We start from the raw sequence: 55,455 nt of genomic DNA on the forward strand, positions 1-55,455 counted from the left end.
CTCATCGGCGTCTTCGTCGTGCTGCAGATTCATGCCGGCGGTGGATTCACGCGCGGCGGGTCCCCAAGGAAGACGGGAGCCGTCACGCGGCTCCCGTCCGGTACAGCTTACTTCGGCTGGTCGTCCTTGACTTCGGTGAATTCCGCATCGACGACATCATCGTTGCGTGACCCACCACCCGGATTCGCACCGGCGGGCGCCTGCTCCGCCCCACCCTGCTGCGCGGCCGAGGCCACGGCGAGCAGCGACTGCGCGGCCTCCTCCAGCGCACGGCTCTTGGCCTCGATCTGCGCCTTGTCGTCGCCCTTCATCGCGGTCTCGAGCTCGGCGATCGCGCCCTCGGCGCGACCGATCGCATCGCCCGGCACCTTCTCGCCGTGCTCCTTGATCGCGCCGCGGGTCATGTGGATGAGCCCGTCGGCGTGGTTGCGCGCCTGCACCAGCTCGTGGAACTTCCTGTCCTCCTCGCGGTTGGCCTCGGCGTCCTCGACCATCCGCTTGATCTCGTCCTCGGACAGGCCCGAGCCGGCCTTGATCTCGACCTTCTGCTCCTTGCCGGTCTTCTTGTCCTTGGCGGTGACGTGCACGATGCCGTTGGCGTCGATGTCGAAGGACACCTCGATCTGCGGCATGCCGCGCGGCGCCGGCTCGATGCCGGTCAGGTCGAAGCGCGCCAGCGACTTGTTGTAGCGGGCCTGCTCGCGCTCGCCCTGCAGCACGTGCACGGTGACGGCCGACTGGTTGTCGTCGGCGGTCGAGAACGTCTGCGAGGCCTTGGTCGGGATCGTGGTGTTCTTCTCGATGATCTTGGTGAACACGCCGCCCAGGGTCTCGATGCCCAGGCTCAGCGGGGTCACGTCGAGCAGCAGCACGTCCTTGACGTCACCCTTGAGCACGCCGCCCTGCACCGCGGCACCGATGGCCACCGCCTCGTCCGGGTTCACGTCCTTGCGCGGCTCCTTGCCGAAGAACTCGGCCACCGCCTGCTGCACCTTCGGCATGCGCGTCTGGCCACCGACGAGGATCACCTCGGTGATGTCCGAGGCGCGCAGGCCGGCGTCGTTGAGGGCCACGCGGCAGGGCTCGATGGTCTTCTTGACGAGGTCGTCGACCAGCGCCTCGAGCTTGGCGCGCGTCAGCTTGATGTTGAGGTGCTTCGGGCCGGAGGCATCCGCCGTCACGTACGGCAGGTTCACTTCGGTCTGCTGCGCGCTCGAGAGCTCGATCTTCGCGCGCTCGGCGGCGTCCTTCAGGCGCTGCAGGGCGAGCGGATCCTTGCGCAGGTCGATGCCCTGGTCCTTCTGGAACTCCTCGACCAGGTAGTCGATGACGCGCTTGTCGAAGTCCTCGCCGCCCAGGAACGTGTCACCGTTCGTGGCCAGCACCTCGAACTGCTTCTCGCCGTCGACTTCCGCGATCTCGATGATGGACACGTCGAACGTGCCGCCGCCGAGGTCGTACACGGCGATCTTGCGGTCGCCGCCGGCCTTGTCGAGGCCGTATGCCAGCGCGGCCGCCGTGGGCTCGTTGATGATGCGCTTGACGTCCAGGCCCGCGATGCGGCCGGCGTCCTTGGTCGCCTGGCGCTGGCTGTCGTTGAAGTAGGCCGGCACCGTGATCACGGCCTCGGTGACGGTCTCGCCCAGGTAGGCCTCGGCCGTCTTCTTCATCTTGGCCAGCACCTCGGCCGAGATCTGCTGCGGCGCCATCTTCTTGCCGTCGGCCGTGGCCACCCAGGCGTCGCCGTTGTCGTGCTGGGTGATCGCGTACGGCACCAGGCCGATGTCCTTCTGGACCTCGGCGTCGGTGAACTTGCGGCCGATCAGGCGCTTGACCGCATAGAACGTGTTCTTGGGGTTGGTGACCGCCTGGCGCTTGGCCGGCGCGCCCACCAGCACTTCGCCGTCCTTCGTGTAGGCCACGATGGACGGCGTGGTGCGGTCGCCCTCCGCGTTCTCGATGACGCGGACCTTGCTGCCTTCCATGACCGCGACGCACGAGTTGGTCGTGCCGAGGTCGATGCCGATGATCTTGCCCATGGGTGTGCTCCTGCTATGCCTTGGATGCGTGGGGCGCCGTGCGCCGATATGCCGTATCTATGGACCGCTCGCGCCGGTTCAAGCGCGCCGGCTTCAACCGCCCTGCGCGACGACCACCAGCGCGGGGCGCAGCAGCCGCTCGTTCAGCAGCCAGCCCTTCTGGTAGACCTGCACGACGTGGTTCTCCGCCTGGCCCTCGCCCGGCGGCACCATGCTCATGGCCTGGTGGTGCTCGGGGTTGAAGGGCTGGCCGGCGGGATCGATGGGGCACAGGCCGTTGTCGGCCGCCACCTTCAGCAGCTGGCGCAGGGTGAGCTCCATGCCCTCGCGCAGCGGAGCCGCGTCCCCGCCGGCCTGCGCCAGGCCCGCCTCCAGGCTGTCGATCACGGGCAGCAGGTCGCCCAGCAGGCGCTCGTTGGCGAACTTGCGCGCATTCTCGATGTCGCGTGCGACACGGCGGCGCTGGTTCTCGAGGTCGGCGCGCTCGCGCAGCATGTCCTCGCGAAGCCGGGCCAGCTCGGCATTGGCGGCATCGAGCTGCTCCTGCAGCGGCGTGCAGCAGTCGTTCCGGATCTCCCCGCCCGCCTGCGCCGCCTCGGCGGCAGGGGCTGCGGTCTGTTCATTGGTCATCGCAGGCCTTCTCCTTCGCGCCGTCCGGCGCGCCGGGGCCAGCTATGGGGCCACGTGCGGGGGATTCAAGCCTAAGCCGCCGCGGTCGGCCTGCAGGGCGTCGCCCAGGATGTCGGCCGCGGCCTGCACCACGGGAATCACGCGGTCGTAATCCATGCGCGTAGGCCCGATGACCCCCAGCACGCCGAGCACCTGCCCACCCGCCGCATACGGCGCCGTCACCAGCGAGATGCCGTCCAGCGGGGCCAGCCCCGTCTCCTCGCCAATGAAAATGCGCACGCCGGGTGCGCGGGCCGTGCGCTCGAGCAGCTGGAGGATCTCCCGCTTGCGCGAGAACGCGTCGAACAGGTCGCGCAGGCGCTCGATGTCCGCCAGTTCCTGCACGGTCATCAGGCGCGTCTGCCCCGCCACCAGCATGTCGTCGTCGGCGGGCGCCAGCGCCTGCTCGGCGAGTTCGATGGAGCGGCCCATCAGCCGGTTCAGTTCGTCCTGGGCGCTGCGCATCTCGTGCAGGAGCACGCCGCGGATCTCGGCCAGCGTGCGGCCGGCGAAGTGCTGGTTGAGGTAGTTCGCCGCGCGCTCCAGCTCGTTGGCATCGAAGGGCCGGCGCACCTGCAGGATGCGGTTCTGCACGTCGCCGTCGGCGAACACCAGGATGGCCAGCACGCGCTGTTCGTCGATCGGCACGAAGTCGATGCGCCGGAACGCGAACTGCTCGCGGCGGGGCACGCTGACCACGCCCACGAAATGCGTCATCGCGCTCAGAAGTTCGGATGCGCTGCCCAGCAGCGCCTGCGTGCCCGAGCCGGAAGGGAGTTCGCCCCGCAGCCGGGCCCGCTCGCCCTCGGGCAGCGGCCGGACCTGCAGCAGCGAGTCCACGAACAGCCGGTAGCCCTGCGCCGTGGGCACGCGCCCCGCCGAGGTATGCGGCGCGCTTAGCAGCCCGGCGTCCTCGAGATCGGCCAGGATGTTGCGGATCGTCGCCGGGCTCACGTCCAGCCCGGCATGCCGCGCGAGCGTCTGCGAACCCATGGGTTCCCCGCTGCGGATGTAACGCGCGATCAGCGTGCGCAGCAGGTGGCGCGCGCGGGGGTCCTGGCTGGGGTCGGCGGGGCGACGGCTCATGCAGGGCATATAAGCTGCCCGCCGGGCCCGTGCAAGCCGCCTCGTCGCTATGAGTGCGACGCCCGGGCGGGCACAATTCACGCCATGCTGACCCATCTCTCGCTGAAGCAGTTCGCGGTCGTCACCGCTGCCGACCTCGAATTCGGCCGCGGCCTGACCGTGATCTCGGGCGAAACCGGCGCCGGCAAGTCGCTGCTCGTGGATGCGTTAGGCCTGCTCTCGGGCCTGCGCGCCGACAGCGGCGTGGTCCGCCACGGCGCCGAGCGCGCCGAGCTGGCCGCCGACTTCGACCTGGCCGACGCGCCCGCCGCGCGCGACTGGCTGCGCGAGGCGGAACTGGACGACGAGGACGAGGCCGGCACCTGCCGCATCCGCCGCGTGATCCGTGCCGATGGCGGCTCGAAGGCATGGATCAACGGGCGCCCGGCGACCATCGCGCAACTGGTGGAGCTTGCCGGCCGACTGGTCGAGATCCACGGCCAGCACGAGCACCAGGCGCTGCTTTCGCGCGGCAGCCAGCTCGCCCTGCTGGACGCCTTCGGTCGCACGGAAGCCGAACGCCTCGCCGTGGGCCAGGCCGCCGAGGCCTGGGCCGCACTGCTGGGCGAGCGCGACCGCCTCTCCGCGCAGGGCGACGTCTCCGACCGCGTCGACTGGCTCCAGCACCAGCTCGACGAACTCGAACGCGAGGATCTCGAGCCGGAGAGCCTGGAGAAGCTGCAGGCCGATCACCGGCGCTTCGGCCATGCCACGGCGCTCATCACCGCCTGCGACAGCGCGTTCGCCCGTCTGGGCGGCGAGGACGGCCCGTCGATTTCCCGCGTGCTGGGCCAGGTGCGCGGCGAGCTGTCGCGCGCCAGCGAACACGAGCCGCGGCTGGTGGAGGTGGAAGGCATGCTGGATCTCGCCACCATCCAGGTGGACGAGGCCCTGGCGGCGCTGGACCGCATCCGCAGCGATCTCGACATCGACCCGGACACGTTCGACCGCCTCGAGCGCCGCCTCGGGCGCGTGCACGAACTCGCGCGCAAGCACCGCCTGCCACCCGAGCAGCTGGCGGCGCGTCGCGACGCCATCCGTGGCGAGCTCGACGAGCTTCGCGGCGCGGGCGAGCGCCTGGCCCGCCTCGACGGCGAGATCGCGAGCGCGCGCGAAGCCTGGCGCATCGCCGCCGACCGCCTGGGCGACGCGCGGCGCCGCGCCGCGGAGTCGCTGTCCCTGCAGACCACGGCGCTGATGGGCGAGCTGGGCATGGGGGGCGGCCTGTTCGACATCGCCATCGAGGCCACCCCGGGCGACCGCCCCGACCCGCTGGGCGGCGAGCGGGTCGAGTTCATGGTCAGCGCCAACCCGGGCCAGCCGGCCCGCCCGCTGCGCAAGGTCGCGTCCGGCGGCGAGCTGGCGCGCATCTCGCTCGCGATCGAAGTCGCCTCCCTCGGCCTGGACGCCGTGCCGACGATGATCTTCGACGAGGTCGACACCGGCATCGGCGGCGCGGTGGCCCACATCGTCGGCCAGAAGCTGCGCGCACTGGGCATGCACCGCCAGGTGCTCTGCGTCACCCACCTGCCGCAGGTGGCGGCGCAGGGACATGCGCACTACCGCGTGATGAAGTCCAAGAGCGACGGCGTGACCCAGAGCGAGGTCCGCGCGCTGTCACGGGCCGAGCGCGAGGAGGAACTGGCCCGCATGCTCGGGGGCGTGGAACTCACCCGCGAAGCACGCGCGGCGGCCAAGCGGTTGTTGCAGGACGTGGTGTAAGAGCTGGCTTTAGCCACGGATCGACACGGATGGACACGGATAGGGCGCCCATCGACGACGGCGCGGCGCGACCGCGCCTCCAATCCGTGTCCATCCGTGTTCATCCGTGGCTGAACGAGCGCTCTCGCCCCGCCTGACGGGAGCCTCAGCGCCGCTTCCTGCGCACGTACAGGACGAGCGAGTGCGCCTCGATCTCGTAACCGTGCTCGGCCGCGATCCTCTGCTGCAGGGCCTCGATCTCCGCGCTTTCGAACTCGATCACCTTGCCGGTGTCGACATCGACCATGTGGTCGTGGTGCTCGCCGCGGTCGAGCTCGTAGACGGCCTGCCCCGACTCGAAATGGTGCTTGAGCACCAGCCCGGCGGCTTCGAACTGCGTGAGGACGCGGTAGACGGTGGCCAGGCCGATGTCCTCGCCCTGCTCCAGCAGCTGGCGGTAGATGTCCTCGGCCGTCATGTGGCGCGACTGCGCGCTCTCCAGCACGGCCAGGATGCGCAGCCGCGGGTGGGTCACCTTGAGGCCGGCATTGCGCAGGTCTTGCGATTCCATCGGGTCTCCGGGGGCAGGCCACCGCATGCCTCAACCGCGCCTGACGCAGGGCCGCGCGGCGGCATCGCGACGCGGGCCGCAGTGTATCATCCGGCCGTCCACGGCCTTCGCCGTGCGGAGCGTCCAGAGCCCATGCGCAAGCTGCTTCCCGTCCTCGCCGCCGCCCTGCTGACTTCGGCCTGCGGCGTCGTCTATCGCCAGCCGATCTACCAGGGCAACCTGCTCGAGAAGTCGGCGGTCGACCAGCTCCAGGCGGGCATGGACAGGCAGCAGGTTGTTCTGCTGCTGGGCACGCCGTCCATCGCCGATCCCTACCACCAGGATCGCTGGGACTACACCGCGACGCAGCGCACCGGCCGCACGGGGCGCACCGAGATCAAGAACCTCACGCTGCACTTCCAGGGCAACCAGCTCGTGCGCTGGGAGGGCGAGTACTTCCCGGAGCAGGACGAAGCCCTGGCGCGCGATGCGGTCCGCCAGTTCGGCCCGAACCTGGCCAAGCCCAAGGACAAGCGCCGCCGCGGCGGCTAACGCCCGCGCGCTGCCGCGCGGCGACGCCGCGCGTCCTTCGGGTCTGCCAGCAGTGGCCTGAGCAGCTCCACCCTGTCGCCGGCGCGAAGCGGTGTATCGCGCCCCGCGCGCTGGCCGAACACGGCGTAGGCCACGGTCCCGGCATCACCCGACCATCCCGCCGCGTCGACCGCATCGCCCACGGTGGCGCCTTCGGGCAGCTGCAACCGCACCGCCTCGAAGCGCCGTGGCCACGCGCGGATCACCTCCACCTCCATCGCCTCAGCCCCGGTCCGCGGCGCGCACGAAATCGTCGACCATGCGGTCGGCCAGCGCCTGGAAACCCAGCGCAAAGGCCGGTGCCAGCAGGCGCGAGGCGGGTTCGAAATCCAGCGTGAGCGAGACGCGGCAGGCCGATTCGTCCAGCGCGTGGAATTCCCACCGCCCCTTGAGCCGCTTGAACGGCCCCTCCACCAGGTGAAGGTCGATGTGGTGCGGGGGCGCCATGCGGTTCTCGGTCACGAACCAGGTGGTGAGGCCGGCGGCGCGCAGGTCCAGGCGCGCGACCACGCGGTCCTGCGACTCCTCGAGCACGCGGGCCCCGTCGCACCAGTCGAAGCGGCTCGGATAGGCACGTACGTCGTTCACCAGACCGAACATGCGGGCGGCGGAGTGTTCGACCAGGGCACTTCTTCGGATCGTGGGCATGCGGGCCGGCGTTCTCGCCGCGATGTCCCCCGATCGGGGACAATGGCGCGATGAGCAAGCATTCCAAGGGAAAGTCCGGCAAGGATAAGTCAAAGGCCGCGGGCGGCACGATCGCCCTGAACAAGCGCGCGCGCCACGAATACCACCTGGAGCAGCGTACCGAGGCGGGGCTGGCGCTGCAGGGCTGGGAGCTGAAAGCCATCCGTGCGGGACGCGCCAACATCGGCGAGGCCTATGCGGTGGTGCGCAACGGCGAGATGTACCTGTTCAACGCGCAGATCACGCCGCTGATCTCGGCTTCGACCCACGTCGTGCCCGAGGAGCGCCGCACGCGCAAGCTCCTGATGCACCGCCACGAGATCGACAGCCTCATCGGGCGCATGCAGCGCGATGGCTACACGGTGGTTCCCACCGCGCTCTACTGGAAGGGCAACAAGGTGAAGGCCGAGGTCGCGCTGGCCAAGGGCAAGAAGGAGCACGACAAGCGCGACACGGCCAAGGATCGTGACTGGCAGCGCGAGAAGCAGCGCGCCATGCGCGCGCACAACCGCGACGCCTGATCAGCCCTCCGCGGGGCCCGGGAGCGTGAAGTAGAAGGTCGCGCCCTCTTCCACCCGACCCTCAGCCCTGATCGTGCCGCCGTGCCGTTCCACGATGCGGTGCACGGTGGCCAGGCCGATGCCATGGCCCGTGAAATGCTCCTCGTTGTGCAGGCGCTGGAACGGGCGGAACAGCTTGTCGACGTACTCCTGCGCGAAGCCGGCGCCGTTGTCGCGCACGTAGAACTCGCCCGCGGCGTTGCGCCCGAACTGGATGCGCGCCGGGTCGCGCTCGCGGGTGAACTTCCAGGCGTTGCCGAGCAGGTTGCCCAGCAGGCCGCGCAGCAGCGTGGCGTCGCCGTCCACCACCAGCCCCTGCTCGATCTCGACTTCCACGCGGCGCGCCGGATCGCCCGCCTGCAGTTCCTCGACGAGCTCGTGCGCCATGCGCGTGAGGTCGACGCGCTCGACCTTCAGCGGGCTGCGCGTCAGGCGCGAGAGCTGGAGCATCGAGTCGATCAGCTCGCCCATGCGGGCGGCGGCGCGGCGCACGCGCGCGAGATAGCCGCGCCCCGCCTCGTCGAGCCGTTCACCGTAGCGTTCGGCCAGGATCCGGCTGAAGCCGTCGATGGCGCGAAGCGGTGCGCGCAGGTCGTGCGAGACGCTGTAGGCGAAGGTTTCCAGTTCCTGGTTCGCGCGCATGAGCTCGCGGGTGCGCAGGGCCACGCGCGCCTCGAGCGTGCGATTGAGCGCATGCACGCGCGCCTCGGCCAGCATGCGCTCGGTCACGTCTTCCATCTGCGCCAGGCCGGTGATGTCCTGGCCGATGTTGCCCGGCACCGGCGAATAGGTGACGTGGACATGGCGCACCGAGCCGTCGTCGCGCTGCAGGCGGCGCATGCGGCGCCAGACGCCGCCGGCCTCGATCTCCCCGCGCTCGGCCGATTCGATGTCGTCGAACAGCGACTCGAAGGCCACGCCGACCAGGTGCGCGGCCGGGCGCCCGACGGTCCTGGCGAATGCCGGGTTCGCTTCGACGATGCGGCCGTTGCTGTCCAGGAGCACCTTGCCGATCGCCGAATATTCCATCGCGCTGCGGAAGCGCTGTTCGCTGCGACGATAGTCCTCGGTCAGCTCGGCGGCGATGCGCCTGGCGCGCGTGCCGGTCCGCGCCAGCGAGAACGCGACGCCGTACAGCAGCAGCGCGGCGACCAGGCCGAGCGCGAGCAGCCCGCGCAGCGCCGCCAGGTCCGGCGCGGCCTGCGCGAGCGGCGGAGACGCGAAGTGCAGGCGCCAGGTGCGGCCGTACGCTTCCAGGTTGCGTTCCTCGACGAAGGCGGCGTCCTGGGCATCGATCCCCCCCTCGTAAAGCGGCCTGGCCGAGGCGGTCACGTCGTCGATCCGCAGTCGCAGGTGCCGCAGGTGCGTCCTCGCGGCGTCTTCCACGTGCACGCCCACGCGGAACGGAACGTAGATCCATCCCTGCGCGGACGCGCGACGGGCGGCTTCGTTCGATGGGGCGTCGCCGGCCCGGTAGATGGGCAGATACAGCAGGGCGCCGATGCGCCGTGCCTCCCCGTCCTGCACCAGCTGCACCGGGCCGCTCAGGCGTGGCTCTCCGCTCACGAGCGCGGCTTCCATGGCCTCGCGCCGCGTCGGCTCGGAGTACATGTCGAATCCCACCGCGGCGACGTTCTCCGGCCGGCGGGGCTCCAGATAGAGGATGGGCCCGTAGTAGGCCCGCCTGCCGTGCGGCCTGACGTTCAGCAGCCCGTAGCCGGACTCGCGCCACTCGAGCTGCAGGCGCGGCAGATCGCTGGCCGCGACGTACCCGGCGAAACCCAGGCCGAGTACAGCCGGGAAGCGCTGCTCGAGCTGCATGCCGTCCACGTAGGCCTGCCACTGGCGCGGAGTGGGCCGTGCCACCGAAGCGAACAGCGACACGCCGCCGCGCGTGACCAGCTCGTACTGCGCCAGCCGCTGCCGGAGCAGTTCCGTGACCTCGTTGGCCTGCGCGGCGAATTCGCCCCGCGCGGCCTCGATCTCGCGCTCGCGCGCGTTGCTCCACATGGTGAGCACGAGCACCACGGAGGCGACGAGGATGATGAAGGCGAATACTTGGCTGCCGCGTGGCAGGAGCCGCGCGGACCAGCCGCGCACGGAGGCGGCAGTCGGCATGTCGGGGAGAATACCTGTGCGGCGGGCAGGCGCCGTATACAACGCACCAATGAAAAGGGGCCCAGCCTGCGCTGGGCCCCGCGATTGGTGGAGGTGGGCGGAGTCGAACCGCCGTCCGAAGGCACTCCATCCCCGGCACTACATGCTTAGCCCGCCGTTGGATCTCGCCCCGGAGCAGCACGGCGTGCAAAGCGCGCCCCGGAACCAGCCTGCGAACTCTTAGCCGTCGACGGGCAGGCGGCCCCCGGCGGCGATTCCGTGATCATGACCCTACGCTGCGAGCACGGACACAAGCAGTTTCGGGGCTTAGGCCTTAAGCGGCCAGAGCGTAGTTGTCGTCGTTGGCAACTATGAGTTTGCCGCTGGATTTACGAGGAAAGCTGCCCCCTCGGCATGCGCCAGGCGATTTCGCAACCCCCGTCGAAGCCAGTGCACCCCCGGGGACAGCATGTCGCTGACGGGAAGCAGTATAGGCCCCTTCCCCGCCACCTCAAGCCCGGCGTGGCCGCGGCCGCGGCGCCTGTTCAGCCCGCGGGCGGCGGATCCAGGCGGCCGTGCCGGCAGCGCAGACCACAATCCCGTCGCGCGTGCCGGCATCGACGTGGCAGCCGCCGGTGAACTCGGAAAATGCGGGCAGGACCGTGGCCCGCGGCTGCAACCAGAACACCGGGAAGCGGCGCGGCCCGAGTTCGCGGATGGCCACGCAGGGATGCAGGTGGCCGCCCAGCACGTGCAGGCCCGGTACCTCGCAGGGCTCGTGCCGCAGCGCGAAAGGACCGACGTCCAGCGCTTCGCCGAGAAGCTCCACGCCCAAGCCCGCGCCCGCGAGCGCGCGGTCATGGTTGCCGGTGAGCGCGGCGAAGTGGACGCCCCCCCTCGCCTCCCGCCAGGCATGCCAGGTGCCGCGCCATGCGCTCTCATGCACGGCGCCATGGACGACGTCGCCGAGGATCCAGACGGATGTCGCCCCCGTGAGGTCGATGGCGCGGCCCAGCCGATCCAGGTCCCCGGCGGTGCCACCGCTGGGCAGGCCGATGCCGGCGCGGCGGAAGACGTCGCCCTTGCCCAGGTGGAGGTCGGAGAGGAACAGCCGCCGCTCCCGCGGCCAGTAGAGCGCCCGGTCGGCCAGCAGCCAGACCTGCTCGCCGGCAATGTCGGCGACGACGTAGCGGCCGTCGGCATCATCGCGCATGGCGCTTCTCCAGCTGCGCGGCAGCGCGTTGCACACGCGTCTTCCAGTCCTCCGTGCTGAGCTGGCCGCGCAGCCCCTCGGCCCACAGCGGAAAGGACAGCGGCGTGAGGCCGCGCGGCCGCAGCAGCAGCACGCGCCGCCGGGCGCATTCCTCGAGCACACGCTGCAGGCGCTGCACTTCGAGCTGGCCGGCGAAGACTTCCCGCTCGGCCAGCTCGAGCAGCATGTGCTGCGGGTCATGGCGCTGGAGAACGTCGAAGATCAGCCCGCTGGAGACCTGCAGCTGCCGCATGCTCTTCTGGGGCCGCCCCGGCACCGTGGGCGGCAACAGGCCTGCGATGCGCGCGATCTCGCGGAACTGCCGGCGCGCCAGCTCGCCCAGGTTGAGGCTTTCGCGCAGGTCCTCGAACAGGCGATCGGGCGTGAGCAGGGACTCGAGCAGGCCCTCGTCGACGGCGACGTCCCTGGCCGGGCGCAGCACGAAGCCGTAGTCGTTCGCGGCATAGCCGAAGGTATTGGGCTCGACGCGGCCCCAGCGCAGAGACACGAGCGCGGCCAGTCCTTCGTTGGCGAGGCGGCCGGCGAACGGGAACACGAACAGCTGCGGGCCCTCGCGCGTACGAGCGAACTCGACGAGCAGCCGGCCCGTGCGCGGGAGCGACGACAGGCGCGACTGCAGCGCGAGCAGCCCGGCGACCGCACGCATCTCGGGCGCGTCCACCGGCTGCGTGAGCAGGCGTTCCACGCGCGCGGCCAGTTCCATCGACAGCGGCTGGCGGATGCCGGTCCACTGGGGGACGATGCCTTCGCCCGGCGGGGCGCGCTTGACCAGTGCCGTCATCGCGTCGATGCGCACGAGCTCCAGCATGCGACCGGAGAACAGGAAACGGTCGCCGGGCCTGAGGCGGGCGATGAAGCCCTCCTCGACCGCGCCCAGCGTGCCGCCACGCACGAGCTTGACCGCGACGCTGCCCTCGCTGGCGATCGTGCCGATCGACAACCGGTGGCGCGTGGCCACGCGGCGGTCCTCGACCACGTAGCGGCCCGCGGCGTCGCGCACCACGCGGTGGAAGTCGGGGTAGTGTTCCAGCGCGCGGCCACCTTGGATGATGAAGTCGAGCACGGACTGCCAGGCCTCGTCCGCCAGCCCAGCGAAAGCATGCGTGCCGCGCACTTCCGCGAGCAGGGCATCGGCGTCGAAGCCTCCGCCCAGCGCGAGGGTGACGCAGTGCTGGGCCAGCACGTCCAGCGACATGCGCGGGGGCCGCCGCGCTTCGACCTCGCCTGCGCCGATGGCCTCACGCACCGCGGAGAACTCGACCAGCTCGAGCATGTGCGTCGGGATGCAGACCACATGTCCCGACTCGCCCGGCCGGTGCCTGGCGCGGCCGGCGCGCTGCAGCAGGCGCGCCGTGCCCTTGGGGCTTCCGAGCTGGAAGACCTGGTCGACGGCCGGGAAGTCCACGCCCAGGTCGAGGCTGGAGGTGGCCACCACGCAACGCAGGCGCCCGTCGCGCAGGCCCGCTTCGACGTCGGCACGGATGTGCGGATCCAGCGACCCGTGGTGCAGCGCGAGCGTGGACGGATCCTCCGGCCATACCGCCTGCAGGGCCTGGTGCCAGAGCTCGGCGTAGGCACGCGTATTGGTGAACAGCAGGCTCGTGCGGGCGCGGAAGATGCGCTCGGCCACGCGCGCCAGCTGCGCCAGCCCCAGGTGCCCGGCCCACGGGAAGCGTTCGCCTTCGGCGGGGACGAGCGTCTCGAGCGTCATCGGGCGCGGCGTTGCACCCGAGACGACCTCCGATGCGGGCGCGTGCGGCAGCAGCACGTCGCGCGCCTCGTCGAGGTTGCCGAGCGTGGCCGACAGGCCCCAGATGCGCAGCCGCGCGGACAGCGAACGCAGCCGCGCCAGGCCAAGCTGCAGCAGCACGCCGCGCTTGGTGCCCAGCAGCTCGTGCCACTCGTCGACCACCACGCAGCGCAGCGCACGCAGGCGCTCGGCGGTGTCGGGATACGACAGCAGGAGCGCGAGCGATTCGGGCGTGGTGACGAGTGCGTCGAGCTGTCCCTCGCGCGCGAGCCGCTTGTCGCGCGAGGAGGCGTCGCCGGTACGCAGGCCGATCTGCCAGTCCAGCCCGAGCCCCGCGGCCGGCTCGCGCAGGGCGCGGACGGTGTCGGCGGCCAGCGCCCGAAGCGGCGTGATCCACAGGACCTTCAGTTCCCGCCCCGCATCGCGGGACGTCGCCCCTGCCCGCGCAGCATCCGGCAGCATGCAGGCCTCGATCAGCGGCCCGCCGAACGCGGCGAGGGTTTTCCCGCTGCCCGTGGGCGTGTGCAGCAGCCCGGACTCGCCGCGCAGGTAGCGCGTCCATACGTCCTGCTGGAACGGCGCGGGTGTCCAACCGCGCGCTGCGAACCATGCACGCAGGCGGCGCGCGGGGTCGCCAACCTCGGTGCCAGCGGTGTCCGGCCGAGCCCCGTCGCCGGCTGGTACGACGCCCTCCAGGCGCTCCAGCGCATCGGGTTCGGGTTCCCCCTCTCCCACGGGGGCGATGGCGCCCTGCTGCGTGCGGCTGGCGGCGTCATCCCCGGCCTTGCGCCGCCGCCGTTCCCGCGCTTCGTGGCGCGCGCGTTCGCGCCGGATCGACTCCACCGTCTGCCGCGGCGCATCCGGGCGGGGCCGCTCGGGGTACTCCGCGTACGGATCCTCGCCTTCCGGCGGCAGCGCACCCCGCAACAGGAAACCGCTCATCGCGCCAGCGCCCGCAGCGTGTCGAGCCTGTCGGCATCGCGCGGGGTCTTGTCGTGGCGCCAGCGCAGGATGCGCGGGAAGCGCACGGCGATGCCGGACTTGTGCCGGGTCGACCGGTTGACCGCCTCGAAGCCGATCTCGAACACGTGCTGCGGCTCCACGGAGCGCACCGGCCCGAAGCGCTCGACGGTGTGCGCGCGGATCCAGCGGTCGAGCTGGAGGATCTCGCGGTCGTCCAGGCCGGAATAGGCCTTGGCGACGGGTACCAGCGCGTCGCCATCCCACAGCGCGAAGGTGTAGTCCGTGAACAGCGTGCTGCGACGCCCGCTGCCCGACTGCGCGTAGATCAGCACCGCGTCCACGTTGAGGGGTTCGATCTTCCACTTCCACCAGTCGCCGCGACGACGGCCCACCTGGTAGGTCGACGCCCGCCGCTTGAGCATCAGCCCTTCGACGCCCCGCTCCCGCGCGGCCTGCCGCAACGTCGCGGCCTCGGCCCAGTCGGCGGGCTCCACGAGGGGTGACGGCACGATGCGCGGATCGTTGTTCTCGCCGAGCAGTTCGTCCAGCAGCGCGCGGCGCCCGGAGAGCGGCAGCTCGCGCAGGTCGCGGCCTTCCAGCTCCAGCAGGTCATAGGCCAGCACGCAGACCGGCGTGTCCGCGAGCGTCTTCGGCCCGGGCCTGCGGCGCTGGATTCGCGTCTGCAGCGCCGTGAACGGCATGGGCTGCTCGTCGCCCGGACGCCAGGCGATGAGTTCGCCGTCGATCACGCAGTCACGCGGCAACGCAGCGGCGGCGGCCTCGATCTCGGGAAAGCGCCCGTCCAGCCGCTCCTCGCCGCGCGACCACAGCGCGACCTCGGCGCCGCGGCGGATCAGCTGAAGTCGTATGCCGTCCCATTTCCATTCCAGCAGCCAGTCCTCGATGGGGCCGAGCGTGTCGACCTCCGCCTCCAGCGGCGAAGCCAGGAAGAAGGGATACGGCTGCTCGCGGTCGCCGGGGAGCTCTTCGGGGTTCAGGAGGTCGCGCAGGAACCGCGCCGTCGGCACCCAGTGGCCCAGCATGCGCTGGGCGATCCGGGCGATGTCGATGCCGCTCATGTCGGCCAGGGCCTGCTGCACGAGGCGCTGCGAGACGCCCACCCGCAGGGCGCCGGTCAGCAGCTTGTTGAAGACCAGGCGCTCGTCGGCGCAGAGCGTGCGCCAGCCCTCGACCACCGCCGCGCGGCGCGCCTCGGGATCGCGGCCGGCGACGGGAATCAGCCGCCGCTCGATCCATTCGTGCAGGGGCACGTCCGCGAGGCGGCGCGAGGGATCGTCGATCAGCAGGGTGAGCGTCTCGGCCAGGTCGCCCACATGCGCATGGCAGTCGTCCACCAGCCAGTCCGGCGTGCCCGTCTCCTGCGACAGCCACTCGCGCAGCTCGCGCGTGTTCGCGATCTTCGCCAGCTTGCCGCCCGAGAGCAGCCACAGCGCCCAGGCCGCGTCCTCCGGCGGCGCCTCGCGGAAATAGGCGACCAGTGCAGCGCGCTTGTCCAGCGTGGCCGTGCTGCGGTCCAGCTCCCGGTAGAGGGCGGCGAAGCGCCTCATTCGGCTTCCCCGGCGTAGTCGGTGGCGAAGGCCTCGGCCGCTATGCCGTCCTCGTTCAGGGCGCGGATGATCGCGTCGGTATTGCCGTGCGTGGCAAGTACCCGCCGCGCGCCGGTCTCGCGGATGGTGCGCATGAGGTCCGGCCAGTCCGCATGGTCGGAGACCACGAAGCCGCGGTCGTAGTTGCGGCGGCGCCGGTTGCCGCGAACGCGCATCCAGCCGGAGGCGAAGCCGATCTGCGCGCGCCGGAAGCGCCGCATCCACGGGCTGCCGGCCGCCGATGGCGGCGCGATGATCAGCTCGCCCGCGAAATCCGCGCCCTTGGCGGTGTCCGACACCGGCTGCGTGGCCAGCATCGGCACGCCTGCTTCACGGTAGACGTCCACGCCCGCCTGCACCGCCCCGTGCAGGAAGGCGGGGCGGTCGGTCCAGGCGGCGAGCTCGGCTAGGATGCGCTGCGCCTTGCCGAGCGCGTAGCACAGCAGCACGGCGGCCTCGCCGCACCTCTCGCAGTGGTCGCGCCACTCGACGATCTCGCGTGCCGCGTCGGCGGTATCGGGCCAGCGGTAGATCGGCAGCCCGAAGGTGGCCTCGGTGATGAACGTGTCGCATTCGACGACCTCGAAGGGGTCGCAGCTGGGGTCGTGCTGGCGCTTGTAGTCGCCCGATGCCACCCAGACCTGCCCGTCCGCCTCGATTCGCACCTGCGCCGAGCCCAGCACGTGGCCCGCGGAATGGAACGAGACGCGGGCATTGCCGATCTCGAAGGGCTGGCCGTAGTCGAAGGCGTGGTAGCGCTGCTCGCCGAGCCGCCACTGGAGTATGGGCAGGCTGCGCGCGGCTGCGAAGTAGTCGACCGATCCGATGCGTGCATGATCGCCGTGCCCGTGCGTGATGACCGCACGCTCCACCGGCCGCCAGGGGTCGATGTAGAAGTCGCCCTGCGGGCAGTACAGGCCTTCGCGGCGGAGCACGATGAGGTCGGAATTCATGGGGGGACCGTAGGCAGGCGGCCGTCATCGCGCTGAAAAGGCCGGCAGGCCGCGGGCGATGGCGTAACGCTAGGTTGACGGCGTCTCAACCACTGTGACGGCCATGGAATGGCTCAGTGAACTGGAGGCCGTGGGTGCCGCGGCCTATGCGATGCTGCTCGGCGGCGTGATCGGCTACGAGCGTGAGCTCAAGAACCGCCCGGCGGGCTTTCGGACCCACATGCTCGTGGCCGGCGCGGCCGCCCTTCTGATGGCCATGAGCCATCTCGCGCTGCAGGATCCGCCGGCGGTGGATTCCAGCGTCAAGCTTTCGGCCGACCCGCTGCGCCTGGTCGAGGCCGTGATCAGCGGCGTGGCCTTCATCGGCGCGGGCACCATCTTCGCGCGCAAGCAGGGCCAGCACATCGCCGGCATCACCACGGCGGCCTCCCTGCTGATGGTGGCCGTGATCGGCCTGATCACCGGCGTGGGCCACTACCTGCTCGCCAGCGCGGCCACGGTGCTCACCCTCCTCGTGCTGACGGCGCTCAACCTGCTCGAGCGCCGCACGGGCATGCGCGAGGCCGGCGATCCGGGCGAGGACGACGACGGCGAGCCCGGTGGTGCGGAGCCCGCGCGCAAGCGCCGCAACCCGGACCTGCACTGATTCGGACTTCGGGCGGGTCCTGTCCGGCGGGCATCGCACCATGCCCCGGGTTCAGCAGCAGTCGCCGGGCTGCGCCCTGCCCTGGCCCGTGGCGCGCGCGCAGCCATGCGGGTCCAACAAAGGAAACGGGGCGCCTGAGCGCCCCGTCGCCATCGCCTGAAGGCTGGATATCAGGAACCGGCCCGCAGCGGCACCAGGGTGATCTCGACGCGGCGGTTGCGCGCGCGGCCGTCCTCGGTGTCGTTGCGGGCGATCGGGCGGGTCTCGCCGGCGGCCACGATCTCCATGCGCTGCTGGCTCACGCCCTTGCCCGACAGGTAGCTGGCAACGGTGTTCGCGCGGCGGCGCGAGAGGTCGTAGTTGTACTGGTCGGAACCCACGCTGTCGGTATGGCCCGCGACCTCGATGATGGTCTGGTTGTACTCGTTGAGCGTGGTGGCCAGTCGATCCAGCACCGGGCGGAACTGCGGCTGCAGGTCGGCGCGGTTGAACCCGAAGGTGATGTTGTCGGGCATGTTCAGCGTGATGTTGTCGCCCTGGCGCACGACGTCCACGCCGGAGCCGGCCAGGCGGTCACGCAGCGCGCGTTCCTGGCGGTCCTGGTAGTTGCCGATGGCGCCACCGGCCAGGCCACCGACGCCGGCGCCGACCAGTGCGCGCTGGCGGCGCTCGACGGCATCGTCGCCGCTGAGCAGACCTGCGACGGCGCCCACGGCAGCACCGATGATCGCGCCGCGCGTCGTGCGGTCGTTGGTATCGGGGTTGGTGGCGTAGCGGTTCGGGTCGGTCACGCAGCCTGCGAGCAGCGTCGCGGCAACAGCGGACGCCAGCGCAATCTTCATCTGAGTCTTCATGGAGGAACCCTCGCTTCAAAGGCGGGGCCACGCTAGCCACGGCGTCGTAGGCGAGGAGTGAGGAGCCCGACCCTCTGTTCAGCTGCCGTAGAAGCGTCTGCTGGGCGCCCGTTCAGTCGCCCGCGTGGGACGTCGACGGCCGCTGCGCAGCGGCCGTCCGCATGGCGCGATACGCATCGAGCGCGGCGTCGCGGCCGGCCTGCAGATCGACCATCGGGCGATGGGGATAGTCGGGGGCGACGCGGCCCAGCGCCTGCGGATCGCGCCAGGGCGCATGCCGCAGCGCGACTGGCAGTGGCGCGAGTTCCGGCAGCCAGCGCGCGATGTACTCGCCCTGCGGGTCGAAGCGCTCGGCCTGTGACACGGGGTTGAAGATGCGGAAATAGGGCGCGGCGTCGGCGCCGGTGCCCGCGACCCACTGCCAGCCCATCGTGTTGTTGGCCAGGTCGGCATCCAGCAGCGTCTGGCGGAACCATGCGGCGCCCTCGCGCCAGTGCATGCGCATGTGCTTGCACAGCCAGCTCGCCACTACCATGCGCACGCGGTTGTGCATCCAGCCGGTGGCCCAGAGCTCGCGCATGCCCGCATCCACGATGGGCACGCCGGTCCGTCCATGCCGCCAGCGCTCGATCCTGGCGCGGTCCGGCCGCGCCCAGGGAAACGCGTCGAAGCGGGCGTCGAGGTTGTGCTCGACGGTATGAGGGAAGTGATGCAGCAGGTGGGCGGCGAACTCGCGCCAGACGAGCTGGCGCAGGTAGGCCTCCACGTGCCCCTCGGGTACCCGCCCGCGTGCCGCCTCCACAGCCGCGGCGACCCGCCAGGGCGCGATCTCGCCGAAATGCAGGTGCGGCGACAGACGCGAGGTGCCGCTGCGGTCGGGACGCTCCCGGCCGGCGGGATAGTCGTGCAGCGCGCCGTCGACGAAGGCCTCCAGCGCGGCATGCGCGCCGGCCTCTCCGGGCTCCCAGCCGGACCAGAAGCCGCTGTCCCAGGGCTGCAGCGGCGCCAGCCGCAGCTGGTCGGGCAATACGCCCTCGGGTGCTTCGGCGGCGTCGTGGATGCGCACCGGCGCTGGGCAGGCCGCGGCGGGATTCCAGCGCGCCCGCGCCGCACGCCAGAACGGCGTGAATACGCGGTAGGGCCCGCCCTTGCCCGTCGCCAGCTCCCAGGGCTCGAACAGCAGGGAGCCGTTGCGGCTCTCCACCTGCAGCCCCTGCGCGCGCAGCTCGCGCTTGACCTGCGCGTCGCGCCGCTCGACATCGGGCTCGTAGCGCCGGTTCCAGAACACCGCCTCGGCATCCGTCGCCGCCGCCAGCGCCGAGAGCACCGGCAGCGCATGGCCGACGAACAGCCGCAGGCGGCTGCCGCGCGCGCGTAGGTCGGCGTCCAGCGCGGCAAGCGACCGCGCCCGCCAGGCATCGGAGGCCGCGCCGGCCCGGGCGTGGCCGTCACCGTCAGGGTCGTGGACGTACACCGGCAGCACCGGCAGGCCGGTGCCCAGGGCCGCCTGCAGCGCGGGGTTGTCGGCGAGGCGCAGGTCGTTGCGGAACCAGACGATCGCGACGCCCATGCCCGTCCTCAGCGCTCGATGAAGCGCACGCGACGTGTGATCGAGCAGGTCAGCTCGTAGCCGATGGTGCGTGCGGCCGACGCGATGGTCTCGACCGGCAGCTCCGCCCCCCACAGCAGCACCGGGTCGCCCACGCGCGCTCCGGGCACGCCGCGCAGGTCGATGGTCATCAGGTCCATGGAGACGCGCCCGATCACCTGCGTGCGCCGGCCGCCGACCAGCACGGGCGTCCCGGCCGGCGCAGCACGCGGATAGCCGTCGCCGTAGCCGATGGCCGCCACGCCCACCTCCATGTCCTCCGGGCATTCCCATGTGCCCGCATAGCCGATGCGCGCGCCGCGTCGTACGCGGTTCACCGCGATCAGGCGCGTGGACAGCGTCATCGCCGGGCGCAGGCCGAAGTCGGCACCCACGCGTCCGTCCACCACCGACATGCCGTACAGCGCGCCGCCCGGGCGCACCCAGTCATCGTGGGCCTCCGGCCAGCCCAGCACGGCCGCCGAGTTGGCGAGCGATCGCGCACCCGGCAGCCCGGCCGTCACCTCGCGGAAGACGGCCAGCTGCTCACGGGTCTGCGCGCCGCGCGAGGGACTGTCGGCGAACTCGTCCGAACTGGCGAAGTGGTTCATCAGCACGATGTCGCCCACCCGGCTCCCGCGCATCGCCCAAAGGCGCGCGTGCGCGTCGCCGAACGCCTCGGGCGCGAAGCCCAGCCGGTGCATGCCGCTGTCGAGCTTGAGCCAGCAGTCGAGCGGTTCGCCGGGCGCGGCCTGCTCGAGCATCTCCAGCTGCGAGGCATGGTGGATCGTCGTCCAGACGTTGAGTTCGCGCAGGCGCGGGATGTCACCCGGCTCGTCGAAGCCCGACAGCAGCAGGATCGGCTGGGAGATGCCGGCTGCACGCAGCCGCTCGGCATCCGACAGCGCGGCCACGCCGAAGGCGTCGGCACCTGCCAGCGCGCGCGCGACGCGCTCCAGGCCGTGGCCGTAGCCGTCCGCCTTGACCACGGCCATCACCCGGCTGCGCGGCGCGCGGGCGCGGACCTGCCCGAGGTTGTGACGCAGCGCGTCGACGTGGATGGTCGCGGAAGTCGGTCGTGCCATCGCCACAGTCTAGGGTCTGTTAACGCCATCGGCATGGGTCGCGTGAGGCCTGAGGCCGTGTCAGGCAGTTCTGCGCGGCGATGCGCCTTGCTGATTGCAAGGTCGAGCCGCGCGGGGCTGCATGGCGCGGCCTCAGGCCTCACCCGCAGCGCCCGCCCTGCCGGCGTTGCAGGCAAGGAAGAGCGAGGAAGCGTGCGTCCGCACGCGACCGAGCGATGACGCCGCCTGCAACGCCGGCAGGGCGGGCGCGACCCATGCCGATAGCGTTGACAGGCCCTGGCGGCCGCCCGCCGCGCACGGCAGCGCGCCGCGTCGCGGTCAGTGCACCAGTTCGTAGCGGTAGCGATCCCGCAGGCGCTCGCTGAAGTACGCGCCCTGCGACGGCGCCTCCAGCAGCCGCCTCACTTCGTGCTCGGGCACGTCGAAGTACTGGTAGACCCGGCCGCTCGTGAATTCCACTTCGAGCACGTGCCGCGCCGGGTCGTAGCCGACGCTGGCGAGGGCCTCCGACTCGAGCGGGATGCGGTCCACCAGCGTGAAGTAGCGCGGACCCGGTCCGGGCCGGGTGAAGGCCGCGCCGCGCGCGCAGGCGCCGGATGAAACGCCCCGGGTTGCGCCCTGACCCGTCTCCGCCGCGTCGCCTTACTCGAACGAGCCGATCGAGTCGTGCGAGAGGTTGTCGAAGCGCGTGTACTCGCCGAAGAACTTGAGCTTGAACGAGCCCGTCGGGCCGCTTCGCTGCTTGCCGATGATGACCTCGGCCAGTCCCTTGTCCGGCGAGTTTTCCTTGTTGTAGTAGTCGTCGCGGTAGATGAAGACGATCATGTCCGCGTCCTGCTCGATCGCGCCGGACTCGCGCAGGTCGGCCATGACCGGGCGCTTGTCGGTACGCGTTTCCAGCGAGCGGTTGAGCTGGCTGAGCGCGATCACCGGCACGCCCAGCTCCTTCGCCAGGCCCTTGAGCGAGCGCGAGATCTCCGAGATCTCCGTCGCGCGGTTCTCGTTGTTGCCGGGCACGCTCATCAGCTGCAGGTAGTCGATGACGATCAGGCCCAGGCCGTGCTCGCGCTTGAGGCGGCGGGCCTTGGACGAGAGCTTGGCGGGCGACAGGCCCGGCTCGTCGTCGATGAAGATCTTGGCCTCGCGCAGCTGGCGGATCGCGCCGGTGACGCGGCTCCAGTCCTCGTCCTCCAGCTGGCCGGTGCGAAGGCGCTGGGCGTTGACGCGGCCGACCGACGAGATCAGGCGCATCGCCAGCTGCGCCGCGCTCATTTCCATCGAGAACACCGCAACCGGCAGGCGGCTCTTGAACGCGGCGAACTCGGCGATGTTGAGCGCGAGCGTGGTCTTGCCCATGGCCGGGCGCGCGGCAAGGATGATGAGGTCGGTCTTCTGCAGCCCGGCCGTCATCTCGTCGAACTCGCTGTAGCCCGTCGGCAGGCCGGTGACGCCGCTGCCGTTGGCGTAGCGCGTCTGCAGGTCGTCGAAGGCCTCCGACAGCGCCTTGGTCACCGGAGTGAAATCGCTGCGGCCGGAACGGTTGGCCTGCGAGATGGCGAGTACCTCGCGCTCGGCTTCCTCCAGGATCTCCGCGCTCTCGCGCCCGTCGGGCTGGAAGGCGTTGTTGACGACCTCCGTGCCGACCTCGATCAGCTGCCGCAGCACGGCCTTGTCGCGCACGATCTCCGCATAGGCGGCGATGTTCGCGGCCGAAGGCGTGGTGCTCGCGAGCTCGATCAGGTACGCGCCGCCGGCCACCATCTCCGACTGCCCCATCGACTCGAACCACTCGCCCAGCGTGACGGCGTCGAAGGGCTTGTTCTTCTCGGCAAGCTCGCGGATCGCGCGGAAGATCAGCTGGTGGTCGCGGCGGTAGAAGTCGCTGTCGCTGAGCAGATCGGCGACGCGGTCGTAGGCGTCGGGCGCGAGCATGAGCCCGCCCAGCACGGCCTGCTCCGCCTCCACCGACTGCGGTGGAACGCGCAGCTGGTCCACGCGCTGCTCGGCGCGGGTTTCGAAGCGTTTGTCGTTGCGGAAGCCGGCGCGTGCACTCATCGGGATACTGCCTCGGTGGCCCTCTCGGGCCGTGGATCACCACGGCATCCTAGCCAGCGACCGCCTGCCTCCGTTGCAGATAAGTCTGTGGACAAGTCGGGATAAGTCCACCGCCTTGTCGCATGCGGGCGTCTCTCCCGCTGCGATTTGCCCGTCCAGGGCAGCAGAGCCCGCCCACGGGGGACCAGGACGGACGTGCAGCGAGCGAGGCGCCGCACGGCGCGGGTCACGCGCGGCCTGTCCCCAATCGTCATCGCAGCCATCGACGGGATCGCGCGCGGTCCATGTTCACCGGCGCGGGCCGACACGTCAGACCGGACGACGCGCAACGAAAAGGGCGCCTCGCGGCGCCCTCTTCCTTCCACCATCGATGTCGCGATCAGGCCTGTTCGCCGACCACGATCACCTTCACGGTCTGCTCGATGTCGGCATGCAGGCGCACGACGACTTCGTACTCGCCGGTGCGGCGGAACGGGCCTTCGCCCATCACGACTTCCGACTTGTCGACCTTGTGGCCGAGCTTGGTGAGCTGCTCGGCGATGTCGCGCGGCGTGACCGAGCCGAACAGCTTGCCTTCGGCCGACGCATTCGCGCTGATGGTGACCTCGACGCCCTCGAGCTCGGCGCGGCGCTTCTCGGCGCCTTCCAGCTGGGCCTTGGCCTTGGCCTCGAACTCGGCGCGGCGCGCCTCGAAGTCGGCCAGGTTCGCCGGGGTGGCCGGAACGGCCTTGCCCTGCGGCACGAGGAAGTTGCGGCCGTAGCCCGGCTTGACGGTGACCTTGTCGCCGAGCTTGCCGAGGTTGGTGACGTTCTGCAGGAGGATGAGCTGCATGGTGATGCTCCGTATTCGTTAGTGCCGCGCGGCCGGTGCCGGGCGACACAGCGGATCGCTGTCCGAATGGATGGGATCGCGAGTGCTTCCTGTCGAAGGGTCCGCACACGGAGGTGCGGGCCTTTCCGAAGGATCCGGATCAACGGCCCGCACGTGGACGTGCGGGCTGTTCCGGAGGACCCGGACTCAGGCGTTGTGGTTGTCGGTGTACGGGATCAGCGCCAGGTAACGGGCGCGCTTGACCGCCGTGGCCAGCTGGCGCTGGTACTTCGACTTGGTGCCGGTGACGCGGCTGGGGACGATCTTGCCGGTCTCGGTGAGGTACTGGCGCAGGGTGTTGAGATCCTTGTAGTCGATCTCCTTCACACCCTCGGCCGTGAACTTGCAGAACTTGCGGCGACGGAAAAACTTGGACATGGACGTGTTCCTCAGGCGGCTTCGGCGTTGTCGGAGGCTTCGGCGGCGGGAGCGGCCTCGCCCTCGTCGTCACGGCGGCGGCGCTCGCCGCGCTCGCCCTTGTCGCCCTTCTCGTCCTTGAACTTCATGATCAGGGACTGCTCGGTCTCCGGGCCGTCGCGCTTGATCACGAGGTGGCGCAGGACCGCGTCGTTGAAGCGGAAGCTGTCGACCAGCTCGTTCATCGTGGCCTGGGTGGCCTCGATGTTGAGCATGACGTAGTGGGCCTTGACCAGGTTCTGGATCGGATAGGCCAGCTGGCGGCGGCCCCAGTCTTCCAGGCGGTGCACCTTGCCCTCGGCGCCTTCGATCAGCGCCTTGTAGCGCTCGATCATGGCCGGCACCTGCTCGCTCTGGTCCGGATGGACCAGGAACACGACTTCGTAATGACGCATTTTCGTTTCCTTGTGGATGGCGGCGCGCAGGCGCCGGTCAGCCCCCCGCGATACGACGGCGGTGGAGCAAGGTCGCCACGACCCGGAGGCCGCGGAGCCAGAAATTATGGCAGCTCAAGGGCTTACGTGCAAAGGGCGTGAAACGGCTGTGCCCGGCCACCTGGAGGTGCGGGCGATCGCCGGTAGGCCCGATCGGCACCGCGCCCCGTCGGGCGGCCATGCCGCCCCCGGCGACCGTCGGGCGACGGTAGCGGGCCTCGGCCGGTCGGGACCGCTATTCCGCCGGCGCTCCGCCCGCCGTGGCCGGTGCGGCGGCCGGCACCGCCTTCCGGGCGGCGATCCACCGGTCGATATGCGCCTCGAGCACCGACAGCGGGACCGACCCCGTGGCGAGGACGGCATCGTTGAAGTCGCGGAGGTCGAAGCGGTCGCCCAGGGCCACGCGCGATCGCTCGCGCAGTTCCGAGATCTTCAGCTGGCCGATCTTGTAGCCCAGCGCCTGCCCCGGCCAGGAGATGTAGCGGTCGATCTCGTTGACGATGTCCTGCCGCGTCTTGGGCGCGTTGTCCATGAAGTACGCGATGGCGCGGTCGCGGCTCCAGCCCTTGGTGTGCATGCCCGTGTCGACCACCAGCCGCACGGCGCGCCACATGTCGTAGGCCAGCTGGCCCATGCGGTCGTAGGGGTCGTCGTAAAGCCCCATGTCGTAGCCGAGGCGCTCGGCATACAGCCCCCAGCCCTCGCCGTTGGCGGTGAAGTAGCTGGTGCGGCGGAAGTTGGGCACGTCCTCCAGCTCCATGCTGCGCGCGAACTGGAAGTGATGGCCGGGCACGGCCTCGTGCAGCGACAGCGCCATCATCTCCCACGTCGGGCGCACCTCCGGCTTGTAGAGGTTGACGTAGTAGAAGCCTGCGCGGCTGCCGTCGAGCGCACCGGGCTGGTAGTAGGCGGTCGTCGTATCGGGCGCGATGGCGTCGGGAATCGGCCGCACGCCGTAGGGCAGCCGCGGGATGGTGCGGAACACCTTCACGAGTTCCGGGTCGATGCGCTTGCTGATCGCCTGGTAGGCCTCGAGCAGTTCCGCGGGCGTCTTCTTGAAGAACTTCGGTTCGGTACGCAGGTGGTCGAAGAACTGCGCCAGCGTGCCCTTGAAGCCGACTTCCTCGCGGACCTTCTCCATCTCCGCGCGGATGCGCGCGACCTCCTTCAGGCCGATGTCGTGGATCTGGTCGGCGGTGAGGTCGGTGGTGGTGAAGAAGCCGGCGAGGAAGTCGTAGTAGGCCCGCCCGTCCGGCAGGTCGACCGCCGCCGTGGTGCTGCGCGTACCCGGGAGGTACTCCTTCTCGAAGAAGGTCGCTAGCTCGCGGTAGGCCGGGACCACGCGCTCACGGATCACCTGCGCCGCGCGCGCCTGCAGGCGGGACCGGTCGGCCGCCCCGAGCGAGCCGGGCATCTTCGCGAAAGGCGCGTAGAAGCGGCTCCTGGTCGGGTCGTCGACCAGCTGGGCCGCGATCTGCGCCGGCACGCGCTCCATCAGCACGCGTGGCGGCGTGTTGCCGGCCTTCAGGCCCTCGCGCATGAGCACGATGTTCTGCCGGACGACGGTGGGCAGCGCTTCCAGGCGACGGGTCCAGTCCTCGTAGTCCTTGACGGTGGAGAAGCGCAGGATCTCCACCATCTCGTCGGCGGTCTGCACCCCGCCGCGCTGGGACAGCGGACGCTGCCATTCGTTGAAGCGCTGGCGCTCCACCGAGCGCTCCAGCGACCAGGCGAAGACGTCGTAATTGAGGCGGTCGGCCTCCGACAGCGCGTTGCGGTCGATCGCCCTCAGGCGGGCGAGCGCCGCCCGGTCGGCCGCCTGGCGGGCTCGGATGGCTTCGAGGCTGTAGTCGGTCCAGCGGTCGTTCCAGCGCAGGTCGCCGTCGGCCGACGCGCTTTCCGGCGACTCGCGCAGGCCGCGCTCCCATTCCTCGTCGAAGAGGGCGTGCAAGGCGCGGCTGGCCTCGCTGGCGGCCGGACGGGCCTGCGTGACGGGTGCCTGGGCCCGGGCGGGATGGGAGGCGAGGGCCGCCGACAGCGCGACGGCGAGCAGGACGGGACGCAGCATCCGAAAGACTCCGGGCAGTGGACGCCCCGAGTCTAGCGCCGCCCCGGGCCGCTGCCGGGTGCCGTCAGTCCTGGTCGGCGGTGGTGAAGCTCTCGCCGCAGCCGCATTCGGCACGCACGTTCGGATTGCGGAACACGAACTGCTCGCCGAGCTTCTGGCGGACGAGGTCGATCTCCGTGCCATCGACGATGGGCAGGCTGGCCTCGTCCACGAAGATCCGCACGTCCTCCTGCAGGAAGACGCGGTCGCCCTCCCCGCTTTCCTTCGCCAGGTCAGCCACGTACTGCCAGCCCGAGCAGCCGGTGCGCTTGACGCCGAACCGCAGGCCCAGCGATCCGGGCGACTCCGCGAGGTAGCGGCGGACGCGGTCGAGCGCGGCGGGGGCGAGGGAAACGGCCATGGAGAACTCCGGAAAACACCTTGTCGGAACGGAGGCGAGTATAGGCGGCGCGCTGCGCGCCACCGGCAACAGCACGTAAACTCTTCGTCCCCCACATCGGGCCCGCGGGCCGGAGTTTCAAGCCATGGTGGTCAGCGCATGACGGTCATCAGCGTGCAGCAGGCGCTCGCGGGCAAGGTGCCGCTGGGCGGCGAAGTCACCGTGCGCGGCTGGGTCCGCACCCGCCGCGATTCCAAGGCCGGCCTCAGCTTCGTCAACCTGAGCGACGGCTCGTGCTTCGCGCCGATCCAGGTGGTGGCACCGGCGGACCTGCCGAACTATGAGAGCGAGGTCAGGCGCCTCACCGCCGGCTGCGCCGTGATCGCGCGCGGCACGCTGGTGCAGTCGCAGGGCCAGGGGCAGTCGTTCGAGATCCAGGCCTCCGCGATCGACGTGGTCGGCTGGGTGGAGGACCCGGAGACGTATCCGATCCAGCCCAAGGCGCATTCGCTGGAGTTCCTCCGCGAGGTGGCGCACCTGCGCCCGCGCACGAACCTGTTCGGCGCGGTCACGCGCATCCGCCACACGCTCGCCAACGCCGTGCACCGCTTCTTCCACGAGCGCGGCTACTTCTGGGTCAATACGCCGATCATCACCACGTCCGATGCCGAGGGCGCGGGGCAGATGTTCCGCGTGTCCACCCTCGACATGACCAACCTGCCCCGCGACGGCAAGGGCAACGTCGACTTCTCGCGCGACTTCTTCGGCAAGGAGGCGTTCCTGACCGTCTCGGGCCAGCTCAACGTCGAGGCCTACTGCCTGGCGCTGAGCAAGGTCTACACCTTCGGCCCGACGTTCCGCGCCGAGAATTCGCACACCACGCGCCACCTGGCCGAGTTCTGGATGATCGAGCCGGAGATCGCGTTCGCGGACCTCGCCGAGGACGCGTCGGTGGCCGAGGACTTCCTGAAGTACCTGTTCCGCGCGGTGCTGGACGAGCGGGCCGACGACATGGCCTTCATCGCCGAGCGCGTGCAGAAGGATGCGGTGACGCGGCTCGAAGCGTTCATCAACGCGCCTTTCGAGCGCATCGAGTACTCCGATGCGATCGCGTTGCTGCAGAAGTCGGGCGAGAAGTTCGACTTCCCGGTCGAGTGGGGCCTGGACCTGCAGACCGAGCACGAGCGCTGGCTCACCGAACAGCACGTCGGCCGCCCGGTCGTGGTCATGAACTACCCCGAGCACATCAAGGCGTTCTACATGCGCCTCAACGACGACGGGAACACCGTCGCCGCGATGGACGTGCTCGCCCCCGGCATCGGCGAGATCATCGGCGGCAGCCAGCGCGAGGAGCGCCTGGATGTGCTCGACCGCCGCATGGCGCAGTTCGGCCTCGACGCCGAGCACTACGGCTGGTACCGCGACTTCCGCCGCTACGGCACCGTCCCCCACGCCGGCTTCGGCCTGGGCTTCGAGCGCCTGGTGGTCTACGTCTGCGGCCTGTCGAACATCCGCGATGCCATTCCCTACCCGCGCGCGCCGGGCCAGGCGGAGTTCTGATGATCCTGTTCCTGGCGCTGTGCTTTGTGGGCATCGCCATCGGCGGCGCCACCGCGCTGGCGATCTTCTGGCCGCTCGCGCTGGTGCACATCCGCGACCGGCATCCGGACGTGGCCGCGCGGCTGGGCCCTGGCGCCTTCTACCGGCCGTCGGCGCTGGCCTGGCTGCTTCGAGGCGACTATCGCGCGACGGGCGACCGCAACCTCAGCGGCCTGGCGACCCCGGCGCGCGTATCCCTGATGACGATCATCGGCGGCCTGCTGGCCGCCTGGCTGCTCTGGCTGGCTTCCTGGTGGATGGGCGCATGAGCGATACCCGCGACGAATGGTGGCTCGCAACCGCCGGCAACACCCTGATCTGGGCGCGCCTGCGCGTCCTCGAAGCGGGCACGGCCGAGGTCTTCGACTGCGATGGCGCCACGCTGCCCTACGACAGCGAGGACAGTGCCCGCGCCGCCCTGATGGACGCCGAGTTCGTGGCGCTGGACGGGTTGGACGACGAGGACGCAGCCGCACGCGGCATCGACCTGTCCACGCTCGCTCCGCCGCGCGGGAACGATCCGGAGGCGTTGCGTCCGCAGATGGTCCTGCGCCTGCCGCCGAGGCAGTGAGCCGGCGGTGGCGCCGTGCCGTTCGGGCCGATCGCGCCTTTGCCACTTCCGCCGCCCGCAGCGGTCCTGCACGCCCCCTCGCCCGCCCTGCGCGGGCCAACGCCGAGGACTGACCATGGATCTCGACCTCACCGGCCGCCACGCACTCGTCTGCGGTGCCTCCGAAGGCATCGGACGCGCCGCCGCGCATGAGCTGGCGCTGCTCGGCGCGGACGTGACGGTCCTCTCGCGCCGCGCGGACGTGCTGCAGGACGTGGCGGGCTCGCTGCCGGTGCGCGGCGCGCAGGCACACGGCGTGCTCGCGGCCGACGTGTCGGACCTCGAACAGCTGGACCGCCGGGTGCGCGAGCAGGTGGCAGCCAGGCCCGTCCACATCCTCGTGAACAACACGGCCGGCCCGCCGGGTGGCCCGGCGCATGCGGCCACGCTCGACGCATACCGCGATGCCTTCGCCCGGCACGTGCTCGCCGGGCAGGTGCTGGTCGCCGCCACGCTCGACGGGATGCGCGCGGTGGGCTGGGGGCGCATCGTCAACGTGGTTTCGACCTCGGTACGCGAGCCGATCCCCAACCTCGGCGTATCCAACACCGTGCGCGGCGCCGTCGCCGGTTGGGCCAAGACGCTCTCGCGCGAGCTGGGCCCGCACGGAATCACCGTGAACAACGTGCTGCCCGGCTACACCCGCACGGCGCGGCTGGCGCAGATCCTGGCCGATCGCGCACGCGCGTCGGGACAGAGCGAGCAGGATGTCGCCGACGCCATGCAGCGCACCGTGCCCGCCGGCCGTTTCGCGGAGGCGCACGAGGTGGCGGCCGCGATCGCCTTCCTCTGCTCGCCGGCAGCCGGCTACGTCAATGGCGTGAGCCTGGCCGTGGACGGCGGCCGCATGCAGTCCATCTGACCGGCCGGGCGCTAGGCTAGCCGCATGCGACTGACACACTGGATCGACGGCCGACCCTGCGGGCCTTCCAGCGGCCGCTGGCTCGACGTCCTCGAGCCGGCCACGGGCAATGCGTTCGGCCAGGTGGCGGCGGGCGACCGCGCCGACGTGGACGCTGCCGTCGCCGCGGCCGCGCGCGCCGCCGGCCCCTGGGCGGAACTGCGTGCAAGCGAGCGGGCGCGCTGGCTCGAACGGCTGGCCGATGCCCTCGAACAGCGGCTGGACGACTTCGCGGCCGCCGAGTCGCGCGATGCCGGCAAGCCCATCCGTCTCGCGCGCGGCATCGAGATCCCGCGTGCGGTGTCGAACTTCCGCTTCTTCGCGCACGCGGCCACCCAGTTCGCCAGCGAATCGCACCACGGCGAGGCCGGCCTCAACTACACCCTGCGTTCTCCGCTCGGCGTGGTCGCGGCGATATCGCCCTGGAACCTGCCGCTGTACCTGCTTACCTGGAAGATCGCCCCGGCGCTAGCGGCCGGCAACGCGGTCGTCGCCAAGCCTTCCGAAGTCACGCCGTGGACCGCGACGCTGCTGGGCGAGCTGGCCGCCGACATCGGCCTGCCGCCCGGCGTGCTCAACATCGTGCATGGCACGGGACCCGAGGCGGGCGAGCCGCTGGTGACGCACGCGCAGGTACGCGCCGTCACCTTCACCGGCAGCACCGCCGTGGGTCGGCGCATCGCCGGGCTCGCCGCGCCGCTGCTGCGCAGGACCTCGCTGGAGCTGGGCGGCAAGAACGCGACGATCGTCTTCGCGGACGCGCCCTGGCGCGAGCACATCGACCTCATCGTCCGCTCCGCCTTCCAGAACTCCGGGCAGATCTGCCTCTGCGGCTCGCGCATCCTGGTCGAGCGCGGCATCCTCGGCGAGTTCCGCGAGGCCTTCGCCGCGCGCGCCCAGGCCCTGCGGGTGGGCGATCCGGCCGACGAGGCGACCGACCTCGGCCCGCTGGTCTCGCAGGCGCACTTCGACAAGGTGATGGCGGCGATCGGGCGCGCGCGCTCGGAAGGCGGCCGCGTGCTCTGCGGCGGCCAGCCGCTGCCGGGCGACGGCTGGTTCGTGCCGCCCACGGTCATCGAAGGCCTCGGGCCGGACTGCGCCACGAACCGGGAGGAGATCTTCGGCCCGGTCGCGACCCTTCAGCCCTTCGACGACGAGCCACATGCCCTCGCCCTCGCCAATGCCTGCGACTACGGCCTCGCCGCCTCCGTATGGACGCGCGACCTCGGCCGCGCGCATCGCCTGGCGCACCGCCTGCGCGTAGGCATGGTCTGGATCAATACCTGGATGCAGCGCGACCTGCGCACGCCCTTCGGCGGCGTGGGCGCTTCCGGACTGGGCCGCGAGGGCGGCCTGGAAGCGATGCGCTTCTTCACCGAGCCCAAGAACATCGGCCTGAGCCTGGAGAACTGCCCGTGACCTACTCCATCACCGACCTGCTGGGCCGCAACCGCGACTGGGCCGACCGCGTCGTGCAGGAAGACCCCGACTTCTTCGCGCGCCTGTCCGGCCAGCAGGCGCCCGAATACCTGTGGATCGGCTGCTCCGACTCGCGCGTGCCGGCCAACCAGATCATCGGCATGGCGCCGGGCGAGGTCTTCGTCCATCGCAACATCGCGAACGTGGTCGTGCATACCGACCTCAACTGCCTCTCGGTCATCCAGTTCGCGGTGGACGTGCTGCAGGTCAAGCACATCCTCGTGGTGGGCCACTACGGTTGCGGCGGCGTACACGCGGCGCTGACACAACGGCGACTCGGCCTCGCCGACAATTGGGTGCGTCACGTCGCCGACGTGGCCGAGAAGCATGGCCCCTGCCTCGAGGCGGCCGGCGACGCGCAGGCGCAGCACGACCGGCTGTGCGAGCTCAACGTGCTGCAGCAGGTGGTCAACGTGTGCCGGACGACCATCCTGCGCGACGCCTGGGCCCGCGGGCAGGACGTCACCGTCCATGGCTGGGTCTACCGGCTGGAGGACGGCCTGGTGCGCGACCTGGGCCTGCACGTCGGCCCGGGCGACAGCGTCGCCGACTGCCATGCGCAGGCGCTGGCCCGCATCGAAACCCGGAGCGATAGCAAATGACCGAAAGCATCATCATCGAGGACAAGGCGCCGACCCCCGTGGGCCAGTACCCTCACGCGCGCCGCGTCGGCAACCTGCTCTTCCTTTCGGGCATCGGGCCGCGCGATCCGGACACCGATGCGGTGAGCGGCGACGTGCACGACCAGGACGGCAACCTGGTCTGCTACAACATCGAGGCGCAGTGCCGGGCCGTGTTCCGCAACGTTCGCGCCGTGCTGGAGGCCGCCGGCGCGAAGTGGGAGGACCTGGTCGACGTCACCGTTTACCTGACCGACCTGCCGCGCGACTTCCGCATCTACAACGCGATCTGGGCCGAGTATTTCCCCGACGCCGCGAACGCGCCCTGCCGGACCACCGTCGGCGTCAGCTGGCTGCCCACGCCGATCGCGGTGGAAGCCAAGTGCATCGCGGTGCTGCGCCAATGAAGCTGCCCGGCCCGATCGACCTGCAGCGCTGGGTGGACGAGCACCGCGAGCTGCTGCGCCCGCCGGTCGGCAACAAGTGCATCGTCGACGACGATTACATCGTGATGATCGTCGGGGGCCCGAACGCCCGCACCGACTACCACTTCGAGGAGGGGCCGGAGTTCTTCTACCAGCTCGAGGGCGAGATGGTGCTGCGCATCCAGGAGGACGGTGCGGTGCGCGACATCCCGATCCGCGCCGGCGAGATGTTCTACCTCCCGCCGCGCGTGCCGCACAGCCCGCAGCGCAGCGAAGGCGGCGTGGGGCTGGTGATCGAGCGCCGGCGCCTGCCGCACGAGGACGACGCGCTCATGTGGTTCTGCGAGCGCTGCAACGCGAAGGTCTACGAGGAGTTCTTCCACCTCGTCGACATCGAGCAGGATTTCTTCCGGATCTTCGAGCGCTTCTACCGCGACGACGCCCTGCGCACCTGCAAGGCCTGCGGCCACCTCAACCCGCGCCCGGGCCGCTACGAGCTGCAGGCGGACTCCGAGGCCGACGTCACCTGAGGCCCGTACCGGCGGCGGCCTCGGGTATCTTTGCTGCCTCGCCCGACACCGCGTACCGCGCCCGTGCTGAAGATCGATACCCACGCCCACTACCTGCCGCGCGACTGGCCCGATCTCGCGCGCAAGTACGGCGACGCGCGCTTCCCGGTCATCCACCACACCGACGACGGCCGCCACCGTATCTACAAGGACGGCAAGTTCTTCCGCGAGATCTTCAGCAAGACCTGGGACCCCCGCGAGCGCATCGACGACTACGCGCGCTTCGGCGTGCAGGTGCAGGTCATCAGCACCGTGCCGGTGATGTTCAGCTACTGGGCCAGGCCGCAGCATGCGCTGGAGCTGCACCAGGCCCTCAACGACCACATGGCGCAGACCGTTCGCGACCATCCGCGCCACTACGCCGGCATCGGCACGGTGCCTTTGCAGTCGCCCCGCCTCGCGGTGCAGGAGCTGGAACGCTGCATCGACCAGCTCGGCCTGCAGGGCGTGCAGATCGGTAGCCACGTAGGCAACTGGAACCTGGACGCGCCGGAGCTCTTCGAGTTCTTCCAGGCCGCCAGCGAGCTGGGTGCGGCGATCCTCGTGCATCCCTGGGACATGATGGGCACCGAGTCCATGCCCAAGTACTGGCTACCCTGGCTGGTGGGCATGCCGGCCGAGCAATCGCGCGCGGCCTGCTGCCTGATCTTCGGCGGCGTGCTCGAGCGGCTGCCGAAACTGAGGATCTGCCTGGCGCACGGCGGCGGCTCGTTCCCCTACACCATCGGCCGCATCGAGCACGGCTTCAACATGCGGCCGGACCTGGTCGCCACCGACAATCCCCGCAACCCGCGGGACTACCTGTCGCGGCTGTACTTCGATTCCTGGGTGGCCGACCCGCGCGCGCTGCAGTACCTGCTCGACACCTGCGGCACCGAGCGCGTGATGCTGGGCACCGACTACCCCTTCCCGCTGGGCGAGCAGGAACCGGGCGCCGGGATCGCCGCACTCGATCTTTCCGACACCGACCGCGCCCGGCTCTACCACGGCACCGCCCTGGAATGGCTCGGGCTCCCGTTGTCGCGCTTCGCCTGAGACCCGGCATGACCGACCTGCATACCGACGCGCACACCGCGGCCCTCGACGCTGCCGACCCGCTGCGCGGCTTCCGCGACGAGTTCCTGATTCCCCGCCACGACGGCCAGCCGATGGCCTATTTCGTGGGCAATTCGCTCGGCCTGCAGCCGCGCGGCGCGCGGGCGCACGTGGAGACGGTGCTGCGCAAGTGGGAGGAGGACGCCGTCGAAGGCCACTTCACCGGCGAGGCCCAGTGGATGAGCTACCACGAGCTCGTGCGCGAGCCGCTGGCGCGCCTGGTCGGCGCGAAGCCGGTGGAAGTGGTGGCGATGAACACGCTCACCGTCAACCTGCACCTGCTGATGGCGAGCTTCTACCGTCCGACCCGCGAACGTCCCGCGCTGCTGATCGAGGCCGGTGCGTTCCCGTCGGACCGCCACGCGGCCGAATCGCAGGTGCGCTTCCACGGCTTCGACCCGGCGACCGACCTCATCGAGGTGCAACCCGACGGGCCGGGCGGCCTGTTCTCCATGGATGCGATCGCTGCGGAGATCGAGCGCCATCGCGACCGGCTCGCGCTGGTGCTCTGGCCGGGCGTGCAGTACCGGACAGGCCAGGCCTTCGACCTGAAGGCCATCGCGGGCCTGGCCCATGCGGCCGGCGCGCAGTGCGGCTTCGACCTGGCGCATGCGGTCGGCAACCTCCACCTGCAACTTCACGACAGCGGCGCCGACTTCGCCGCGTGGTGCCACTACAAATACGTCAACTCCGGCCCCGGCGCGGTGGGCGGCGCCTTCGTGCACGAGCGGCATGCGCATGCCGACCTGCCCCGCTTCGCGGGCTGGTGGGGCCACGACGCCTCAAGCCGCTTCCGCATGGGGCCCGAATTCCATCCCGCGCCCGGGGCCGACGGCTGGCAGCTGAGCAACCCGCCCATCCTCGCCATGGCGCCGCTGCGCGCGTCGCTGGAGCTGTTCGACCGGGCCGGCCTGCCGGCGCTTCGCGCCAAGTCGCGCTCGCTGACCGGCTACCTCGAAGCGCTGATCGACGCCGGGCTCGGAGACGTACTGGAAATCGTGACCCCGCGCGATCCCGCGCAGCGTGGCTGCCAGCTGTCGCTGCGCGTCCGGGGCGGGCGCGAACAGGGCCGCGCGCTGTTCGAACACCTGGCCGCGCATGGCGTGCTGGGCGACTGGCGCGAGCCCGACGTCATCCGCATCTCGCCCGCCCCGCTCTACAACAACCACGCCGACGTGTTGCGTTTCGCGCGCGCGGTCGCAGGCTGGCGCGCATGACGCCGCGGCTGGGTTTCCTGAAGCCAAGCGGCCCGGCTTCGACGCGACAGGCCGCCGCCCGATCGTCCAGACTGTCCACACCACGCCGCGCCTGAGGCCTCCGTGACCGCACCGAGCGACCGCCACATCACCATCATCGGCGCCGGCCTCGCGGGCGCGCTGCTCGCCACGCTGCTGGTGCGGCGCGGCTGGCAGGTCGATGTCTACGAGAAGCGTGGCGATCCGCGCGTGCAGGGCTACGCCGGCGGGCGTTCGATCAACCTCGCCCTGGCGGAGCGTGGCCGCCACGCGCTTCGCCTGGCAGGCGCCGACGACGCCGTGATGCAGCAGGCCGTGATGATGCGGGGCCGCATGGTGCACTTCGCGGACGGCCGCACCGACCTGCAGCGCTACGGGCGCGACGACAGCGAGGTGATCTGGTCGGTCCATCGCGGCGAGCTCAACGTCATCCTGCTCGGGATCGCCGAAGCCGCTGGCGCCCGCGTGCACTTCCACAGGGGCCTGTCGGGCGTGGACTTCGACGGCCATGTCGCCACGTTCCGGGACGACCGCGACGGCTCGCTGCACCAGGCGCGCTTTGGCAGCCTGATCGGCGCCGACGGCGCGGGTTCCGCGCTGCGGCACGCGATGGCTGCGCGGGCGGAGCTCGGCGAGCGCACCGAGTCGCTCGGGCATTCCTACAAGGAGCTGGAGATCCCGCCGGCCGACGACGGCGCCTTCCGCATCGAGCCCAACGCCCTGCACATCTGGCCGCGCGGGCGCTACATGTGCATCGCCCTGCCCAACGACGAACGCACGTTCACGGTCACCCTCTTCCTGCCGAACGAGGGCGACCCGAGCTTCGCCAGCATCCGCACCGGCGCCGAGGCCCACGCGCTCTTCGCGCGCGACTTCGCCGATGCGCTGCCGCTGATCCCGCGGCTGGAGCACGACTTCGAGCACAATCCCACCGGCCTGCTGGCCACGCTCTATCTCGATCGCTGGCACCTGGGTGGCGCGGCCGTGCTCCTCGGCGACGCCGCGCACGCGATGGTGCCCTTCCACGGCCAGGGCATGAACTGCGCGTTCGAGGACTGCGTGGCGCTGGCCGACCATCTCGATCGCGCGCCGGACTGCGAATCGGCCTTCGCCGCCTTCCAGGCCGAACGCCTGCCCAATGCCCGCGCGATCCAGCAGATGGCGCTCGAGAACTACCTCGAGATGCGCGATCGCGTGGACGACGACGACTACCTGCTCCAGCGCGCCCTCGAACGGCTGCTCGCCGAACGCCACCCGGGGCGTTACGTGCCGCGCTACTCCATGGTCAGCTTCATGCGCGTGCCGTACGCCGTGGCGTTCGAGCGCGGCCAGGTGCAGCGGGCGCTGCTCGGCGAACTTACGGCCGGCCATGCGAGCCTGGACACGCTGGACTGGTCGCACGTGGACCGGCGCGTGTTGGAAACGCTGTCGATGCTGGACGAGGCGGGGCCGTGACCGACAGCTTCTTCTTCTACGACCTCGAGACGTTCGGGGCCTGCCCGCGCCGGAGCCGCATCGCGCAGTTCGCGGCCATCCGCACCGACACCTCGCTCGACCAGGTCGACGACCCCGTCTGCTTCTACGTGAAGCCGGCCGACGACCTGCTGCCCTCACCCGGTGCGACCATGGTCACCGGCATCACGCCGCAGCACGCCTGCGACCACGGCGTGAACGAGGCCGAGGCCTTCGCGCGCATCTTCGAGCAGATGATGCGGCCCGGCACCTGCACGGCCGGCTACAACTCGATCCGCTTCGATGACGAGTTCGTGCGCCACGGGCTGTTCCGCAACTTCTACGACCCCTACGAACGCGAGTGGCGCGGCGGCAACTGCCGCTGGGACCTGCTGGACGTCATGCGGCTGGCCCATGCGCTGCGCCCCGAGGGCATCGAATGGGTCTACCGCGAGGACGGCACGCCCAGCTTCACGCTCGAGGGCCTCGCCAGGGCCAATGGCGTGCGCGACGGCGACGCCCACGAAGCGCTGTCGGACGTGCGCGCGCTGATCGGCCTGGGCCGACGCCTGCGCGCTGCCCAGCCGCGCCTGTGGGACTACTGCCTGCGCCTTCGCGACAAGCGCTTCGCCGCGAGCCTGCTCGACGTCGTGCACATGACGCCGGTGCTGCACGTGTCGCAGCGCTTCCCGGCGAGCCGGCTCTGCGCCGCGCCGGTGGCGCCGCTGGCCATGCATCCGCGCATCGGCAACCGCATCATCGTCGTCGACCTGCTGCAGGACCCCGAGCGCCTGCTGCGCGAGGATGCCGACACCATCGCCGACTCGCTCTACGTGCCCCAGGACCAGCTGCCGCCCGGCACCGAGCGCATCGCCCTCAAGGAAGTCCACCTCAACCGCTGCCCGGCGCTGGTGCAGTGGGACCACCTGCGCGAGGCCGACCTGGCACGGCTGCGCATCGACCCGGCCACCGTCGAGCGCAATCTCTCCCGCCTTCGCGCCGCAGGCCCCGAGATCGCCGAGAAGGTGCGCCGCGTCTACGCCCGCGCCATCGACCGGCCGCCATCGGACTGCGATGCGAGCCTGTACGACGGCTTCCTCCCGGACGAGGACCGCGCGCATTTCCCGCGCGTGCGCACCAGCCCGCCGTCGGCGCTGGCCGGCGCGGACTTCGGCTTCCGCGACGCGCGCCTGCCCGAACTGCTGTTTCGCTACCGCGCCCGCAACTGGCGCGAGACGCTCGCGCAGGGCGAACGCGACCGCTGGGACGGCTACCGGCGCGAGCGCCTGGCCGATCCGTCGCGGTCGGAGAACACGTTCGAAACCTACTTCGGCGAACTCGACGCACTGCGGGCGGGGCACGGCGAGGACGCGCGCGTGCGTGCGCTGCTCGACGCCCTGGAGGACTGGGGCCGCGGCCTTCGAGCGGAACTGGCCTGATCTCGGCGTGGCGCTCACGACGGCTCCGTAAGCTTCCCGCCATCGTCCGGCCGAGTCCTCCATGAAAAAGCTCCTTGCCGTCCTCCTGCTCGCGGTTCTCGGGCTCGCGGCCTACGTCGCCGCCGGGCCCTTCATCGCGCTGCATGCCATCCGGGACGACGTGCAGCGCGGCGACATGCGCGGCCTGGAGCGTCACGTCGACTTCCCGCTGGTGCGCGCGAGCGTGCGCGCCCAGCTGGAGGACTACATCGCGCGGCGCATGGCCGAGCCGGACCTCCCGGCCGAGCTCCGCGGCATAGGCGCACAGGTGACGCAGGGCCTGGCCGGCGGAGTCGTCGACCTCCTGGTGACGCCCGCGGGAATCGGCGCGGTGCTGCAGGGGCGCTCCATCGTCCGCCGCGTGATGGGCCTGCCGCCGGAACGCACGCCCTCGGGCGAGCCACAGCCGGGCAGCCTCGACCCCCTCGCCGACGCACGCTACCGGTTCGAGTCGACCTCGCGCTTCACCGCGACGGTGCAGAACGCCGACGGCGCGCCCGTGGTCTTCGTCTTCTCGCGCGACGGGCTGCGCTGGCGCATGACCGACGTGCGCCTGCCCATCGACGCGCTGATAGGCAACCTCACGGGTTGAGCCCGCCGGGCGAGCGCGGCCGTCAGAGCGTCCGGTTCGCGACGCCGTGAGGCACGTGTCCCGCGGCCACGTGGTCGCGTGCGGACACGATGTTGTGCTCGGAGTCGTCGAAGAAGATGTCGGCGCCGAAGGCTTCCAGGAACGGGCCCTTGGCTCGGCCGCCGAGGAACAGGGCTTCGTCCAGCCGGATGCCCCAGTCGCGCAGGGTACGGATCACCCGTTCGTGGGCCGGCACCGAGCGCGCGGTGACCAGCGCGGTGCGGATCGGTGCCGCCTCGCCGGTCGGGAAGGCCTGCTGCAGGCGATGCAGCGCGTCCAGGAAGCCGCGGAACGGCCCGCCCGATAGCGGCTCGCCCGCGCGTCGGCGCTCGTGTTCGGCGAAAGCCGCCAGCCCGCCCTCGCGCGAGACCCGTTCGCCCTCGTCGTCGAAGATCACCGCATCGCCGTCGAAGGCGATGCGCAACTGGTCGGGATTGCCCGCCGCGGCGGCGGGCGAGCGCGAGGCCGACGGCAGCAGCATCGCGGCCGCCACCCCCGCCTGCAGCGCCGCGCGCACGTCCTCGCCATGGGCGGAGAGGAACAGGTCGGCGCCGAAGGGGCGGATGTAGGGATAGGGCGGCGCGCCATTGCTGAAGGCCGCGCGGCGGATGGCCAGGCCGTGGTGCTCGATCGAATTGAAGATGCGCAGGCCGGTATCCGCGGAATTTCGCGAGATGAGGATCACCTCGACGTGCGGCGCCTCCGGCGGTGCGTCCTGGTTGAGCTTGAGCAGCTTGCGCACCAGCGGAAAGGCGATGCCCGGCGACAGCACGTCGCTCTCGCGCCTGCGCTGGTAGTCGGCATAGGCTTCCAGGCCGTCGCGTTCGAAGAGCTGGTGGCCTTCCTCGAGGTCGAACAGGGTCCGCGAGGAAATGGCGACGATCAGGGGGTCGGCGTCACGGTCGGGCATGCGGCTATTGTGCACGCCGGCCGTCGCAGGACGTGCGCCGCCCCGCGGCTCAGCTGGCGCGGCCGTGCGTACGCCCGTCCTCGGTCGCCCGGTACAGCGCGCCCTGCGGATCGCGCTCGCGCTCGTCGCGTTGCTGGCGGCCGGCCTGGCGGGCCGAAACGCGGTCGCCCAGGGCCGGTGCGAGCCGGGCCGTCAGGGTGTTCATCTTCGACATGGCGCCCACCCTGACGTCGCGCCCGCCTTCCACCGCCGCCTCCAGGATGGCCTCGGCGACGTCCTCCGGCCGGATCATCGGCGTCGGCAGCTTGGGCTCCTGCGCCATGTAGTTGCCGGCGTGCTCCGGGTACGGCGTGTCGACCGCGGTCGGCTGGATCAGCACGACTTCGACGGGTGCCTTGTCGAGCAGTTCGACCTCCACCCGGAGCGCATCGGTGAACCCCTTCACTGCGTGCTTGCTGGCGCTGTACATGCCCTGGAGCGGGATGACGGCGTCGGACACCTCGCTGCCCACGTTGATGAGCGCGCCGCCCTGGCGCTTGAGGTAGGGCAAGGCGACCAGCGAGCCGTTCACCGTGCCCCAGAAGTTCGTCTCGAACAGGCGGCGGTTGTCCTCCTCGCTGACCTCGTCGATGCGGCCGTAGATCGACACCCCGGCATTGTTGACCCAGGTGTCGATGCGCCCGAAGCGGTCGACCGCCAGGCGTGCGGCATCCTCCAGCGCGGCGCGGTCCGCGACGTCCGCCGCCAGCGTTGCGGCCTCGTGGCCGGACTGCTCCAGGCCCTGGCGGATCTCGTCCAGCGTCTGGCGGCTGCGTGCCACCAGCACGACCTTCGCGCCGCGCTCGGCTGCCATGAGCGCGGTGGCAAGGCCGATGCCGCTGCTCGCGCCGGTGATGACGATGACCTGCTGGTCCAGGGGCTTGAGCCGGGCTTTCATCGCGCACCTCCGCGGAAAGCCCCATGCTGGAAAAGGCGGCGTTAGACGGCTGCGAACGCGCCGTGACCGTCGCTCACCCGCTGGTGAACTGCTCGGCCAGCATGCGTTCCTCGAGGTTGTGCTCGGGATCGAAGAGCAGGGTCACGGTCCGGTCGCGCGACTCGCGGATGGTCACCTCGACCACGTCACGCACTTCGTGCGAATCGGCCGTGGCGCTCACCGGCCGCTTGTAGGGATCCAGCACGGTGAAGCGCACCTCGGTGTCGGCCTTGAGCACCGCGCCCCGCCAGCGACGCGGCCGGAAGGCGGCGATCGGCGTCAGCGCGACGACATTGGAGCCCAGCGGCAGGATGGGGCCGTGCGCCGAGAAGTTGTAGGCCGTGCTCCCCGCGGCGGTGGCAACCATCACGCCGTCGCAGATCAGCTCGTCCAGGCGCGTCTGGCCGTTGAGGTCGATGCGGATGTGCGCGGCCTGCCGGGTCTGGCGCAGCAGCGAGACCTCGTTGTAGGCCAGCGAGCCGACGCTCGCGCCCGACTCGGTCTGCACGAGCATCTCCAGCGGCCGCAACACCGCCGGCTCGGCGGCATGCAGCCGCTCGATCAACGCATCGCCCCGGTGCTGGTTCATCAGGAAGCCGAGCGTGCCCAGCTTCATGCCGTAGACCGGCTTCCCATGGCCACCGTGGCGGTGGAGCGTCTGCAGCATGAAGCCGTCGCCGCCGAGTGCGACGAGAACGTCGGCCTCGCCGGGCGCGTGGTCGTCGTAACGCTGCGCCAACTCGGCACGCAGCGCCTGTGCCTCGGCCGAGGGCGCGGCCAGGAAGGCAAGCCGCGGGCGTGAGCTCAGCATCGGTTCGGTCAGCATGTACCGAGGATAGCGCCCACCCCCGAAAAAGACATGGCGGCCGTAGCCGCCATGTCGGATGCCTCGTGCGGCCTGCCGCCTCAGCCCGCGGTGGCCAGCTGCGCAAGGCGGCGGACCGCCACCGACGCCGTCGGATAGTCCAGCGACTTCTGGCTCGCCAGCTCCGCCAGCATGGCCAGGGTGAAGCGCAGGCTGGAGTCGTCCCGCTGCAGCCAGGCCGACACCTTCGCCTCGGCCGGCTTGCGACCGCCTTCGGCGAGGATCTGCGCGACCAGCGCCCGCTGCTGCGTGCCGAGCTCGTCGCGCAGCGAACCGCGCGCGAGCGCCGACCAGCGGCTGTCGACCGGCAGGGCGTCGATCTGGTCGTACAGCCAGGACAGGTGCAGCGCGTCGCCGAGCACGAAGTAGGCGCGCGTGACGTCGGCCACCGCGGCCTTCCGCGCCTGCGCGGTCTCGACGATGTCGGCCGCGCCGTCCAGAAGCGGCAACGCGGCGAGTTCGCCCGCCAGTGCCGGCGGCACCCCCTTGCCGCGCCACTCGGCGAGACGGCGGTCGAACGCCGCGCGCTGGTCGCGCGTCATCGCCGCCTGCAGGGCCGAGCGCACGGCCGAGATCCCGTCGCCGTAGCGTGCGACCGCGGCCGCGATCTCCGGCAACTGGCCGGGACGGGAGAGAAGCCAGCGCGTGAGCGAACGCATGAGCTGCCAGATGGCCAGCAACGCATCCACCTGCGCCGGCTCGGGCACCTTGCCGTCCAGGGCATCGATCTGCGCCCACAGGTCGCGCGCGTCCAGCGACTCGCGCGCGATCGTGTACGCCTTGGCGATCTCCGCCGGGCTGCGGCCGGTGTCCTCCTGCATGCGCAGCACGAACGTCGCGCCCATGCGGTTGACCATCGAGTTCGTCACGGCCGTGGCGATGATCTCGCGCTTGAGGCGATGGCCCTCCATCTGCTTCGCATACTTCTGCTGCAGGGGCTGCGGGAAGTAGCGCACCAGCTCCTTGGACAGGTAGGGGTCTTCCGGAACGTCGGAATTGACCAGCTGCGGGAAGAGCACGAGCTTGCTGTAGGACAGAAGCACGGCGAGCTCGGGGCGCGTCAGCCCCTGCCCGCGCGCCTTGCGCTCGGCGAACTCCGCATCGGACGGCAGGAACTCGATCTGCCGGTCGAGCAGGCCCTGCGATTCCAGCGTCTGGATGAAATGCTGCTTGGAGCCCAGGCGCGACACGCTCATGCGCTCCATCACGCTGATGGCCTGGTTCTGACGGTAGTTGTCCGTCAGCACCAGTTCGGCGACCTCGTCGGTCATCGACGCCAGGAGCTTGTTGCGTTGCTCGAAGGTGAGCTTCTTCTGCGCGACGACCGCGTTGAGCAGGATCTTGATGTTGACCTCGTGGTCCGAGGTGTCCACGCCCGCCGAGTTGTCGATAAAGTCGGTATTGAGCAGCACGCCGTGCTGGGCGGCCTCGATGCGGCCCAGCTGGGTGAGGCCCAGGTTGCCGCCCTCGCCCACGACCTTGCAGCGCAGGTCACGGCCGTCGACGCGCAGCGCGTTGTTGGCGCGGTCGCCCACGTCGGCATGCGTTTCGCGGCTGGACTTGACGTACGTGCCGATGCCGCCGTTCCAGAGCAGGTCGACCGGCGCCTTGAGGATCGCGCTCATCAGCTCCGCCGGGCTCATCGACTCCACGGCCGCGTCGATCCCGAGCGCCTGCTTGACCTGCGGGCTGAGCGGGATGGACTTGGCCGTGCGCGGGAACACGCCGCCGCCCTTGCTGATCAGCTTCGCGTCGTAGTCCTCCCAGCTCGAGCGCGGGAGCCTGAACATGCGCTCGCGCTCCTTGAACGACTTCGCCGCGTCCGGATCGGGGTCGAGGAAGATGTGGCGGTGGTCGAACGCCGCGACCAGGCGGATGTGCTTCGAGAGCAGCATGCCGTTGCCGAACACGTCGCCCGACATGTCGCCGATGCCCACGCAGGTGAAGTCCTGCGTCTGCGAATCGCGGCCCATGGCGCGGAAGTGCCGCTTGACCGACTCCCAGCCGCCGCGCGCCGTGATGCCCATGCCCTTGTGGTCGTAGCCCACCGAGCCGCCCGAGGCGAAGGCGTCGTCCAGCCAGAAGCCGTGCTCGCGGGCGATGCCGTTGGCGATGTCGGAGAAGGTCGCGGTGCCCTTGTCGGCCGCGACGACGAGGTAGGGATCGTCCGCGTCGTGACGCACCACGTTCTCGGGCGGCACGATCTTCTCGCCGACGATGTTGTCGGTGATGTCCAGCAGCCCGTTGATGAACATCCTGTAGCAGGCCACGCCCTCGGCCTGCATCGCGTCGCGGTCGCCGGCAGCCGGCGGACGCTTGACGATGAAGCCGCCCTTCGAGCCGACCGGCACGATCACGGTGTTCTTCACCATCTGCGCCTTGACCAGGCCCAGCACCTCGGTGCGGAAGTCCTCGCGGCGGTCGGACCAGCGCAGGCCGCCACGCGCCACCGGGCCGAAGCGCAGGTGGATGCCCTCCACGCGCGGGCCGTAGACGAAGATCTCGCGGTAGGGCTTCGGCTTAGGCAGGTCGGGCACCTTGGCCGAGTCGAACTTGTAGCTGACGTAGCCGATGCCCGCACCGCCGCGGCCGCCCTGGTAGTAGCTGGTGCGCAGCGTCGCCTCGATCACGCCCAGGAAGCTGCGCAGGATGCGGTCCTCGTCGAGGCTGGAAACGCGGTCGAGCAGCGCGAGGAAGGCCTCGCGCGCCGCCTGCACCTGCGCCTCGCGCTTGCCGGCGCGCGCCTCGATGACCGCGCGCACCGCGCCCGCGACGTTGGCATCGTCACCCGACAGACGCCGCAGCTGCGCTTCGAACTTGTCCATGCCGGCCTTGATCTCGGCCTTGCTCTCGCGGCCGGTGGCCGGGTCGAAGCGCGCCTCGAACAGTTCCACGAGCAGGCGCGCGAGCAGCGGATAGCGCGCCAGGGCCTGCTCCATGTAGGCCTGCGAGAACGTCACGCCCACCTGCAACAGGTACTTGCAGTAGGCGCGCAGCATCGCCACCTGCCGCCAGGACAGGCCGGCGGCCAGGATCAGGCGGTTGAAGCCGTCGTTCTCGGCGTCGCCGCGCCAGATGGCGGCGAATGCCTCCTCGAAGTCCTCGTCGATCTCGCTCACGTCCAGCGGACGCGCGTACTCGACCTCGAAGTCCTGCACGAACAGGACCCGGCCGGCCGCTTCGATCCGGTAGGGATGCTCGGCGATCACGCGAAGCCCCATGTTCTCCATCATCGGCAGCGCATCCGACAGCGGGATGTCGTCGCCCTCGCGGTAGAACTTGAAGCGCAGGCCGCCCTCGCCATGGTGGCTGCGGTAGAGGCTGAGCCTCAGCGCGCCCGGGCCGTCGAGCGCCGCGAGGTGCTCCACGTCGTCGGCCGCGACTTCGGCGGACACGTTCTCGATGTAGCCGGCCGGCAGCGCGCGGCCGTAGGCATTGGCCAGCGACAGCCCGCGCTCCTCGCCGTGGCGCGCGATGAGCGCGTCGCGCAGGTCGTCGGCCCAGTTGCGGACGATCTCGGCCAGGCGCGTCTCGATCGCCGCGATGTCGACCTCCGGCACCACGCCGGAATGGCCGTCGGCCGGCTTCGGGCGCACCATCATGTGCAGCTGCGCCAGCGGCGATTCACCCAGCATCACCGAGGAGTCGACGTGCTCGGCATTGAGCGCGTCGCGCAGCATCGCTTCGATGCGCAGGCGGACCTCGGTATTGAAGCGGTCGCGCGGGATGTAGACGAGCGCCGAGTAGAAACGGCCGTAGCGGTCGCGACGCATGAAGATGCGGCTGCGCACGCGCTCCTGCAGGCCGAGGATGCCGACGCCGGTCTGCAGCAGCTCCTCCTCGCTGGCCTGGAAGAGCTCGTCGCGCGGCAGCGTCTCGAGGATGTGCTTGAGCGCCTTGCCGCTGTGGCCTTCCAGCGCCAGGCCCGACTGCTCCATCACGTGCTGGTAGCGCTGGCGCACCAGCGGGATGTCCCAGGGGCGGCGGTTGTAGGCGCTGGAGGTGAACAGGCCGAGGAAGCGCTGCTCGCGCACCGGCTTGCCGGCCTTGTCGAAGACCAGGATGCCTATGTAGTCCATGTACCCGCGGCGGTGCACCGTGGCGCGCGCGTTGGTCTTGGTGAGGATCAGCGGGTCGATCTTCCCGGCCTGCGTGAGCGGGTGCGCGCCCAGCGACTCGAGCGGCCGCGGCTTGCCCGTCTCCTCCCCGCGCAGCAGGCCCAGCCCGGTGCCCGCCACCGCCTTCAGGACCTCCTGGCGGCCCTGCTTCGCGACCTCGTACTCGCGGTAGCCGAGGAAGGTGAAATGGTTGTCGGCAGCCCAGCGCAGGAACTCCTGCGCCTCGGCACGCGTGGCCTCGTCCGTCGGCGAGGGGCGGCCCGGCAGCTGCTCGGCGATCTCGAGCATGCGGTCGCGCATCGGCCGCCAGTCCGCGACCATCAGGCGCACGTCGCCGAGGACGCGGCGGATGGCTTCCTCGATCGCCTGCATCTCCTCCGCGCTCTGGCGGTCGATCTCCAAGTGCATGTACGACTCGGCGGCGCCCTCGCCCACGCCCGTCAGCCGGCCGTGGCGGTCGCGCGAGACGCGCAGCACCGGATGGCCGAGCACGTGCACGGAGATGCCGCGCTCGGCGAGCGCCAGCGTGACCGAGTCGACGAGGAAGGGCATGTCGTCGTTGGCGATCTGCAGCACGGTATGCGACGACTGCCAGCCCTGGGTCCTGGCCGTGGGGTTGAACAGGCGCACGAGCGCCGTGCCCGGCTTGCGGCTGCGCACGAAGTCGAGGAAGCCTTCGGCGAGCGCGGCCCACTCCTGGACCGAATGCTGGCCGAACTCGTCCTCGCTCATGCGCTTGTAGAAGGCGCGGGCGAAAGCCTCGCCCAGCGCCTGCTGCGCCTTCGGCAGCTGCGCGGCGAGGGCCTGGACGATCTGGTCGACGCCCGGGGCGGCCGCGCGCTTGGGCTTGGCGGCGCTGCGGGGGGCGGAGGTGCGTTTGCTGGTCATGCTCGCTCCATGCTCCGGCCCGCGTGCTGGCGGGCCGTTCTGCGGATCGTGGATGTGGAAAAGCCGGCGACCGGCACCACGGCGGCCGGGCGGGAGCCCGGGGCCAGGTGCCGCACCGCCGGCATGCAGGTCATCGGGGGCTCAGCGCAGGCCCGTCTCGTTGCGGGCGATCACCAGGCGCTGGATCTCGCTCGTGCCCTCGTAGATCTCGGTGATCTTGGCGTCGCGGAAGTAGCGCTCGATCGGCATCTCCTTCGAGTAGCCCATGCCGCCGTGGATCTGCAGGGCCTGATGGGTGATCCACATCGCGGCTTCGGACGCCGTAAGCTTGGCCACCGCCGCCTCGGTCGAGAAACGCGGGCCGCCCTGGTCGAACTGCTGCTTCGCCCAGGCCGCGCGCAGCGTCAGCAGCGTGGCGGCGTCGAGCTTGCACTTCATGTCGGCGATCTTGGCCTGCGTCATCTGGAACGTGCCGATCGGCGCGCCGAAGGCCTTGCGTTCCTTGACGTAGGCCAACGTGGCCTCGTAGGCCGCGCGGGCGATGCCGATGGCCTGGCTCGCGATGCCGATGCGGCCGGCGTCGAGCACGCTCATCGCGATCTTGAAGCCTTCGCCTTCCTGGCCCAGCACCTCGTCGGCCTGGACGACGTAGTCGGTGAACTCGATCTCGCAGGTGGCCGAGGCGCGGATGCCGAGCTTGGGCTCGGTCTTGCCGCGGTGGAAGCCCTCGCGCGTGGTGTCGATCATGAAGGCGGTGATGCCGCGCGCACCCTTGTCCGGGTCGGTCATCGCGAACAGCACGATGTACTTGGCCACCGGGCCGGAGGTGATCCAGCTCTTCTTGCCGTTGACCACGTAGCTGCCGTCGCCCTGCCTGACGGCCTTGCAGCGCATGGCCGTGGCGTCCGAGCCCGACTGCGGCTCGGTAAGGGCGAAGGCGCCGATCTCGCGGCCTTCGGCGATGGCGCGAACGTAGAGCTGCTTCTGCGCCTCGGTGCCGTTCTTGAGGATGCCGTTGCAGAACAGCGAGTTGTTGACCGACATGATCGTGGAGTGCGCGGCATCGGCCGCGGCCACCTCGATCATGGCCAGCACGTAGCTGATGGGGTCCATGCCCGCGCCGCCGTACTCGGCCGGCACCTCGATGCCCATCAGCCCGTTCTCGCCCAGCGTGCGGATATTGTCCAGCGGGAACTCGCCGCTGCGGTCGAAGTGCTCGGCGCTGGGCGCGATCTTCTCCTGCGCGATGCGGCGCGCCACGTCCTGGATCATCAACTGCTCTTCGGTGAAGCGGAAATCCACGTCGGCACCTCGAATTGTCGGATGACTGCAAAGCCCGCGAATTGTACCGGCTTGCGCCTGCCCGCCGTCTTTCGACTTGACCCCCGGCGCGGCGCGTCGGACACTTATCTTTCTATCGCGATACGTCGATAAAGGCTCCGAAATGGATCTGGAAGGCTGGTCCGGCCAGCTCAAGGTGTTCGCCGACGCCACGCGGGTCCGGCTGCTCGCGCTGCTGGCGCGCGAGGAACTCACCGTGGCCGAACTCTCGGCCATCACGCGCCTGGCCCAGCCACGCGTGTCAACCCACCTCGCGCGGCTGAAGGAAGCCGGCCTGGTGCGCGACCGGCGCGCGGGCGTGTCCGCGTACTACCGCTTCGACGAGGACGTCCTCGAGCCGGCCCAGCTCGCCCTCTGGCGGATGCTGCGGGACGGCTCCGACGATCCCCTGCTGCGGCAGGACGCCGAGCGCGTGGCCGAAGTGCTGGCCTCGCGCGCGGCCGAGCAGAACTGGGCCGACACGGTCGCAGGCGACATGGAGCGTCACTACTCGCCGGGCCGCACGTGGGAAGCCCTGGCGCGCTCGGCCCTGCCGCTGATGGAAGCCGGCGACGTGCTGGACATCGCCTCGGGCGACGGCGTCCTCGCCGAACTGATCGCGCCCCACGCGCGTCGCTACGTCTGCCTGGACGCGAGCAGCAAGGTGGTCATGGCCGCCTCCGAGCGCCTGCGCCGCCTGGGCAACGTCGAAGTGCACGAAGGCGACATGCACGCCCTGCCCTTCGATGACGCGCACTTCGACCTCGTCGTCCTCATGCACGCCCTGACCTATGCCGACGAGCCCGCCAAGGCCGTGGCCGAGGCGGCACGCGTGCTGCGCCCCGGCGGGCGCCTGCTGCTGACGAGCCTGGCCCGGCACGAGCACCGCAGCGTCGTGGAGGCCTACGGCCACGTGAACCTCGGCTTCACCGACAAGGACCTGCAACGCTTCGTGACCCGCGCCGGGCTCGAGGTCCTCAGCAGCGGCATGGTCACGCGCGAGCGCCGTCCGCCGCACTTCGAAGTCATTTCGGTGATCGCGCGCCGCCCCGATGGCGCGCGCCGCGCCGGCGCGAAAGGAACCCGTTGATGCACCTTCCCTGGCTCGATCCCGGCCGCGCGCAGGCGCTGCTGGAGCTGCTCACCCAGCGCATCCTCGTGCTCGACGGCGCGATGGGAACGATGATCCAGCAGCACGCCCTGACCGAGGCCGACTACCGGGGCCAGCGCTTCGCCGACGGTTTCGACTCCGCGAACCCGCCCCTCGGGCACGCCCACGACGCCGCCTGCGGCTGCGGGCACGACCAGCGCGGCAACAACGACCTGCTGAGCCTCACCCGCCCCGACGTGATCGAGGGCATCCATCGCGAGTACCTCGCCGCCGGCGCCGACCTCGTCGAGACCAACACGTTCAACTCGACCTCGATCTCGCTGGCCGACTATGGCCTCTCCCACCTCGCCCGCGAGCTCAACGAGGCCGGCGCGCGCCTGGCACGCGACGCCTGCGACGCGGCGGCGAAGGCCGACGGCCGCCCGCGTTTCGCCATCGGCGTGCTCGGTCCGACCAACCGCACGGCGTCGCTCAGCCCCGACGTGAACCGCCCGGGCTTCCGCGCCGTGACCTTCGACGACCTGCGCGAGGCCTATCGCGAGGCCGCCGACGGGCTCATCGACGGCGGCGCCGACGTGCTGATGGTCGAGACCGTGTTCGACACGCTCAATGCCAAGGCCGCCCTCTTCGCCGTCGAGGAGGCTTTCGAGGGGCGTGGCGCGCGCCTGCCGGTGATGGTCTCCGGCACGATCACCGACGCCTCCGGCCGCACGCTCTCCGGCCAGACGGCCGAGGCCTTCTGGTACTCGGTGCGCCATGCGCAGCCGCTCGCCATCGGACTGAACTGCGCGCTCGGCGCGCGCGACCTGCGCGCGCACGTCGACGTGCTCGCACAGGTGGCCGATGCCTACGTCAGCACCCATCCCAATGCGGGGCTGCCGAACGCCTTCGGCGGCTACGACGAAACCCCGGAGGACATGGCCGCGGTGATCGGCGAATTCGCCCGCGCCGGGCTGCTCAACCTCGTCGGTGGCTGCTGCGGCACCACGCCGGCCCACATCGCCGCGATCACGCAGGCCGTCGCGGGCATCGCGCCCCGCACCCTGCCCGCCCTGGAGGCCGCCGCATGAGCCTGCTGCCGCGCTGGACTCGCCTGAGCGGCCTGGAGCCGCTGCAGATCACGCCCGAGACGAACTTCGTCAACGTGGGCGAACGCACGAACGTCACCGGCAGCGCACAGTTCAAGAAGCTGATCCTCGAAGGTCGCCTCGACGAGGCCGTCGTCGTCGCGCGACAGCAGGTCGAGAACGGCGCGCAGGTGATCGACGTCAACATGGACGAGGGCCTGCTCGACTCGGCGAAGGCCATGGTCGACTTCCTCAACCTGATCGCGGCCGAGCCCGACATCGCACGCGTGCCGGTCATGGTCGACAGCTCGTCGTTCCGCGTGATCGAAGCGGGCCTCAAGTGCCTGCAGGGCAAGGGCATCGTCAACTCGATCTCGCTCAAGGAAGGCGAGGAGGAGTTCCTGCGCCAGGCCCGGCTGGTGCGCCGGTATGGTGCGGCGGTCGTGGTCATGGCCTTCGACGAGCAGGGCCAGGCCGACACCGTCGAGCGCAAGGTGGAGATCTGCTCGCGCGCCTACGGGCTGCTCACGGACAAGATCGGTTTCCCGCCCGAGGACATCATCTTCGACCCCAATGTCTTCGCCATCGCCACGGGCATCGAGGAGCACGACGGCTATGCGGTCGCCTTCATCGAGGCCGTGCGCGAGCTCAAGCGGCGCTTCCCGCACAGCCACGTCTCCGGCGGCGTATCCAACGTCTCGTTCTCGTTCCGCGGCAACGAGCCCGTGCGACAGGCGATCCACGTGGTCTTCCTGTACCACGCGATCGGCGCGGGCATGGACATGGGCATCGTCAATGCCGGCGCCCTGCCCCTGTACGACGACCTCGATCCCGAGCTGCGCGAACGCGTGGAGGACGTCGTGCTCAACCGGCGGCGCGACGCGACCGAGAGGCTTCTCAAGATCGCCGACCGCTACAGGGGCCGCAAGGGCGAGAAGAGGGCCGAGGACCTCCGCTGGCGCGACCGGCCCGTCCGCGAGCGCCTGACGCATGCCCTCGTGCACGGTATCGACGCCTGGATCGAGGCCGACGTCGAGGAGGCCCGCGTGCAGGCCACCCGCCCGCTCGACGTCATCGAGGGCCCGCTCATGGACGGCATGAACGTGGTCGGGGACCTCTTCGGGGCCGGCAAGATGTTCCTGCCGCAGGTGGTCAAGTCGGCGCGTGTGATGAAGAAGGCCGTAGCCTACCTGCTGCCCTTCATCGAGGCCGAGAAGCGGCGCACGGGCGATACCGGCCGCAGCAACGGCAAGATCGTGCTGGCGACCGTCAAGGGCGACGTGCACGACATCGGCAAGAACATCGTCGGCGTGGTGCTGGCCTGCAACAACTTCGAGGTGATCGACCTCGGCGTGATGGTGCCCGCGCAGGTGATCCTGGACCGCGCGAAGGCCGAGAACGCGGATCTGGTCGGGCTGTCCGGCCTGATCACGCCCTCGCTCGAGGAAATGAGCCACGTCGCCCGCGAGATGGAACGCCAGGGCCTGCGCATGCCGCTGCTGATCGGCGGCGCGACGACCTCCCGGGCCCACACCGCGCTCAGGATCGATCCGCACTACCGCGCGCCGACCGTCTGGGTGAAGGACGCCTCGCGCGCCGTCGGCGTGGCCCAGTCGCTGATCTCGATGGAGCTGCGCGAGCCGTTCGTGGCGGCCAACGAGGCCGACTACGCCGAGATCCGCGAGCGCCACCGCAACCGCGGTGACGGCAAGCGGCTCGTCAGCCTGCAGAAGGCGCGCGGCCAGCGTTTCGATGGCGGCTGGCAGGACTACGAACCACCGGCGCCGCGCCAACCCGGCCTGCACGTGTTCGAGGACTATCCGCTGGCCGAACTGGTCGAGATGATCGACTGGACGCCGTTCTTCAATACCTGGGAACTGGCCGGGCGTTTCCCCGCCATCCTCGACGATGCCGTCGTGGGCGCGCAGGCACGCGAGCTCTACCGCGACGCACGCGCGATGCTCGATCGCATCGTCGCCGAACGCTGGCTGTCGGCCAAGGGCGTGCTCGGGCTATGGCCCGCACATGCCGAAGGCGACGACGTGGTCGTTCAGGCCGGCGCGGATGCGGCCACCCTGCACTTCCTCCGCCAGCAGGTCGACAAGCCCGTGGACCGCCCCGACTTCTGCCTGGCCGACTTCATCGCGCCGCGCGATTCGGGCCGCCAGGACTGGATCGGCGCATTCGCGGTGACCGCGGGCCTGGGGATCGAGCGCCACGTCGCGCGCTTCGAGGCCGCGCACGACGACTACAACGCCATCCTGCTCAAGGCCCTGGCCGACCGCCTGGCGGAGGCGTTCGCGGAGCGGCTGCACCAGCGCGTGCGCCGGGAGTTCTGGGGCTACGCGGCGGACGAGGCACTGGACAACGAGGCGCTCATCGCCGAGCGCTACCGCGGGATCCGGCCCGCGCCGGGTTACCCGGCCTGCCCGGACCACAGCGAGAAAGCCACGCTGTTCCGCCTGCTCGACGCGCAGCGCCATGCCGGCGTCGAACTCACCGAAAGCTTCGCGATGTACCCTGCCGCCGCGGTTTCCGGCTACTACTTCAGCCACCCGCGCAGCCAGTACTTCGTCGTCGGCCGCGTCTCCAAGGAGCAGGTCCAGGATTACGCGCGCCGCAAGGGCGTCGACGTGGCACAGGTGGAGCGCTGGCTGGCGTCGAACCTCGATTACGACCCGGAGTAGCGGCCCGGCCCGGGCTCACGGCAGCCCGCGCAAGCGAAGCGCGCCCGGGGCCGAACGCCCCTCATGCCCTCCACGTGCAGCCCGCGGGCACTGCCGGGGCTACCAGACCAGGTCGTCCGGCACCTGGTACTTGGGGTCGGAATAGGGATCGTCCGATGCCGGCGCATCCGGATCGACCTTGAGCGCGATCGCCTGCGGAAAGATGGCCTCCGCCTCGGCGAGGACCGCGGCGGTCACCAGCACGTAGCGGCCGTCGAGCTGCACCACGCCGAGCTCGCCGGAATTGAGCGCGCGCAGCTGGTCGGCATTGACGTAGATGCGCTTGATCTTGCCGCCATAGGGAAAGTGGCGGGCGATGTCGGCGTCCTTGTCGTTGAGCGCCTTGTCCTTGAGGAATTCGCCGAGCTTCGCGCGGGCCTCGCGACGCTTGCGCGCCTCTTCCTGGCGCGCGGCCTCGGCCGCGATGCGCTCTTCCTTCTCGCGCTGGGCGCGGATGGCATAGGCCTTGGCGAGGTCGATGTCCTCCTGCGTGCGGCCACGTCCGCGCGGCGGCGCGCCCTGCGGCTTGCGGGCGCCCCGCGCGTCGCCGCCCCTGCCTTGCGCGGGCGGTGCGCGTCGCTCGCCCTTGCCGGTCGGTCGCGGGCCGCCGGGCCGGTCGGGCTTCTTGGGTGCCGGCGCGGGCTTGAAGCCCAAGCCGAGCAACTGGTCGCGGAGGCTGTCACTCATGGCGGTGTCCGATGCGGGACGTCAGTAGTGGGGGGGCGGCGGCTCGCTGGCCGCGTCGCCGGTCAGGCCGGAGGCGAGCCCGGCGCGCAGCTGGCGCAGCTCGTCGAGCGCGCGCTGCACCATCAGCACGAGGCGCGCGTTCTCCATGCGCAGGTCGGCGAGCGCGTCGCCGAGCTCGGCGAGCGTGTGCTCCTGGAACGCCAGCCGCGTTTCCAGGTCGATGATGCGGTCCTCGTCCATGCTCATGCCTGCTGTACCGAGCGGCCGCGGCCGATGCCGTAGTAGGCGATGCCCGCCGCCTCGACCTCGTCGGGGTGGTAGATGTTGCGGCCGTCGAAGACCACACCATCGCGCAGCGCGGCCTTCAGGCGCATGAAATCGGGGCTGCGGAACTGCTTCCACTCGGTGACGACGACGAGCGCATCGGCGTCGGCCAGCGCGGCGTTCGCGCTGTCGCAGAGCACGAGGTCGTCGCGCTCGCCGAAAATGCGTGCGGCCTCGCGGCCGGCCTCCGGGTCGAAGGCGCGCACGCGCGCTCCCGCGTCCCAGAGCTGGCGCAGCAGGCACCGGCTCGGCGCCTCGCGCATGTCGTCGGTATTGGGCTTGAAGGCCAGGCCCCATACCGCGAACTGCCTTCCGCGCAGCGCCGCGGCACCGCCGTAGTGCCTCGCGATCAGCTCGAACAGATGGCCCTTCTGGCGCGCGTTGACCTGCTCGACCGCGCGCAGGAGTTCAGGCTCGATGCCGGCCTGCTGCGCGGTACGCGCCAGCGCCTGGACGTCCTTGGGAAAGCAGGAGCCGCCATAGCCCGCGCCGGGGTAGATGAAGTGCCAGCCGATCCGGGGATCGGAGCCGATGCCCTGGCGCACCATCTCGACATCGGCACCCACGCGCTCGGCGATCTGCGCGATCTCGTTCATGAACGAGATCTTGGTGGCCAGCATGGCGTTGGCAGCGTACTTCGTGAGTTCCGCCGAACGCACGTCCATCGCCACGATGCGTTCGTGGTTGCGGTTGAAGGGCGCGTAGAGCCGCTTCAGGCGTTCGACGGCCGCGGGGCCCGAGGCGCCGACGACGATACGGTCCGGCCTCATGAAGTCGTTGACCGCGTCGCCCTCCTTGAGGAATTCGGGGTTGGACGCGACTTCGAACCCGACGTCGACGCCCCGCGCGGCCAGTTCGGACGCGATCGCCTCGCGCACGCGATCGGCCGTCCCGACGGGTACGGTCGACTTGTTGACGACGAGGCCCGGACGCTCGAGGTGGCGCCCGATCGTGCGTGCGACATCGAGCACGTGGCGCAGGTCGGCGCTGCCGTCCTCGCCGGGCGGCGTGCCCACGGCGATGAAGATCACGTCGCCATGCGCGATGGCGGCGGCGGCGTCCGTGGTGAAGTGCAGGCGGCCGGCGGCGTGGTTCGCGCGCACCAGCGCCGTCAGCCCGGGCTCGAAAATGGGGACCTGGCCGCGGACGAGGCCGGCGACCTTCGCCTCGTCCACGTCCACGCAGACCACGTCGTGGCCGACGTCGGCAAGACAGGTGCCGGTGACCAGCCCGACGTAGCCGGTTCCGAAGATGGTGACGCGCATGGGGGCGATTCCGCCGTCCCGGGCACCGGGCCCGGGACGGCGCATGCATCAGCGGCCCGGGCCCGCGGGGCCCGCGCCCGGCTTCTCGATGCCCAGCAGCTCGACCTCGAAGACCAGCGTCGCGTTCGGGCCGATCGGGCCG

Annotated in this window: 51 protein-coding genes and 1 other RNA gene (2 of these 52 cut by a window edge); 20 read left to right on the plus strand and 32 right to left on the minus strand. The window is 70.7% G+C overall.

What is annotated here, in order from left to right; genetic code table 11:
* The 4 genes from dnaJ to hrcA form a co-directional block, all read right to left on the minus strand.
* A protein-coding gene (dnaJ, locus tag EYQ95_RS14030; protein ID WP_132327845.1) for a molecular chaperone DnaJ crosses the window boundary here: on the minus strand, positions 1–5 show its 5' end (the start). The gene continues 1,117 nt to the left of window position 1, outside the view; the window shows 5 of its 1,122 coding nt (coding positions 1–5); it begins with the start codon at positions 3–5; the stop codon falls past the left edge of the window.
* 102 nt (positions 6–107) lie between these two features.
* Positions 108–2,039 carry a molecular chaperone DnaK gene (gene dnaK, locus EYQ95_RS14035; RefSeq protein WP_132327846.1) on the minus strand — a complete coding sequence of 644 codons (1,932 nt, stop codon included), beginning with the start codon at positions 2,037–2,039 and terminating at the stop codon, positions 108–110.
* Between the two features lie 93 nt (positions 2,040–2,132).
* On the minus strand, positions 2,133–2,669 hold the full coding sequence (gene grpE / locus EYQ95_RS14040; protein WP_132327847.1) for a nucleotide exchange factor GrpE: 537 nt from the start codon (positions 2,667–2,669) through the stop codon (positions 2,133–2,135).
* Positions 2,670–2,711: 42 nt separating this feature from the next.
* Positions 2,712–3,794, minus strand: a complete 1,083-nt coding sequence (gene hrcA, locus EYQ95_RS14045) for a heat-inducible transcriptional repressor HrcA (protein ID WP_132327848.1) — start codon at positions 3,792–3,794, stop codon at positions 2,712–2,714.
* Between the two features lie 84 nt (positions 3,795–3,878).
* Between hrcA and recN the strand changes: the two genes are divergently transcribed.
* Positions 3,879–5,555, plus strand: a complete 1,677-nt coding sequence (gene recN, locus EYQ95_RS14050) for a DNA repair protein RecN (RefSeq protein WP_132327849.1) — start codon at positions 3,879–3,881, stop codon at positions 5,553–5,555.
* 145 nt (positions 5,556–5,700) lie between these two features.
* Here recN and fur read toward each other — a convergent pair whose 3' ends face one another.
* Positions 5,701–6,105 carry a ferric iron uptake transcriptional regulator gene (fur, locus tag EYQ95_RS14055; protein ID WP_132327850.1) on the minus strand — a complete coding sequence of 135 codons (405 nt, stop codon included), beginning with the start codon at positions 6,103–6,105 and terminating at the stop codon, positions 5,701–5,703.
* A 132-nt stretch (positions 6,106–6,237) separates the two neighbouring features.
* Here fur and EYQ95_RS14060 point away from each other — a divergent pair, with 132 nt between their 5' ends.
* On the plus strand, positions 6,238–6,636 hold the full coding sequence (locus tag EYQ95_RS14060) for an outer membrane protein assembly factor BamE (RefSeq protein ID WP_132327851.1): 399 nt from the start codon (positions 6,238–6,240) through the stop codon (positions 6,634–6,636).
* Here the strand turns inward: EYQ95_RS14060 and EYQ95_RS14065 are convergent.
* The gene (locus EYQ95_RS14065; RefSeq protein WP_132327852.1) at positions 6,633–6,893 is read right to left on the minus strand and encodes an RnfH family protein; all 261 of its coding nucleotides are present in this window, start codon (positions 6,891–6,893) and stop codon (positions 6,633–6,635) included. The genes EYQ95_RS14060 and EYQ95_RS14065 overlap by 4 nt on opposite strands.
* A gap of 4 nt (positions 6,894–6,897) precedes the next feature.
* A complete protein-coding gene (locus EYQ95_RS14070) occupies positions 6,898–7,323 on the minus strand; it encodes a type II toxin-antitoxin system RatA family toxin (protein WP_132327853.1) in 426 nt (141 codons plus the stop codon).
* 50 nt (positions 7,324–7,373) lie between these two features.
* Between EYQ95_RS14070 and smpB the strand changes: the two genes are divergently transcribed.
* Positions 7,374–7,883 (plus strand): SsrA-binding protein SmpB, encoded by a 510-nt coding sequence (gene smpB / locus EYQ95_RS14075; protein WP_132327854.1) that lies wholly within the window; start codon positions 7,374–7,376, stop codon positions 7,881–7,883.
* Here the strand turns inward: smpB and EYQ95_RS14080 are convergent, their stop codons facing one another.
* The 6 genes from EYQ95_RS14080 to EYQ95_RS14105 all read right to left on the minus strand — a co-directional run bounded on the left by EYQ95_RS14080 (position 7,884) and on the right by EYQ95_RS14105 (position 16,565).
* The gene (locus tag EYQ95_RS14080; protein ID WP_132327855.1) at positions 7,884–10,040 is read right to left on the minus strand and encodes a CHASE domain-containing protein; all 2,157 of its coding nucleotides are present in this window, start codon (positions 10,038–10,040) and stop codon (positions 7,884–7,886) included.
* 85 nt (positions 10,041–10,125) lie between these two features.
* Positions 10,126–10,479, minus strand: a transfer-messenger RNA (tmRNA) gene (gene ssrA, locus EYQ95_RS14085).
* 51 nt (positions 10,480–10,530) lie between these two features.
* Positions 10,531–11,232: a ligase-associated DNA damage response endonuclease PdeM gene (gene pdeM / locus EYQ95_RS14090; RefSeq protein WP_132327856.1), complete on the minus strand. Its 702-nt coding sequence runs from the start codon at positions 11,230–11,232 to the stop codon at positions 10,531–10,533.
* Entirely contained in the window at positions 11,222–13,984 is a 2,763-nt protein-coding gene (locus EYQ95_RS14095) for a ligase-associated DNA damage response DEXH box helicase (RefSeq protein WP_132327857.1), read from the minus strand. The genes pdeM and EYQ95_RS14095 overlap by 11 nt, the downstream gene beginning before the upstream one ends.
* A complete protein-coding gene (locus EYQ95_RS14100; protein ID WP_132327858.1) occupies positions 13,981–15,573 on the minus strand; it encodes an ATP-dependent DNA ligase in 1,593 nt (530 codons plus the stop codon). Before EYQ95_RS14100 ends, EYQ95_RS14095 begins: the two co-directional genes overlap by 4 nt.
* Entirely contained in the window at positions 15,570–16,565 is a 996-nt protein-coding gene (locus EYQ95_RS14105; RefSeq protein WP_132327859.1) for a ligase-associated DNA damage response exonuclease, read from the minus strand. The genes EYQ95_RS14100 and EYQ95_RS14105 overlap by 4 nt, the downstream gene beginning before the upstream one ends.
* A 103-nt stretch (positions 16,566–16,668) precedes the next feature.
* On the opposite strand from EYQ95_RS14105, the gene EYQ95_RS14110 reads away from it, so the two are divergent.
* Positions 16,669–17,211: an MgtC/SapB family protein gene (locus EYQ95_RS14110; RefSeq protein ID WP_132327860.1), complete on the plus strand. Its 543-nt coding sequence runs from the start codon at positions 16,669–16,671 to the stop codon at positions 17,209–17,211.
* A 170-nt stretch (positions 17,212–17,381) separates the two neighbouring features.
* Here EYQ95_RS14110 and EYQ95_RS14115 read toward each other — a convergent pair whose 3' ends face one another.
* The 10 genes from EYQ95_RS14115 to EYQ95_RS14160 form a co-directional block, all read right to left on the minus strand.
* Positions 17,382–18,065 (minus strand): OmpA family protein, encoded by a 684-nt coding sequence (locus EYQ95_RS14115; RefSeq protein WP_207916441.1) that lies wholly within the window; start codon positions 18,063–18,065, stop codon positions 17,382–17,384.
* Positions 18,066–18,177: 112 nt separating this feature from the next.
* Positions 18,178–19,635 carry a deoxyribodipyrimidine photo-lyase gene (locus EYQ95_RS14120; RefSeq protein WP_132327861.1) on the minus strand — a complete coding sequence of 486 codons (1,458 nt, stop codon included), beginning with the start codon at positions 19,633–19,635 and terminating at the stop codon, positions 18,178–18,180.
* Between the two features lie 8 nt (positions 19,636–19,643).
* Positions 19,644–20,738: an alanine racemase gene (gene alr / locus EYQ95_RS14125; RefSeq protein WP_132327862.1), complete on the minus strand. Its 1,095-nt coding sequence runs from the start codon at positions 20,736–20,738 to the stop codon at positions 19,644–19,646.
* Between the two features lie 318 nt (positions 20,739–21,056).
* On the minus strand, positions 21,057–21,269 hold the full coding sequence (locus tag EYQ95_RS14130; RefSeq protein WP_132327863.1) for a KTSC domain-containing protein: 213 nt from the start codon (positions 21,267–21,269) through the stop codon (positions 21,057–21,059).
* A 111-nt stretch (positions 21,270–21,380) separates the two neighbouring features.
* Positions 21,381–22,793 (minus strand): replicative DNA helicase, encoded by a 1,413-nt coding sequence (locus tag EYQ95_RS14135; protein ID WP_132327864.1) that lies wholly within the window; start codon positions 22,791–22,793, stop codon positions 21,381–21,383.
* Between the two features lie 379 nt (positions 22,794–23,172).
* Entirely contained in the window at positions 23,173–23,625 is a 453-nt protein-coding gene (gene rplI / locus EYQ95_RS14140; RefSeq protein ID WP_132327865.1) for a 50S ribosomal protein L9, read from the minus strand.
* A 186-nt stretch (positions 23,626–23,811) separates the two neighbouring features.
* Positions 23,812–24,042: a 30S ribosomal protein S18 gene (rpsR, locus tag EYQ95_RS14145; protein ID WP_123769111.1), complete on the minus strand. Its 231-nt coding sequence runs from the start codon at positions 24,040–24,042 to the stop codon at positions 23,812–23,814.
* A gap of 11 nt (positions 24,043–24,053) precedes the next feature.
* Positions 24,054–24,476, minus strand: a complete 423-nt coding sequence (rpsF, locus tag EYQ95_RS14150; protein WP_132327866.1) for a 30S ribosomal protein S6 — start codon at positions 24,474–24,476, stop codon at positions 24,054–24,056.
* A 274-nt stretch (positions 24,477–24,750) separates the two neighbouring features.
* The gene (locus tag EYQ95_RS14155) at positions 24,751–26,583 is read right to left on the minus strand and encodes a DUF885 family protein (protein ID WP_132327867.1); all 1,833 of its coding nucleotides are present in this window, start codon (positions 26,581–26,583) and stop codon (positions 24,751–24,753) included.
* A 64-nt stretch (positions 26,584–26,647) separates the two neighbouring features.
* Positions 26,648–26,983, minus strand: coding sequence for an iron-sulfur cluster assembly accessory protein (locus EYQ95_RS14160; RefSeq protein WP_132327868.1), 336 nt, complete (start codon positions 26,981–26,983; stop codon positions 26,648–26,650).
* Between the two features lie 138 nt (positions 26,984–27,121).
* On the opposite strand from EYQ95_RS14160, the gene asnS reads away from it, so the two are divergent.
* The 13 genes from asnS to EYQ95_RS14225 all read left to right on the plus strand — a co-directional run bounded on the left by asnS (position 27,122) and on the right by EYQ95_RS14225 (position 39,017).
* Entirely contained in the window at positions 27,122–28,522 is a 1,401-nt protein-coding gene (asnS, locus tag EYQ95_RS14165) for an asparagine--tRNA ligase (RefSeq protein ID WP_132327869.1), read from the plus strand.
* The gene (locus EYQ95_RS14170; RefSeq protein ID WP_132327870.1) at positions 28,522–28,830 is read left to right on the plus strand and encodes a hypothetical protein; all 309 of its coding nucleotides are present in this window, start codon (positions 28,522–28,524) and stop codon (positions 28,828–28,830) included. Before asnS ends, EYQ95_RS14170 begins: the two co-directional genes overlap by 1 nt.
* Entirely contained in the window at positions 28,827–29,132 is a 306-nt protein-coding gene (locus EYQ95_RS14175; protein WP_132327871.1) for a hypothetical protein, read from the plus strand. The genes EYQ95_RS14170 and EYQ95_RS14175 overlap by 4 nt, the downstream gene beginning before the upstream one ends.
* 115 nt (positions 29,133–29,247) lie before the next feature.
* Complete coding sequence (locus tag EYQ95_RS14180; RefSeq protein ID WP_132327872.1) at positions 29,248–30,033, plus strand: SDR family oxidoreductase; 786 nt, start codon at positions 29,248–29,250, stop codon at positions 30,031–30,033.
* 24 nt (positions 30,034–30,057) lie between these two features.
* Entirely contained in the window at positions 30,058–31,491 is a 1,434-nt protein-coding gene (locus tag EYQ95_RS14185) for an aldehyde dehydrogenase (RefSeq protein WP_132327873.1), read from the plus strand.
* Positions 31,488–32,153 carry a carbonate dehydratase gene (can, locus tag EYQ95_RS14190; protein WP_132327874.1) on the plus strand — a complete coding sequence of 222 codons (666 nt, stop codon included), beginning with the start codon at positions 31,488–31,490 and terminating at the stop codon, positions 32,151–32,153. The genes EYQ95_RS14185 and can overlap by 4 nt, the downstream gene beginning before the upstream one ends.
* A complete protein-coding gene (locus EYQ95_RS14195; protein WP_132327875.1) occupies positions 32,150–32,578 on the plus strand; it encodes a RidA family protein in 429 nt (142 codons plus the stop codon). Before can ends, EYQ95_RS14195 begins: the two co-directional genes overlap by 4 nt.
* Entirely contained in the window at positions 32,575–33,126 is a 552-nt protein-coding gene (locus EYQ95_RS14200; protein WP_132327876.1) for a 3-hydroxyanthranilate 3,4-dioxygenase, read from the plus strand. Before EYQ95_RS14195 ends, EYQ95_RS14200 begins: the two co-directional genes overlap by 4 nt.
* 63 nt (positions 33,127–33,189) lie before the next feature.
* Positions 33,190–34,200 (plus strand): amidohydrolase family protein, encoded by a 1,011-nt coding sequence (locus tag EYQ95_RS14205; protein WP_132327877.1) that lies wholly within the window; start codon positions 33,190–33,192, stop codon positions 34,198–34,200.
* 8 nt (positions 34,201–34,208) lie between these two features.
* Positions 34,209–35,477 (plus strand): kynureninase, encoded by a 1,269-nt coding sequence (gene kynU / locus EYQ95_RS14210; protein WP_132327878.1) that lies wholly within the window; start codon positions 34,209–34,211, stop codon positions 35,475–35,477.
* Between the two features lie 102 nt (positions 35,478–35,579).
* The gene (locus EYQ95_RS14215; protein ID WP_132327879.1) at positions 35,580–36,950 is read left to right on the plus strand and encodes an NAD(P)/FAD-dependent oxidoreductase; all 1,371 of its coding nucleotides are present in this window, start codon (positions 35,580–35,582) and stop codon (positions 36,948–36,950) included.
* On the plus strand, positions 36,947–38,386 hold the full coding sequence (gene sbcB, locus EYQ95_RS14220) for an exodeoxyribonuclease I (RefSeq protein ID WP_132327880.1): 1,440 nt from the start codon (positions 36,947–36,949) through the stop codon (positions 38,384–38,386). The genes EYQ95_RS14215 and sbcB overlap by 4 nt, the downstream gene beginning before the upstream one ends.
* 61 nt (positions 38,387–38,447) lie before the next feature.
* Complete coding sequence (locus EYQ95_RS14225; protein WP_132327881.1) at positions 38,448–39,017, plus strand: DUF2939 domain-containing protein; 570 nt, start codon at positions 38,448–38,450, stop codon at positions 39,015–39,017.
* A gap of 22 nt (positions 39,018–39,039) precedes the next feature.
* Here the strand turns inward: EYQ95_RS14225 and EYQ95_RS14230 are convergent, their stop codons facing one another.
* The 5 genes from EYQ95_RS14230 to EYQ95_RS14250 form a co-directional block, all read right to left on the minus strand.
* Complete coding sequence (locus EYQ95_RS14230) at positions 39,040–39,966, minus strand: 5'-nucleotidase (protein WP_132327882.1); 927 nt, start codon at positions 39,964–39,966, stop codon at positions 39,040–39,042.
* 49 nt (positions 39,967–40,015) lie between these two features.
* Entirely contained in the window at positions 40,016–40,903 is an 888-nt protein-coding gene (locus tag EYQ95_RS14235; RefSeq protein ID WP_132327883.1) for an SDR family oxidoreductase, read from the minus strand.
* A gap of 73 nt (positions 40,904–40,976) precedes the next feature.
* Positions 40,977–41,753 (minus strand): NAD kinase, encoded by a 777-nt coding sequence (locus EYQ95_RS14240; RefSeq protein WP_370451257.1) that lies wholly within the window; start codon positions 41,751–41,753, stop codon positions 40,977–40,979.
* A gap of 95 nt (positions 41,754–41,848) precedes the next feature.
* Positions 41,849–46,813, minus strand: a complete 4,965-nt coding sequence (locus EYQ95_RS14245) for an NAD-glutamate dehydrogenase domain-containing protein (protein WP_132327884.1) — start codon at positions 46,811–46,813, stop codon at positions 41,849–41,851.
* Positions 46,814–46,954: 141 nt separating this feature from the next.
* Entirely contained in the window at positions 46,955–48,130 is a 1,176-nt protein-coding gene (locus tag EYQ95_RS14250) for an acyl-CoA dehydrogenase family protein (protein WP_343142257.1), read from the minus strand.
* Between the two features lie 127 nt (positions 48,131–48,257).
* Here EYQ95_RS14250 and EYQ95_RS14255 point away from each other — a divergent pair, with 127 nt between their 5' ends.
* The 3 genes from EYQ95_RS14255 to metH are packed head-to-tail and all read left to right on the plus strand — an operon-like array spanning position 48,258 to position 52,998.
* Positions 48,258–49,223 (plus strand): ArsR family transcriptional regulator, encoded by a 966-nt coding sequence (locus EYQ95_RS14255; RefSeq protein ID WP_132327886.1) that lies wholly within the window; start codon positions 48,258–48,260, stop codon positions 49,221–49,223.
* The gene (locus tag EYQ95_RS14260; protein ID WP_132327887.1) at positions 49,223–50,314 is read left to right on the plus strand and encodes a homocysteine S-methyltransferase family protein; all 1,092 of its coding nucleotides are present in this window, start codon (positions 49,223–49,225) and stop codon (positions 50,312–50,314) included. Before EYQ95_RS14255 ends, EYQ95_RS14260 begins: the two co-directional genes overlap by 1 nt.
* Complete coding sequence (gene metH / locus EYQ95_RS14265) at positions 50,311–52,998, plus strand: methionine synthase (protein ID WP_132327888.1); 2,688 nt, start codon at positions 50,311–50,313, stop codon at positions 52,996–52,998. Before EYQ95_RS14260 ends, metH begins: the two co-directional genes overlap by 4 nt.
* 99 nt (positions 52,999–53,097) lie before the next feature.
* On the opposite strand, the gene EYQ95_RS14270 is transcribed toward metH, so the two are convergent.
* The 4 genes in view from EYQ95_RS14270 to EYQ95_RS14285 are tightly spaced (at most 48 nt apart) and all read right to left on the minus strand, a layout consistent with a single transcriptional unit that may run on beyond the window.
* A complete protein-coding gene (locus EYQ95_RS14270; RefSeq protein WP_132327889.1) occupies positions 53,098–53,724 on the minus strand; it encodes a DUF2058 domain-containing protein in 627 nt (208 codons plus the stop codon).
* 21 nt (positions 53,725–53,745) lie between these two features.
* Entirely contained in the window at positions 53,746–53,970 is a 225-nt protein-coding gene (locus EYQ95_RS14275; protein ID WP_132327890.1) for a SlyX family protein, read from the minus strand.
* Complete coding sequence (locus EYQ95_RS14280; protein WP_132327891.1) at positions 53,967–55,313, minus strand: UDP-glucose/GDP-mannose dehydrogenase family protein; 1,347 nt, start codon at positions 55,311–55,313, stop codon at positions 53,967–53,969. Before EYQ95_RS14280 ends, EYQ95_RS14275 begins: the two co-directional genes overlap by 4 nt.
* Before the next feature lie 48 nt (positions 55,314–55,361).
* Positions 55,362–55,455 carry the final stretch of an FKBP-type peptidyl-prolyl cis-trans isomerase gene (locus tag EYQ95_RS14285; protein ID WP_132327892.1) on the minus strand. The gene runs 701 nt beyond the window's last position, so 94 of the gene's 795 nt are visible here — the last part of the coding sequence; its start codon lies off the right edge, out of view — the gene reads right to left on this strand; its stop codon occupies positions 55,362–55,364.

The organism is Lysobacter sp. N42 (genome assembly GCF_004344885.1).

What these genes read in the sequence shown, in the direction of transcription:
- dnaK (WP_132327846.1), bottom strand. Translation starts at nt 2,039, where the DNA reads ATGGGCAAGATCATCGGCATCGACCTCGGCACGACCAACTCGTGCGTC.
- grpE (WP_132327847.1), bottom strand. Translation starts at nt 2,669, where the DNA reads ATGACCAATGAACAGACCGCAGCCCCTGCCGCCGAGGCGGCGCAGGCG.
- hrcA (WP_132327848.1), bottom strand. Translation starts at nt 3,794, where the DNA reads ATGAGCCGTCGCCCCGCCGACCCCAGCCAGGACCCCCGCGCGCGCCAC.
- recN (WP_132327849.1), top strand. Translation starts at nt 3,879, where the DNA reads ATGCTGACCCATCTCTCGCTGAAGCAGTTCGCGGTCGTCACCGCTGCC.
- fur (WP_132327850.1), bottom strand. Translation starts at nt 6,105, where the DNA reads ATGGAATCGCAAGACCTGCGCAATGCCGGCCTCAAGGTGACCCACCCG.
- EYQ95_RS14060 (WP_132327851.1), top strand. Translation starts at nt 6,238, where the DNA reads ATGCGCAAGCTGCTTCCCGTCCTCGCCGCCGCCCTGCTGACTTCGGCC.
- EYQ95_RS14065 (WP_132327852.1), bottom strand. Translation starts at nt 6,893, where the DNA reads ATGGAGGTGGAGGTGATCCGCGCGTGGCCACGGCGCTTCGAGGCGGTG.
- EYQ95_RS14070 (WP_132327853.1), bottom strand. Translation starts at nt 7,323, where the DNA reads ATGCCCACGATCCGAAGAAGTGCCCTGGTCGAACACTCCGCCGCCCGC.
- smpB (WP_132327854.1), top strand. Translation starts at nt 7,374, where the DNA reads ATGAGCAAGCATTCCAAGGGAAAGTCCGGCAAGGATAAGTCAAAGGCC.
- EYQ95_RS14080 (WP_132327855.1), bottom strand. Translation starts at nt 10,040, where the DNA reads ATGCCGACTGCCGCCTCCGTGCGCGGCTGGTCCGCGCGGCTCCTGCCA.
- pdeM (WP_132327856.1), bottom strand. Translation starts at nt 11,232, where the DNA reads ATGCGCGATGATGCCGACGGCCGCTACGTCGTCGCCGACATTGCCGGC.
- EYQ95_RS14095 (WP_132327857.1), bottom strand. Translation starts at nt 13,984, where the DNA reads ATGAGCGGTTTCCTGTTGCGGGGTGCGCTGCCGCCGGAAGGCGAGGAT.
- EYQ95_RS14100 (WP_132327858.1), bottom strand. Translation starts at nt 15,573, where the DNA reads ATGAGGCGCTTCGCCGCCCTCTACCGGGAGCTGGACCGCAGCACGGCC.
- EYQ95_RS14105 (WP_132327859.1), bottom strand. Translation starts at nt 16,565, where the DNA reads ATGAATTCCGACCTCATCGTGCTCCGCCGCGAAGGCCTGTACTGCCCG.
- EYQ95_RS14110 (WP_132327860.1), top strand. Translation starts at nt 16,669, where the DNA reads ATGGAATGGCTCAGTGAACTGGAGGCCGTGGGTGCCGCGGCCTATGCG.
- EYQ95_RS14115 (WP_207916441.1), bottom strand. Translation starts at nt 18,065, where the DNA reads ATGAAGACTCAGATGAAGATTGCGCTGGCGTCCGCTGTTGCCGCGACG.
- EYQ95_RS14120 (WP_132327861.1), bottom strand. Translation starts at nt 19,635, where the DNA reads ATGGGCGTCGCGATCGTCTGGTTCCGCAACGACCTGCGCCTCGCCGAC.
- alr (WP_132327862.1), bottom strand. Translation starts at nt 20,738, where the DNA reads ATGGCACGACCGACTTCCGCGACCATCCACGTCGACGCGCTGCGTCAC.
- EYQ95_RS14135 (WP_132327864.1), bottom strand. Translation starts at nt 22,793, where the DNA reads ATGAGTGCACGCGCCGGCTTCCGCAACGACAAACGCTTCGAAACCCGC.
- rplI (WP_132327865.1), bottom strand. Translation starts at nt 23,625, where the DNA reads ATGCAGCTCATCCTCCTGCAGAACGTCACCAACCTCGGCAAGCTCGGC.
- rpsR (WP_123769111.1), bottom strand. Translation starts at nt 24,042, where the DNA reads ATGTCCAAGTTTTTCCGTCGCCGCAAGTTCTGCAAGTTCACGGCCGAG.
- rpsF (WP_132327866.1), bottom strand. Translation starts at nt 24,476, where the DNA reads ATGCGTCATTACGAAGTCGTGTTCCTGGTCCATCCGGACCAGAGCGAG.
- EYQ95_RS14155 (WP_132327867.1), bottom strand. Translation starts at nt 26,583, where the DNA reads ATGCTGCGTCCCGTCCTGCTCGCCGTCGCGCTGTCGGCGGCCCTCGCC.
- EYQ95_RS14160 (WP_132327868.1), bottom strand. Translation starts at nt 26,983, where the DNA reads ATGGCCGTTTCCCTCGCCCCCGCCGCGCTCGACCGCGTCCGCCGCTAC.
- asnS (WP_132327869.1), top strand. Translation starts at nt 27,122, where the DNA reads ATGACGGTCATCAGCGTGCAGCAGGCGCTCGCGGGCAAGGTGCCGCTG.
- EYQ95_RS14170 (WP_132327870.1), top strand. Translation starts at nt 28,522, where the DNA reads ATGATCCTGTTCCTGGCGCTGTGCTTTGTGGGCATCGCCATCGGCGGC.
- EYQ95_RS14175 (WP_132327871.1), top strand. Translation starts at nt 28,827, where the DNA reads ATGAGCGATACCCGCGACGAATGGTGGCTCGCAACCGCCGGCAACACC.
- EYQ95_RS14180 (WP_132327872.1), top strand. Translation starts at nt 29,248, where the DNA reads ATGGATCTCGACCTCACCGGCCGCCACGCACTCGTCTGCGGTGCCTCC.
- EYQ95_RS14185 (WP_132327873.1), top strand. Translation starts at nt 30,058, where the DNA reads ATGCGACTGACACACTGGATCGACGGCCGACCCTGCGGGCCTTCCAGC.
- EYQ95_RS14195 (WP_132327875.1), top strand. Translation starts at nt 32,150, where the DNA reads ATGACCGAAAGCATCATCATCGAGGACAAGGCGCCGACCCCCGTGGGC.
- EYQ95_RS14200 (WP_132327876.1), top strand. Translation starts at nt 32,575, where the DNA reads ATGAAGCTGCCCGGCCCGATCGACCTGCAGCGCTGGGTGGACGAGCAC.
- kynU (WP_132327878.1), top strand. Translation starts at nt 34,209, where the DNA reads ATGACCGACCTGCATACCGACGCGCACACCGCGGCCCTCGACGCTGCC.
- EYQ95_RS14225 (WP_132327881.1), top strand. Translation starts at nt 38,448, where the DNA reads ATGAAAAAGCTCCTTGCCGTCCTCCTGCTCGCGGTTCTCGGGCTCGCG.
- EYQ95_RS14230 (WP_132327882.1), bottom strand. Translation starts at nt 39,966, where the DNA reads ATGCCCGACCGTGACGCCGACCCCCTGATCGTCGCCATTTCCTCGCGG.
- EYQ95_RS14235 (WP_132327883.1), bottom strand. Translation starts at nt 40,903, where the DNA reads ATGAAAGCCCGGCTCAAGCCCCTGGACCAGCAGGTCATCGTCATCACC.
- EYQ95_RS14240 (WP_370451257.1), bottom strand. Translation starts at nt 41,753, where the DNA reads ATGCTGAGCTCACGCCCGCGGCTTGCCTTCCTGGCCGCGCCCTCGGCC.
- EYQ95_RS14245 (WP_132327884.1), bottom strand. Translation starts at nt 46,813, where the DNA reads ATGACCAGCAAACGCACCTCCGCCCCCCGCAGCGCCGCCAAGCCCAAG.
- EYQ95_RS14255 (WP_132327886.1), top strand. Translation starts at nt 48,258, where the DNA reads ATGGATCTGGAAGGCTGGTCCGGCCAGCTCAAGGTGTTCGCCGACGCC.
- EYQ95_RS14260 (WP_132327887.1), top strand. Translation starts at nt 49,223, where the DNA reads ATGCACCTTCCCTGGCTCGATCCCGGCCGCGCGCAGGCGCTGCTGGAG.
- metH (WP_132327888.1), top strand. Translation starts at nt 50,311, where the DNA reads ATGAGCCTGCTGCCGCGCTGGACTCGCCTGAGCGGCCTGGAGCCGCTG.
- EYQ95_RS14270 (WP_132327889.1), bottom strand. Translation starts at nt 53,724, where the DNA reads ATGAGTGACAGCCTCCGCGACCAGTTGCTCGGCTTGGGCTTCAAGCCC.
- EYQ95_RS14275 (WP_132327890.1), bottom strand. Translation starts at nt 53,970, where the DNA reads ATGAGCATGGACGAGGACCGCATCATCGACCTGGAAACGCGGCTGGCG.
- EYQ95_RS14280 (WP_132327891.1), bottom strand. Translation starts at nt 55,313, where the DNA reads ATGCGCGTCACCATCTTCGGAACCGGCTACGTCGGGCTGGTCACCGGC.